General features: G+C 68.4%; 42 protein-coding genes and 1 tRNA gene (2 of these 43 cut by a window edge). 21 read left to right on the forward strand and 22 right to left on the reverse strand.

Features of this window, described 5'->3' with window-relative positions; translation table 11 throughout:
- Positions 1–570, forward strand: the 3' portion of a protein-coding gene (locus J8J14_RS10060) for a PEP-CTERM sorting domain-containing protein (RefSeq protein ID WP_209379370.1). 165 nt of this gene lie to the left of the window's left edge; 570 of the gene's 735 nt are visible here — the last part of the coding sequence; its start codon lies beyond the left edge, outside the window; it ends in the stop codon at positions 568–570.
- Positions 571–729: 159 nt separating this feature from the next.
- On the opposite strand, the gene J8J14_RS10065 is transcribed toward J8J14_RS10060, so the two are convergent.
- Together J8J14_RS10065 and J8J14_RS10070 are read right to left on the reverse strand one after the other, a co-directional pair.
- The gene (locus J8J14_RS10065; RefSeq protein ID WP_209379371.1) at positions 730–6,162 is read right to left on the reverse strand and encodes a beta strand repeat-containing protein; all 5,433 of its coding nucleotides are present in this window, start codon (positions 6,160–6,162) and stop codon (positions 730–732) included.
- 264 nt (positions 6,163–6,426) lie between these two features.
- Complete coding sequence (locus tag J8J14_RS10070) at positions 6,427–7,509, reverse strand: GNAT family N-acetyltransferase (protein WP_209379372.1); 1,083 nt, start codon at positions 7,507–7,509, stop codon at positions 6,427–6,429.
- A gap of 217 nt (positions 7,510–7,726) precedes the next feature.
- Between J8J14_RS10070 and J8J14_RS10075 the strand changes: the two genes are divergently transcribed.
- The 4 genes from J8J14_RS10075 (at position 7,727) to J8J14_RS10090 (ending at position 12,126) form a co-directional block, all read left to right on the forward strand.
- Positions 7,727–8,533, forward strand: coding sequence for a YdcF family protein (locus J8J14_RS10075; protein ID WP_209379373.1), 807 nt, complete (start codon positions 7,727–7,729; stop codon positions 8,531–8,533).
- Positions 8,534–8,990: 457 nt separating this feature from the next.
- Entirely contained in the window at positions 8,991–9,875 is an 885-nt protein-coding gene (locus J8J14_RS10080) for a GNAT family N-acetyltransferase (RefSeq protein ID WP_209379374.1), read from the forward strand.
- Positions 9,872–11,026, forward strand: coding sequence for a glycosyltransferase family 4 protein (locus tag J8J14_RS10085; protein WP_209379375.1), 1,155 nt, complete (start codon positions 9,872–9,874; stop codon positions 11,024–11,026). The genes J8J14_RS10080 and J8J14_RS10085 overlap by 4 nt, the downstream gene beginning before the upstream one ends.
- Positions 11,023–12,126, forward strand: coding sequence for a glycosyltransferase family 4 protein (locus J8J14_RS10090; protein ID WP_209379376.1), 1,104 nt, complete (start codon positions 11,023–11,025; stop codon positions 12,124–12,126). Before J8J14_RS10085 ends, J8J14_RS10090 begins: the two co-directional genes overlap by 4 nt.
- A gap of 11 nt (positions 12,127–12,137) precedes the next feature.
- Here the strand turns inward: J8J14_RS10090 and J8J14_RS10095 are convergent, their stop codons facing one another.
- Positions 12,138–13,049: a glycosyltransferase gene (locus J8J14_RS10095; protein WP_209379377.1), complete on the reverse strand. Its 912-nt coding sequence runs from the start codon at positions 13,047–13,049 to the stop codon at positions 12,138–12,140.
- 304 nt (positions 13,050–13,353) lie between these two features.
- Here J8J14_RS10095 and J8J14_RS10100 point away from each other — a divergent pair, with 304 nt between their 5' ends.
- The 3 genes from J8J14_RS10100 (at position 13,354) to J8J14_RS10110 (ending at position 17,985) form a co-directional block, all read left to right on the forward strand.
- Entirely contained in the window at positions 13,354–14,535 is a 1,182-nt protein-coding gene (locus J8J14_RS10100; protein ID WP_209379378.1) for a glycosyltransferase family 4 protein, read from the forward strand.
- A gap of 112 nt (positions 14,536–14,647) precedes the next feature.
- On the forward strand, positions 14,648–16,891 hold the full coding sequence (locus J8J14_RS10105) for a glycosyltransferase (RefSeq protein ID WP_209379379.1): 2,244 nt from the start codon (positions 14,648–14,650) through the stop codon (positions 16,889–16,891).
- 413 nt (positions 16,892–17,304) lie between these two features.
- The gene (locus J8J14_RS10110) at positions 17,305–17,985 is read left to right on the forward strand and encodes a Crp/Fnr family transcriptional regulator (RefSeq protein WP_209379380.1); all 681 of its coding nucleotides are present in this window, start codon (positions 17,305–17,307) and stop codon (positions 17,983–17,985) included.
- Between the two features lie 396 nt (positions 17,986–18,381).
- Here the strand turns inward: J8J14_RS10110 and xrtA are convergent, their stop codons facing one another.
- From xrtA to J8J14_RS10155, 9 genes are all read right to left on the reverse strand, one after another.
- Positions 18,382–19,821 carry an exosortase A gene (gene xrtA / locus J8J14_RS10115; RefSeq protein WP_209379381.1) on the reverse strand — a complete coding sequence of 480 codons (1,440 nt, stop codon included), beginning with the start codon at positions 19,819–19,821 and terminating at the stop codon, positions 18,382–18,384.
- A 95-nt stretch (positions 19,822–19,916) separates the two neighbouring features.
- Complete coding sequence (locus tag J8J14_RS10120) at positions 19,917–21,161, reverse strand: TIGR03087 family PEP-CTERM/XrtA system glycosyltransferase (RefSeq protein WP_209379382.1); 1,245 nt, start codon at positions 21,159–21,161, stop codon at positions 19,917–19,919.
- A gap of 213 nt (positions 21,162–21,374) precedes the next feature.
- Complete coding sequence (locus J8J14_RS10125) at positions 21,375–22,418, reverse strand: FemAB family XrtA/PEP-CTERM system-associated protein (protein ID WP_209379383.1); 1,044 nt, start codon at positions 22,416–22,418, stop codon at positions 21,375–21,377.
- Positions 22,415–23,305: an XrtA system polysaccharide deacetylase gene (locus J8J14_RS10130; RefSeq protein WP_342452428.1), complete on the reverse strand. Its 891-nt coding sequence runs from the start codon at positions 23,303–23,305 to the stop codon at positions 22,415–22,417. Before J8J14_RS10130 ends, J8J14_RS10125 begins: the two co-directional genes overlap by 4 nt.
- On the reverse strand, positions 23,302–24,255 hold the full coding sequence (locus J8J14_RS10135) for an AAA family ATPase (protein ID WP_245215632.1): 954 nt from the start codon (positions 24,253–24,255) through the stop codon (positions 23,302–23,304). Before J8J14_RS10135 ends, J8J14_RS10130 begins: the two co-directional genes overlap by 4 nt.
- A gap of 79 nt (positions 24,256–24,334) precedes the next feature.
- On the reverse strand, positions 24,335–25,768 hold the full coding sequence (locus tag J8J14_RS10140) for a TIGR03016 family PEP-CTERM system-associated outer membrane protein (protein ID WP_209379384.1): 1,434 nt from the start codon (positions 25,766–25,768) through the stop codon (positions 24,335–24,337).
- A gap of 283 nt (positions 25,769–26,051) precedes the next feature.
- On the reverse strand, positions 26,052–26,966 hold the full coding sequence (locus J8J14_RS10145; RefSeq protein WP_209379385.1) for a P-loop NTPase family protein: 915 nt from the start codon (positions 26,964–26,966) through the stop codon (positions 26,052–26,054).
- Entirely contained in the window at positions 26,963–28,468 is a 1,506-nt protein-coding gene (locus tag J8J14_RS10150; protein WP_245215633.1) for an XrtA system polysaccharide chain length determinant, read from the reverse strand. Before J8J14_RS10150 ends, J8J14_RS10145 begins: the two co-directional genes overlap by 4 nt.
- Positions 28,468–29,157 carry an XrtA/PEP-CTERM system exopolysaccharide export protein gene (locus J8J14_RS10155; RefSeq protein WP_209379386.1) on the reverse strand — a complete coding sequence of 230 codons (690 nt, stop codon included), beginning with the start codon at positions 29,155–29,157 and terminating at the stop codon, positions 28,468–28,470. Before J8J14_RS10155 ends, J8J14_RS10150 begins: the two co-directional genes overlap by 1 nt.
- A 445-nt stretch (positions 29,158–29,602) precedes the next feature.
- On the opposite strand from J8J14_RS10155, the gene J8J14_RS10160 reads away from it, so the two are divergent.
- The 7 genes from J8J14_RS10160 (at position 29,603) to J8J14_RS10190 (ending at position 42,067) form a co-directional block, all read left to right on the forward strand.
- On the forward strand, positions 29,603–30,937 hold the full coding sequence (locus J8J14_RS10160; RefSeq protein WP_209379387.1) for an exopolysaccharide biosynthesis polyprenyl glycosylphosphotransferase: 1,335 nt from the start codon (positions 29,603–29,605) through the stop codon (positions 30,935–30,937).
- 37 nt (positions 30,938–30,974) lie between these two features.
- The gene (gene prsK / locus J8J14_RS10165) at positions 30,975–33,053 is read left to right on the forward strand and encodes an XrtA/PEP-CTERM system histidine kinase PrsK (RefSeq protein ID WP_209379388.1); all 2,079 of its coding nucleotides are present in this window, start codon (positions 30,975–30,977) and stop codon (positions 33,051–33,053) included.
- On the forward strand, positions 33,050–34,447 hold the full coding sequence (prsR, locus tag J8J14_RS10170) for a PEP-CTERM-box response regulator transcription factor (RefSeq protein WP_209379389.1): 1,398 nt from the start codon (positions 33,050–33,052) through the stop codon (positions 34,445–34,447). The genes prsK and prsR overlap by 4 nt, the downstream gene beginning before the upstream one ends.
- An 8-nt stretch (positions 34,448–34,455) precedes the next feature.
- Positions 34,456–37,257 (forward strand): XrtA/PEP-CTERM system TPR-repeat protein PrsT, encoded by a 2,802-nt coding sequence (prsT, locus tag J8J14_RS10175; RefSeq protein ID WP_209379390.1) that lies wholly within the window; start codon positions 34,456–34,458, stop codon positions 37,255–37,257.
- Positions 37,258–37,413: 156 nt separating this feature from the next.
- Positions 37,414–38,709: a glycosyltransferase gene (locus J8J14_RS10180; protein ID WP_209379391.1), complete on the forward strand. Its 1,296-nt coding sequence runs from the start codon at positions 37,414–37,416 to the stop codon at positions 38,707–38,709.
- Positions 38,706–40,904, forward strand: coding sequence for a hypothetical protein (locus J8J14_RS10185; protein ID WP_209379392.1), 2,199 nt, complete (start codon positions 38,706–38,708; stop codon positions 40,902–40,904). The genes J8J14_RS10180 and J8J14_RS10185 overlap by 4 nt, the downstream gene beginning before the upstream one ends.
- 209 nt (positions 40,905–41,113) lie before the next feature.
- Entirely contained in the window at positions 41,114–42,067 is a 954-nt protein-coding gene (locus J8J14_RS10190) for an NAD-dependent epimerase/dehydratase family protein (protein WP_209379393.1), read from the forward strand.
- On the opposite strand, the gene J8J14_RS10195 is transcribed toward J8J14_RS10190, so the two are convergent.
- Complete coding sequence (locus tag J8J14_RS10195; protein ID WP_209379513.1) at positions 42,048–42,200, reverse strand: hypothetical protein; 153 nt, start codon at positions 42,198–42,200, stop codon at positions 42,048–42,050. The genes J8J14_RS10190 and J8J14_RS10195 overlap by 20 nt on opposite strands.
- A gap of 162 nt (positions 42,201–42,362) precedes the next feature.
- Between J8J14_RS10195 and asnB the strand changes: the two genes are divergently transcribed.
- The 5 genes from asnB (at position 42,363) to J8J14_RS10220 (ending at position 47,886) form a co-directional block, all read left to right on the forward strand.
- Positions 42,363–44,297 carry an asparagine synthase (glutamine-hydrolyzing) gene (gene asnB / locus J8J14_RS10200; protein ID WP_209379394.1) on the forward strand — a complete coding sequence of 645 codons (1,935 nt, stop codon included), beginning with the start codon at positions 42,363–42,365 and terminating at the stop codon, positions 44,295–44,297.
- A gap of 3 nt (positions 44,298–44,300) precedes the next feature.
- Positions 44,301–45,851 carry an oligosaccharide flippase family protein gene (locus J8J14_RS10205; protein WP_209379395.1) on the forward strand — a complete coding sequence of 517 codons (1,551 nt, stop codon included), beginning with the start codon at positions 44,301–44,303 and terminating at the stop codon, positions 45,849–45,851.
- Between the two features lie 163 nt (positions 45,852–46,014).
- Complete coding sequence (locus J8J14_RS10210) at positions 46,015–46,152, forward strand: hypothetical protein (protein ID WP_209379396.1); 138 nt, start codon at positions 46,015–46,017, stop codon at positions 46,150–46,152.
- Positions 46,152–47,072 (forward strand): hypothetical protein, encoded by a 921-nt coding sequence (locus tag J8J14_RS10215; protein ID WP_209379397.1) that lies wholly within the window; start codon positions 46,152–46,154, stop codon positions 47,070–47,072. The genes J8J14_RS10210 and J8J14_RS10215 overlap by 1 nt, the downstream gene beginning before the upstream one ends.
- Before the next feature lie 445 nt (positions 47,073–47,517).
- Positions 47,518–47,886, forward strand: a complete 369-nt coding sequence (locus J8J14_RS10220; protein WP_209379398.1) for a hypothetical protein — start codon at positions 47,518–47,520, stop codon at positions 47,884–47,886.
- Between the two features lie 134 nt (positions 47,887–48,020).
- On the opposite strand, the gene J8J14_RS10225 is transcribed toward J8J14_RS10220, so the two are convergent.
- From J8J14_RS10225 to J8J14_RS10250, 6 genes are all read right to left on the reverse strand, one after another.
- Positions 48,021–48,096, reverse strand: a tRNA-Lys gene (locus J8J14_RS10225).
- A gap of 95 nt (positions 48,097–48,191) precedes the next feature.
- On the reverse strand, positions 48,192–49,355 hold the full coding sequence (gene rodA, locus J8J14_RS10230) for a rod shape-determining protein RodA (protein ID WP_209379399.1): 1,164 nt from the start codon (positions 49,353–49,355) through the stop codon (positions 48,192–48,194).
- On the reverse strand, positions 49,352–51,244 hold the full coding sequence (gene mrdA / locus J8J14_RS10235) for a penicillin-binding protein 2 (RefSeq protein WP_209379400.1): 1,893 nt from the start codon (positions 51,242–51,244) through the stop codon (positions 49,352–49,354). The genes rodA and mrdA overlap by 4 nt, the downstream gene beginning before the upstream one ends.
- A gap of 10 nt (positions 51,245–51,254) precedes the next feature.
- On the reverse strand, positions 51,255–51,794 hold the full coding sequence (gene mreD, locus J8J14_RS10240) for a rod shape-determining protein MreD (RefSeq protein WP_209379401.1): 540 nt from the start codon (positions 51,792–51,794) through the stop codon (positions 51,255–51,257).
- A gap of 20 nt (positions 51,795–51,814) precedes the next feature.
- Positions 51,815–52,684 carry a rod shape-determining protein MreC gene (gene mreC / locus J8J14_RS10245; protein ID WP_209379402.1) on the reverse strand — a complete coding sequence of 290 codons (870 nt, stop codon included), beginning with the start codon at positions 52,682–52,684 and terminating at the stop codon, positions 51,815–51,817.
- A 146-nt stretch (positions 52,685–52,830) separates the two neighbouring features.
- Positions 52,831–53,874 carry a rod shape-determining protein gene (locus tag J8J14_RS10250; protein ID WP_209379403.1) on the reverse strand — a complete coding sequence of 348 codons (1,044 nt, stop codon included), beginning with the start codon at positions 53,872–53,874 and terminating at the stop codon, positions 52,831–52,833.
- A gap of 193 nt (positions 53,875–54,067) precedes the next feature.
- On the opposite strand from J8J14_RS10250, the gene J8J14_RS10255 reads away from it, so the two are divergent.
- Positions 54,068–54,310: a hypothetical protein gene (locus J8J14_RS10255; protein WP_209379404.1), complete on the forward strand. Its 243-nt coding sequence runs from the start codon at positions 54,068–54,070 to the stop codon at positions 54,308–54,310.
- A 122-nt stretch (positions 54,311–54,432) separates the two neighbouring features.
- On the opposite strand, the gene J8J14_RS10260 is transcribed toward J8J14_RS10255, so the two are convergent.
- The 3 genes from J8J14_RS10260 to ilvN form a co-directional block, all read right to left on the reverse strand.
- A complete protein-coding gene (locus tag J8J14_RS10260; protein ID WP_209379405.1) occupies positions 54,433–56,019 on the reverse strand; it encodes a 2-isopropylmalate synthase in 1,587 nt (528 codons plus the stop codon).
- Between the two features lie 312 nt (positions 56,020–56,331).
- A complete protein-coding gene (gene ilvC / locus J8J14_RS10265) occupies positions 56,332–57,348 on the reverse strand; it encodes a ketol-acid reductoisomerase (protein ID WP_209379406.1) in 1,017 nt (338 codons plus the stop codon).
- 71 nt (positions 57,349–57,419) lie between these two features.
- Positions 57,420–57,671 carry the end of an acetolactate synthase small subunit gene (gene ilvN, locus J8J14_RS10270; protein WP_209379407.1) on the reverse strand. The gene runs 264 nt beyond the window's last position, so 252 of the gene's 516 nt are visible here — the last part of the coding sequence; its start codon lies beyond the right edge, outside the window; its stop codon occupies positions 57,420–57,422.

Here is a 57,671-nt window from a genome sequence, read left to right on the forward strand (position 1 = left end):
GTCAGCACCTTCGTGACGGGTGCGGGCTACAACTTCTTCATCGAGACCGCCCAGAGCTATCCCGCCGTCGGCAGCCAGGCGATGCCCGTGCTGCGCATGGCCGTGGAGGGCAACACCGCGCCGGGCACCGGGGACGCACCGACCCTGAGGCTCATGGCGACGCAGACCGGCTTCACCACCCTGGGCACCACGCCCTTCGACCTGGCGTCCACCGTCAACTTCCCTGCCTTCGCCGACAACGGCGCCCTGCAGGCGACGGCGACCTACAGCTACTACCTCGACAACAGCAACACGGAATTCGGCACCGGCATGCAAATCGGCTCCGAGTCCTTCGCCTATAACGGCATCCTGACCTCGGCGCAGTCCACCAACCAGCTCGTCTCCGCGAACCCGGATGGCAGCTTCTCGCTCACCTCGATGCTCGTTCTCTCGGGCATCGACCGGGGCAGGGGCTTCAGCGCCAACTCCGTGGTGAGCGCCGTGCCCGAGCCCGCCAGCCTGGCCCTGCTCGGGATGGGGCTGCTCGGCCTCGGCATGACCCGCCGCGCCGGCCGGCGTAAGGCGGCCTGACGCGTCGCGTCAGCCGCTGTAAGAAAATCTGACAGGAACGCGCCAGCACGGCGCGTTCCACCAAGGCATTTGCATCCCGAGCCCTTTCGCTTGGAATGCAAAGCCACTTCAGCCCTTATCAGGTTGCCGCCGTCCCCAGGGGGGCGGCAGCCTGCCTGATCAGGTCCAGAGGAAGTCGCTGGCCGAGAGCTTCGACAGCGACACGCCCGAGAGCGTGATCTGCAGATCCACGGTTCCGTCGCCGTTGGCGTCCACCTGGAGCTGGTCGGTGGCGTCGATGAAGCGAGCCTCCGAATTGCCGCTCCGCGTGAAGGCTTTCTCGCCGACGAAGGCGAACTTCCCGGTCAGCATGCCCTCAAAGACCAGAAGATCCTCGCGCGGGGCGAAGTCCGCGATCCGATCCGCCGCGGCCGGGGTGGACGAACCCACCGTGAAGACGAAGCGGTCCGCTCCAGAACCGCCGATCAGCAGGTCGGCCCCCTTACCGCCAACCAGAACGTCGTTGCCGGCGCCGCCCTCGATCCGAGCGCCGACATTGCCGGTCACGGTGATCCGGTCACTGCCGTTTCCGCCGATGATCTCCTCCGTGTTGGTCACCGTAACAACATTGTTGCTGTGAGCGAGCACCAGGCGGTCAAACCCGCCGCCGAGGTCGACGGTGCCGTTGGTAATGGCGGTCGTAAAGGTAACCACATCCGCCCCGCTGCCGCCGATGATCGTCTCGACATTGGCAACCGAGACGCGGTTCCCCGCGCCGCTCGCCAGCGTCAGCCGGTCCGCACCACCGCCCAGGTCCACCGTCACGCCGTTCGCCACGCCGAGAGTGACGTCGTCCGCCGCGGAGCCGCCGATGATCGTCTCCGTGTTCGAGACAGTCAGGCGGTTCACACCGGCCGAGGAGAGGACCAGCTTGTCCACGCCGCCGCCCAGGTCAACCGTGATACCGGACACCGCGGTTCCGAGCGTCACCTCATCCGCCGCCGAGCCACCGACGATCGTCTCCGTGTTCGAGACGGTCAGCCGGTTCGCGCCCGCCGAGGACAGGATTAGCTTGTCCGCCCCATCGCCCAGATTCACGGTGATGCCGGACGCCGCGGTTCCGAGCGTCACCTCGTCCGCCGCCGAGCCGCCCATGATTGTCTCCGTGTTGGAGACGGTCAGCCGGTTCGCACCCGCCGAGGACAGCACCAGACGGTCATTGTTCCCGCCCAGGTCCACCAGACCGCCCAGCATCGCCGTGCCAAGCGTCACCGTATCGGCGCCGTTCCCGCCAATGATCTCCTCGGTGTTGGTCACGGTGACGCTGTTGTTGCTATGGGCGAGCACAAGGCGATCCGAGCCGCCGCCCAGATCCACGGTGCCGTTGTTGATGGCGGTCGTGAAGGTGACCACGTCCGCACCGCTGCCGCCGATCACCGTTTCGGTGTCAGCCACCGACAGGCGGTTGCCGCCGGCGCTGAGGACCAGCCGGTCCACGCCGCCGCCAAGGTTGATGACGGCACCGTTGACCGGCGCGGTCAGGGTCACGTCATCCGCCCCGCTGCCGCCGATGATCGTCTCGACATTGGCAACCGAGACGCGGTTCCCCACGCCACTCGCCAGCGTCAGCCGGTCCGCACCACCGCCCAGGTCCACCGTCACGCCGTTCGCCGCGCCGAGAGTGACGTCGTCCGCCGCGGAGCCGCCGATGATCGTTTCCGTGTTCGAGACAGTCAGGCGGTTCGCACCGGCCGAGGAGAGGACCAGCTTGTCCACGCCGCCGCCCAGGTCGACCGTGATACCGGACACCGCGGTTCCGAGCGTCACCTCATCCGCCGCCGAGCCGCCGATGATCGTCTCCGTGTTCGAAACGGTCAGCCGGTTCGCGCCCGCCGAGGACAGGACCAGGCGGTCATTGTTCGCGCCCAGGTCCACCTTGCCACCCAGCATCGCCGTGCCAAGCGTCACCGTGTCGGCGCCGTTGCCGCCGATGATCTCCTCGGTGTTGGAAACCGTGAGCGTGTAGGCGCTCGAGGCAGACAGCGTCAAGCGATCCTTGCCACCGCCCAGGTCGATCGTCCCCATGCCGGACAGAGTGCCGAGCGTGATGTCGTCATCGCCCGTGCTGCCAATGATCGTCTCAGTATTCGTGACACGCAGCGAGTTCGGCCCCTTGTTGGACAGGACGAGACGGTCGGCACCGCCGCCCAGGTCCACTGTGCCGCCCCGGATATCCACGTACAGGGTGACGTCGTCGGCGCCGTTTCCGCCGATGATGGTCTCCGCCCTTGCGACCGAGATCTTGCCCCCGGCATTCGACAGAACCAGCCGGTCCACGCCACCGCCCAGATCGACGACCAGGTCCGGCGACGAGGTGGTCAGCGTCACGTCATCGGCAGCGGAACCACCGGTGATCTTCTCCGCGCCAGCAACGGTGATGCGGTTCGGGCCGGCATTGGACAGCTCCAGCGTGTCCTTCCCGTCACCCAGGTCGACGACGAGGCCGGAAACCGCGCTCACGAGCTTCAGCGTGTCGTTGCCCGCGCCCAGCATGACGGAGCCGCCGGTCGCAACGCCGCCGAAGGTGATCTCGTCCGCGCCAGATCCACCGATCACGGTCTCGACCCCGATCGTGGTGATGACGTTACGGCCATCCGCAAGGTTAAGCCGGTCAGAGCCGCCACGCAGGTCGATGGTGGCCCCGATAATGGCCGTGCCGAGCGTCACGGTATCCGTGTTGCTGCCGCCGATCACCGTCTCCACATTCGAGACCGTCACGCGGTTGCCGCTGTTCTGGTGAAGCGTCAGCTTGTCCACGCCGGCGCCGAGATCCACCACAGTGCCGGAAGCGGCAGTCGCGAGCGTGACGTCATCCGCCCCAGCGCTGCCCACGATGAATTCCGTGTTGGACACCGTGACGCGCGTCGGCGCATTGCCGGAGAGGATCAGCCGATCCACGCCACCGCTGAGATCGACGAAAGCACCCAACGGGGCGAGAGTGAGCGTGACCTCATCGGCCGCCGAGCCGCTGCCCAGCACGGTTTCCGTGTTCGCGACGGTGAGCCTGTTCGGGCCGTTGCCGGACAGGATGAGGCGGTCATCGCCACCGCCGAGATCCACCGTCGCGCCCTGCACCGCGGTGCCAAGCGTGACCTTGTCCGCCCCCGAGCCACCGATGATGGTCTCGACATCCTTGACGGTGAGGTCGTTATTCCCGCCAGAGGCCAGCGTGAGCCGGTCCTCGCCTTCCCCGAGGCAGACGGAGATGCCATTCACGGGGCCGGCCAGGGTGACATCATCCGCCGCCGAGCCGCCGTTGATGATCTCGACGTTCCGGACAGTGACGCGGTTCGGCCCTGCGGAAGAGAGGGTGAGCGTATCCGTGCCTTCCCGCAGGTCCACCACCGTCCCGCCAGCCGCGGCTTCGAGAGTGATCTGGTCCTGGCCGGAATTGCCGATCAGCGTCTCGACGTTCCGGACCGTCCCCTTGTTGTTCCCGGCGGCAAGGGTAAGCGTGTCGTTGCCGCCGCCGAGGTCGGCGACGAGGGTCTGGCTGGCGCTCTTCAGGGTGATGGTGTCGTTCCCGTCGGTCCCGACGGCGGTCCCGCCGTAGATCCCGGGCAGCGTCACCGCATATTGCGGCATCCGGCCATAGACGTCCGGCGTCGTACCGGGCGCGCCGGCAGCGGCCATCGCCTTGTAGGCATCGGCGGCAGCTTGGGAGCCGGTCAGGTGATAGATTCCGGCAAGGGTGGCCATAGCAAGCCGCGGATTCTCGGCTTCGCTCTTGTCCCAACCCGTCTCGCCATTGGAGAAGCCACGCAGCGCGGTCTCCGCGCCGATCTTTGCCCAGGTCGTGTAGGGCTTGCTGCTGCCGATATCGCTGATGGCGATCCGGTAGACAGCGCCATCGCGCATCCCGAAACCGCGATCCTCGGCGAGGAACCGGCCGACGAGGAAGTTAGACTGCCAGTTGAGAAAGGTCAGGGCATCCGCGTTGCCGCGGCTGGCAGCGGCGATCGTGGTGCTGGCGAAGTAGTCCTGCTGCCAGGGCGCGAGGTCGCCCCCCGTGTGCGTGGCGCCCGGCACCCAGCCATAGGCTTCGCCCTGCATGGCGGTCCAGGCCGGGATCTTCGAGACGAGCCATTTCCAGTTCGCGTCGGAGACCGCAGTGAAATACGCCTTCTCGGCGCTCCCGTCGGGCGCGGCCCAGGCCGCGTTCTCGGCTTCGCGCAGCGCCCAAGCCGCACCGCGGACCTGGCTCTCCTGCACCAAAATGTCCTCGCCGTTGTTCCGCATCGCCGGCCAGGTCGTCATCACGTTGTTGGCGGCCTGGGCGGTGAGGTTGTCCAGGATCCAGCGCTCGCCGGTGAGGACATAGGGCACGAAGGACAGCTCGGGCTGATGGGCGCGGTCGATCGTCCAGCCCGTGTCGCTGGACACCTGCTGGGTCAGCCCTTTCGAGTTGGGATCGCCCGCGACGCCAGTCCCGCCGCGCGGATCGGTCCAGAGCTTCGGGTAGTTGTCCGTGTTCAGCCAGGTGCCGTTCGCGGTGTCCCAAAAGTTCCAGGGCACGGCGCCGGCAGCCTCGGCCTGCCCCAGAGCGTAGGCGGCGACCTTCGCGTCGCCCGAGATGAGCCACGCGGTGTTAGCGCCCGTGACAATGCCGATGTCCGGCCGGCCGCCCGTCATGGGCATGAACTGCGTCAGGCCATTGGCCGAGAGCGGCTCGCCCCAGCCCGCGGCGTTCTGCGCCGCCGTCCAGGAATTCAGCATTCCCGGATCGAGCTTAATGCTCGTGTCGTAATGCGCCACCGCGCCCGTGGAGGAGAGATAGTTGATGTCGTGGCGGATGTTCAGCCAGCCGGCATCGGCGCTCCCCAGCCCCTGGCCGCCATCGACCTCGTTGGAGGAGAAGCTGCGGTGCCAGTTCTGGTACTGCCCCTGGCTCACCGTCTCGCGGAGGACCTCGGCGCCGTCGAGCCTGGCGACCGCCGTGTAGGACACACGGCCACCGGAGGTGCCCATCGCCCCGTCATTGTTGAAGCCCACATCGATCGACAGCCCCCCACCCTGGTAAGCCGTCACATCGAGGACGAGACGCTGTGAGCCTTCCAGCGCCACCTCAACGCGGGCCTGGGTCGCGAGCGGACCCGCCATCCAGAAAGATGCGGTTCCGTCGGCCAGCGCGTCGTTCAGGGCGTCCAGCACGTCAACATGCCGGGTGGTGCCGTTCGCACCGGTCAGATCGATGGTGAAGTCATGCGCATTCAGCGCGGCCTGGAGATCCATGGCCTGCGTCGCAGGAGCGCTGGAGCGGATCAGGGACACGGACACGCTCTCGCCTGCGGCGAGTTCGGGGCGCTCGAAGGTGAGGATGGCCATCTTCGCCGAGCCATCCGGATAGGTCGTCTTGACGTCGAGCTGTACAGGGACGCGCTGGCCGTCGATGAGAGCCGTCAGGCCCGTGCCGGCCGGGACATCGCCCTGGACGAAGACCTGACCAAGCGTGGTCCTCCCATGGTCCAGGACCTGTTTCCCGGAGTTTTCCAGGTTCAGACCCACCACGACATGACCAGCAGCGCTGGACGAGACAGAGTTTCCGTCGGCCATTTTGCAGCCCCCTGAAGGCGAAGTCCTCAGCTCGCGAGTTCGGTGGCCACCCCAAATCGATGGGGAATTTGGCCGCCCTTCGGAGCCGAACACAACATTGTGATCTGGGAGGGAGTGCTACGTCGAATGCAGATCCAAAGGGAACCCAGAAAAGAGCCCCTCTCGATCTTTAATCTCGTGATGATGGTTGATCTGAATCTCGCGTTTCGGGAGGAGGAAGTTGCAGGATTTGTCCAAAATTACTCATATTGCCTATGGCGATGATCAGCCTCTCATGGCGCCAATGATCTTTCGCGCAGCGAGAACTACCCATCCCTGAACTGACGACCGACGCGCGAGCTCAACCCAAACAAATTTCCGTGATTCGAAGGCGAGACTCGCCTTGTAGCGCTGCGCCCCGGCCATCAGGTCGTAAGCGCTGTGCCCCTCAGTCACAGCCCGATTCACCGCCAGCAGGTGGCAGCTGAGCCCTGGCTTTTCGTGCCGTTGCGCCCCAGCACGGTCCAGTCCCGCCTGATAAGCGTGGATTACACCACCGAGAAGAAGGTTGTAAAGAAATCCGACAGTCCTGTCACCTGCATCGATGCGGAGGAGATCGACTTCCCCGCGGGCTGAGGCGCGCTGGATGAGTGTCGTGTGGAAGCGGCGCACGAACGTCGTCGCAAAAGCGCCGGCCTGGCCGCGCTCGCGCCAGTCCGCGTTGTGAAGCGCTATCAGCCTCTCCAGGCTTGCCAGTGCCTGCTCCTCGGAAGCGGCATGGTGGAGAGTAAGGGGACCGCTCGACGCATAGCTTCGTAGGGAACGTCGAAGCTGCTGGCGCGTATTCGCACTCAGCGTAGGTAGAAGATCGCCGCCGGCCTGGCGTACGGCATCCAGGTCGATCCACGGAGCCGGTCGCTCCTGCCGGCGGAGCACAAGTGCGCCCATACGGTCCGGCAGATCCGGATCGACACCGCTCAGCACCAGCCGGCGCGCACCCGGCGCCCGCAACGCAGCGCGGAGAAGCGCGGGACCAACCGCTTCGTATCCTCGCGCCATTAGGGGACCGTTATGCTCGACGAAGGGGGAGTCCAGAATCGGGTCGCCGCTCTCCCCAAGCAGGAGGCGCCCTTTGTGGCGGTTCAACAGCGCAAGCCCGACAGTCTCTCCCGCCGCACTCGCGCGCAGCAGCACGGGGTCAGGGAAGCGCTGCTCCACCAGACAGCCGACCCATGTCCAGGAACGGAAGAAGCAGGGAGCCGAGCGCAGTTCCAGCTCCCGCCATTCCCGTTCGAGCGCCGCGAAGTCGTGGATGGGCGACTCAGCCACCTCCACCGGCCCGGCACCTGCCCGGAACGGATCTTCCATGCGCATTGTCTCCCGGAAGAGCTGCCGGCGGCCTGACCGCGCGGAGAACGCAGCGAATGGCCGACGGGACTTAGCAGGCAGCTTATGCCTCGCCCCGGCCCAGTGATAGTTAGGCGGCACAAAGCGCCTCGGTTATCGCTTGGCGCATCCGCAGGACGGGCAGCCTGCCCGGCTTTGCGCAAGCGCCATCCGGGCGCCGACCGGCTGCCGATTTGAGGTGACGTCGACCGTGTCAGCGCAATCCTTGGCTTCGGCAGCGTTCCTGCCGCCAACACTCCTCCTGCTGCTCGCGGTAGCCGGAGGCCTTCTGGCATGGCGGGGCTGGAGACTGGGCGGCTTGGCAGCGGCCGCTGCGGCGTTTGGGGTCATCCTTCTCGCGACTCCTGCGGCTGAGAACTGGTTGTTGGGTAGCCTGGAGCGAGAAGCAGCACGGAGCCCGGGTACCGCCGCGGAGCCTTCGGCGATTATCGTGCTCGGTGGCGACGGGGCTCTGGGCGCGGATGGCCCTGAGATCGGGCCGCTTACCCTGGAACGGCTGCGCGCCGGCGCGGCGTTGCACCGCCGCACCGGCCTGCCGTTGCTCGTCACCGGAGGGCCATTGTCGAAGGGTGCCACTCCCATCGCCAAGCTGATGGCCGAGAGCCTGGAAGCGGATTTTGGCGTGGCGGTCCGTTGGGTGGAGGCGGAGGCACCCGATACGCGCGGCAATGCCGAGTACAGCGTCGGGCTTCTCAGGAGCAGCGGGATCGGCTCGGCCTACCTTGTCAGCCATGGCTGGCATCTTCCGCGCGCCGCCGAAGCCTTTGCGCGGCTGGGGTTTCCTGTCTCGCTGTCGCCGATCCGCGTCAGCCCTCTCCCTCCGGGCCGGCTGACGGACTGGATTCCGCGGACCGATCACCTGGCGTGGAGTTGGTACGGCATCCGGGAATATGCCGGACGGCTGGTCTATCGCCTTCGGGACGGCACGGCGGAGGGCCGTCGGAATGTTTTACATACCGCCGAAGATGGGCGTAAAATACATTGACGTTCAAGCTCTTACAGCTTGGTTTGGAACTTGCTACCTTCGGGTATCTCGACCCGGAGCGAGGACGTGGCGCCATGCGCGTGACTGAGGATCGTATGTCTTTGACAGCATGCCGCCGTGCGGGGCGGGCGGTCGCGCGCCGGGCTATCACTCGGGCCTGGCGTTAGCGATGCACTCAGTTAGTCAGCCTTTCCTTCTCGCCGAACCAGACAGGGGACAGCCGCTGGTCGATACCCCCAAGCAGTCGAGCCAGATCGCGCCTTCCCGCAGGGCATCGCCGCATGTTGCGCCCGCCGCGTCGGATAGGCCGGACCGTTGTCTCCCGGATTGGTGGGACGCCTTCCTCGCTCCAGCTGGGACCGACGACTTCTTCGCGTCCCGCGCCTGGTACGCCTCCCTCTTGGCTGGGGCCCTGCCTGATGGTGCATCTGTCAAAGCGCTGGCCCTGCGTGACGCAGTGCTCCTTCCGCTCATGGAGCGTGAGGGTCGGCGGAGCTCGCTGACCACCCCCTACACGATTTCCTGGCGCCCCCTTCCTGCTGCCGGTTCATCCGCCGCGATGCTGCGCGAGGCCGGGCGCGATCTCTCCCGCCTCGTGCGGCATTCCGCCCCGTGGCGGTTCGATGCTGTTGATGCCACGGCCCCCGGGCTAGCACCCCTGATCGAAGGGATTCGCAGCGGCGGCGTCGCGGTTCTCCAGCACGACCATTTCGGCAATTGGCACGAGGCATTCCCGTCCGGAACGAACTGGGACGCCTATCTTGGCGCGCGCGACCCGGCTTTGCGCACCACCATCCGGCGGAAGCTCGCGCGCGCAGCGCGCATCACCGACTTCACCCTCATCGACGCACCCGGCGCAGGCATCGAAGCCGGGATCGCCGACTACGAAGCGGTTCGCGACCGGAGTTGGAAACCTTACGAGCCCAACCCGGGCTTTGACGCCGTTCTGATGCGCATGGCTGCCGCACAGGGCGCGCTGCGCCTCGGCGTGCTGCGGGATGCGGCGGCGGGAACGCCAATGGCTGCACAGTACTGGATCCGCTCCGGGGAGCGGGCCTATCTGCTCAAGCTCGCCCATGACGAGGCACGCCGTGCTGATTCACCCGGAACGGTGCTGACCGCCCTGATGATCCGCCATCTTCTCACTGAGGGCGTCCGAGAGCTGGATTTCGGGCGGGGCGATGATCCCTACAAGCGGCTCTGGGTCGGCTGCCGGCGGCAGCGGATCGGGCTGATTCTCGCCAGCCCCTTGACGCTGGGCGGGCTGGCGGCGGTGGCCCGCCACGGCGCCGGCCGGGCTCGCCGCGCGGTGCGCGCGAGGCTCGGGAGGGGCGCGGCATGAAGATCCTCTATTCCCACCGCATCGCGTCGCGTGATGGCCAGGGCGTTCATCTCGACAGTCTCGTCGCCGCGCTTCGGAAAGCGGGGCACACGGTTCGCGTCGTCGGCCCCGCGAGTTACGAGAACACGGCACTGGGCGAGGGAAGCCGCATGGTGTCCTGGCTTCGCCGGCGGCTGCCCAGCGCGGCCGGCGAGATTGCGGAGTTGCTCTATGGCGTGCCGGCCACGCGGCGGCTGGAACGTGCCGCGGCCGAGTTCCAGCCGGACGCCATCTACGAGCGGTACAACCTGTTCCACCTGGCCGGCGCCATCGTCGCGCGGCGCCGGGGCCTGCCCCTCCTGCTGGAGGTGAATGCTCCGCTCGCTGACGAGCGCATGCGCTTCGGCGGGCTGCGGCTTCGCCGCCTGGCGCGCTGGGCCGAGCGCTTCGTCTGGCTGCGGGCCGACCGCGTCTTGCCGGTGACCGAGGTTCTGGCCGCGCAGGTCGCCGCGGCCGGCGTGCCGCAGGAGCGAATTGCCGTCGTGCCGAACGGCATCCACCTCGATGAATTTCCGGAAGGCGCCCCAAGGATCGCTGAGGGGACGAAGCCACTCGTGCTTGGCTTCGTGGGATTCGTGCGGGACTGGCACGGGCTGCAGCACGTCATCCGTGCGCTCGCCGGCTGGAACGAGACCCCTCCCCTTTGCCTCACCGTTGTCGGGGATGGCCCTGCTCGCGAGGGTCTGGAGCGCCTGGCCGAGGAACTCGGCATCTCCCACCGGGTCCGCTTCACGGGGCTGGCCGGGCGAGAGGAGGTGCCGGGGCTGATCGCGGAGTTCGACATCGCGCTGCAGCCCGCGGCCGTGCCCTACGCATCCCCGCTCAAGATCTTCGAATACATGGCTGCCGGCAGGGCGATCGTCGCGCCGGACCAGCCCAACATCCGCGAGGTGCTGGAGCACGGACGCACCGCCCTGCTGTTCAATCCCGGCGATCCCGCCGCACTCTGGGCAGAGGTGGAGCGGCTCGCCCGCGACCCGCAGATGCGCGCCCGTCTCGGCACGGCCGCGCGGGCGGAGGTCGAAGCGCGCGACCTGACATGGGAAGGCAATGCGCGGCGCGTCGCCGCCATGGCAGAGGAGGAGGCCGCGCGCCGCGGACGCGCGGCATGAGCGATCCTTCCGTGCCCCTGGTCCTCAGCGTGTTCCCCAGCTTCGCGGTTGGCGGGGCACAGGTGCGCTTCGCGGCGCTCGCCAACTTCCAGGGGCGGAGGTGGCGGCACGTCGTGGTCTCCTTGGATGGCCGATACGAGTGCGCGGAGCGGATCAGCCCCGAAGTGCCGCTGCAGCGCCATCCATTCCAGGCGCCCCATGGAGAGCGCCTGCCCAGCCGCCTGCGCCGGATCCGCGAAACGCTGCGCGTCTTGCGGCCAGACGCGTTGGTGACAAGCAACTGGGGATCGATCGAGTGGGCGATCGCGAACCTCACGGGGCCAAGGATCCGCCATCTTCACACGGAGGATGGGTTCGGACCGGACGAGGTGCATGGGCAGAAGCCCCGGCGCGTCCTGACGCGCGCACTCGCCCTGCGCTGGAGTGAGGTCGCCCTCCCCTCCTCCGGATTGTTGCAAACGGCCCGGGCGACCTGGCGACTGCCAGAATCCCGCCTGCATTTCATTGCGAATGGCCTCGACCTCACCCGGTTCCGGACGGATGGCCCGCGCGCCGATCTGGCCGTGCCGGGCGACGGCCCGATGATCGGCACCGTTGCGGCGCTGCGCCCCGAGAAGAACCTCGCGCGTCTCCTGCGGGCAGCGGCGATCCTGCGGGACGAGGGCGTGCCGATGCGGCTGCTGATAGCCGGGCGAGGCACCGAGGAGCAGGCGCTGCGGGATCTCACGCGAACGCTCGGCCTGGCAGACCGGGTGCTCTTCGCGGGGCATGTTCCGGACCCCTCGTCGCTCTACCGCGCGATGGACCTCTTCGCCCTATCCTCTGACACCGAGCAGATGCCCTTCTCGGTCCTTGAAGCCATGGCGAGCGGGCTTCCGGTGGCTGCGACCGATGTCGGTGATGTCCGCTTCATGCTTTCCGACATCAACCGGCCGCTTGCGGTGGAGCGCACCGACGTGGCCCTGGCCGGGGCGCTCCGCACATTGCTGAACGATCCCGCGCTCCGCGCGCGGATCGGGACGGCGAACCGGGAGAAGGCGGAGCAGGACTACGACCAGGGCGCGATGTTCCGCGCCTATGCCAAGCTGATCACCGGATGAGGGAAGTGCCCTCAGCTGTAGAGGTGGGCGCGTTCCTCCTGCTTCGCCGCATCGGCCCTCGCGACATCGCGCAGGATGCGCTTGCGGGCCAGTCGGTCGAACCAGGTGTCCAGGCCGTTCCAACGGACCTCCATGGCCGCGTGGTGCTCCCGGTAGAGGTCCACGACATGCTCCGGCATGGCTTCCACGCCACGCTCGAACAGCAGGGGATAGAGCATGTTCGCCTGCTGGCGGCGCACGGCGTAGCGCATGCGGCGGTTGCGATAGATGCGCCAGTCCCGCAGCGACCAGGGGGAAAGGGGCGGGTATGCGAAGCCGCCCCTCTCGGTCGCGGTAACGCGGCGGTCGTTCCGCGGTCCGCGCGTGTCCAGGTCGTGCTTGATCAGCGTGGTGACCAGCCCGTCCTCCCCGAACATCCCGAAGGGCAGGCGAAGGCCACGCTGGCGGAAAGCGGCCACGGCTTCGCCACGCAGCGCGTAGAGATTGCCCGCCATCTCGCGGTTGCGGACCAGCTTGGCCCGGAAGGCATCGCGGGAGCGGCCGGAGATGGGAAGCGCCGCGCATCCATTCGCCTCCGGCTCCGCCGCGAAGCGCTCCAGGAAGCCCGCGATCGATCCAGGCGCCGCAAGCATGTCACCGTCGGTGAAGACATGCGCGGCCGCGTCGGCCGGCGCCACCTCGTGCACGTAGGTGTTCCAGGCATTCGCCTTGTCGCCCCGGGCAATGACCACGGGATGAAGGGTGAAGCCCTGCGGGACATAGCTGCGGACCACGCGCTCCGTCCCGTCCGTGCAGCCATTGATCAGCACGTGAACCTGCAGCTCCGCCTCGCCAGCGAGGGCGGCCAGCGCATCCAGGCTGGCCGTGATCGCGGCCTCTTCGTTATAGGCGAAGATCGCGACCGAGACGGGGGAAAGGATCATCGGCCCTCGCTCTGCGGAGCTGCCCGCTTCACGGCGGGAATGTGTTGGATCGGCCAAGCGCCGTCAACTCGCCCGACCGGAGCCGCGCTGCACTATAACGACATTGGGCACCCTGACCTCTCCTCGAGCCGCGATACGTCGGCATGCAGGATATCCGCATTCACCAGGCTGCAGAACCTTTGCCGATGCACCGGATCCGGGCGAGACGGGAGGACAGCCTTGCGGATGCCGGCCAGCCCCCGGTCACCCGGCTGCGCGGATCTGGTAACGGCCAGGAGACGCCCGAGGTGAGCAGGAACGCAGCATGACCACCCCCGTCCTCTTCGTGAATTTCGGTGAAGATCATGTCAGCGGCCAGGAAAGGGTGCTGTTGGATCTTGTGACCGGGCTGGACCCGAGCCGTTTCACGCCCGTGGTCTGGTGCAACAGCCGCCGCCTTGCGCAGGCTTGTACGGAGGTAGGGGTCACGGTCCACGAGACGCAGTTCGAGTTCTACTTCGACTTCTCGTCGCCCCGCTTCAGCCCGCGGCGCTACCTGTCCTTCGTCGGTGAAGCGCTGCGGCTGATCCGTTCGCACAAGATCCGCGTCATCCATGCGAATGGCGCAGCGCCCGTGCAGTGGCTTGCGCCGGCGCGACTGATCTCCGGCTGCAGCCTCGTCCTGCACCTTCACACGCGCTACCTCCGGCGCAGCCGGTACGTGCTCCTGGCACACGCGGTTGACCACGCCGTCGGGGTCTCCCGGCAGGTCACCGAAGGCCTCCTCGAGGATGGCATGCCGGCCGACCGGGTCGAGGTCATCCACAACGGGTTCGATCCCGCTCGCGCAAGCACATCGGACCGCGATCTCAGAAGCGAGCTCCAGATACCGGCGGATGCGTTTGTTGTCTGCTCCCTCGGCACGCTCGTACCCCGGAAAGGCTTCGACACCCTCATGCGGTCCGTCGCCAGCCTGCCCGATTCCGTGCAGCTTCTCATTGCCGGGGATGGCCCGCTCAGGAAGCCGCTGGAACAGCTGCGCGCAGAGCTTGGGCTGGAAAAGCGCGTTCACTTCCTCGGCAGGACGGAGGACGTGATGGCAGTTTACCGCGCGTCGAACGCCTTCGCCCTTGCCTCTCTGCAAGAGGGCCTGCCGCTGGTCGCGATCGAGGCAGCCTATGCCGGGCTTCCTGTTGTCGCGACCTCCGTCGGGGGCAATCCGGAAGCTGTCCTGGACGGTGTCTCAGGCCTGTTGGTTCCGCCGGGCGATCACGAGGCGTTGAGCGCCGCATTGCATCGCTTTTTGGCGGACCCGGAACTATGCATCCGTATGGGCAATGCCGGGCGCCAGAACGCCCTCGCCCGATTCAACATGAAGCAGATGCTCTCAAAGTTCGAAGACCTCTACATCGCCCTGTCCGGACCGGGTCGCCGCCTTCCCCTGGCGGCACGCCTCAGGCCGTATATACGGCTGGTGCGGCCGGGCACGAGCTTCCGGAGCAACTGATGTCCAAGCTTCGCGAACAGGCCGACATCATCCCGGATGCCAGGCCGAGATCCGGCGGCCCTGCGGGACGACCACGCGTGTGCCTGCGCCGCGCATCCGAGGTTGCGCCCGCATGAAGCCCCAGTCGCCTCAGCCCAGGGTCCTGCACATCTATCGCCGCTTCCACCCGGACTACACGGGCGACGGCATCTATTACACCCGTCTCATCCCAGCCATGGCCCGGCATGGGATCAGCGGCGAGATCCTGGTCTTCGAGACACGGCCGGACCACCGGGACGAAACCGCGATCCATGAGGGCGTGCGGATCCACTATCTCGCGAACCGGTATCCCGACCCATCCTGGCTGGACCTGCTGCGCTGGCTCGCGGCAAACCTGCACCGCTACGACGTGGTGCACCTGCACTCCCATGTGGACCGCCACTTTCTGGCCTATATCCTGGCCCGGGTCATGGGCCGCCCCGTGCTCTATTCCTGCACGCTCAATGACAGCCCGACCGAGCTGCTCAGCGACTACCGGCCTTCCTACCGGCGCCTTGCCGCACTGCTGATGAGGTCGATCAGCACCTTCGTGGTCATCAGCCCGCAGCTGCTCCGGCAGTCCCTGCGCAGCGTGGCAGAGCGCCGCCTTTCCTTCATCCCACAAGGCGTGGCGCTGGGTGCGACGCCCGTTACGGCGGAGCAGCGCGCCGCGGCGCGCAGCAGCCTCGGCCTCTCCCCGGAAGACTTTATCCTGCTGAATGTAGGGTCGGTCAGCCGGCGCAAGAATGTCAGATTCCTTGTGGATGTACTGGCCCAGATCGAGGACCCCCGCGTCAAGCTCGTCGTGGTCGGTCCGCTGCTCGAGCCTGACTACGCGGAGGAGATCGAGCAGGCGGCATCGCAGCTCGGCGGCCGCGTGATCCTGGCCGGCTTCCAGGAAGATCCACAGCTCTACTACACGGCCGCGGACGCCTTTGCGTTCGCCTCGACCGCCGAGGGATTTCCGAACGTCTTCCTCGAGGCGATGTCGCGTAACCTGCCCATCATCACCCGCTTCCTGCCGGGCCTCACCGATTTCGTCATCGATCATGGACGGAGCGGCTTCCTGGCCCATAGCACAGCCGACTTCGTCGCCGCCGTGCAGGCGCTGCGATCCGGGCCGGATGCAGCGAGGCACATGGGACTGGAGGGGCGTCGCTTCGCCGACCGCAATCTTGGTCTCGAGAAGGTGGCGCAGAGCTATGCGGCGCTCTACAGGCGCTCCGGAACCGGATCCGAACCTGACGCGCAGCCCTTCCCGGATTTCCGCCTCCGCTTCTCCAACACGGTGCGCGGTCCCTCCTCCTTCGACCTGCGTGAGTTCGATACGGCCCCGGGGCGCCCACCGGAGCTGCAAGTGGTGATCGACACCGAGGCCGACTTCGACTGGAACAAGGGCACGGTGACGGATACCGGACGTGTCTCCTCGATCGCCGGCCTGCGGGACAGCTTCCCGATGTTCAAGGCCCACGGGCTTTTTCCCGCGCTGGTCGTGGACTACCCGGTAGCCACGCAGGCACACAGCGCACGGATCGTGCAGGACCTGGCGGAACAGGGATGCGAGGTCGGCGTGCACCTGCACAGCTGGAGCACCCCGCCGCAGGTCGAGCCGAGGGATGACTGGCATTCCTTCTCAGGCAATCTCGGGCCCATGCTTGAGCGCGAGAAGCTCGCCCTGCTCACCAGGCATGTCGAGGCCCTGCTCGGCCATGCCCCCCGCATGTTCAAGGCCGGGCGCTACGGGCTTGGGCCTCATACGGTGGCGGCGCTGAAGTCCCTGGGATTCGAGACAGACCTGTCGATCTGCCCCAGCTACAACTATTCTGCGATGGGCGGCCCAAACTTCACCGGTTTCACCTCGCGGCCGGGCTGGTACGGGGAAGCGGGTGGATTGCTGTCACTCCCGACGACAGCGGCGCGGCTCGGCTTCATGTCCAGGGTCAGCCCGCAGCTGACGAACCGCGTTCTGACCGGCCGCCGGTCCGAACGGTTCGCGGCGCGGTTGAATGTTCTCTATCCGGTCCGACTCTCGCCGGAGGGCAACGATCTGGAAACCATGATCGCGCTTACGCGGCGGCTGTATGCTTCGGGATTGAGAATTTTCACGCTGAGCCTGCATAGCCCCACCTTGCAGGTCGGCAACACGCCCTATGCGCGGACGCAGGACGAGGTTCAGGCATTGCTCGGCCGCATCGACGCCTACCTTCACTTCTTCCGCGCGGAACTGGGCGGCCGTTTCTCCACACCCTCCCAGCTGCGCAGCAGCCTGATGCCTGCACAGCACCAAAATGGAGCCAGGAAGCAGTCGAGTGTCGAGAACCTGCATGGGATAAATTAACAGCGGCCGGTCCACAAGAGATTGTCATTTCTCAATCTCCTTCTTCGGCGGAATGCTCTCACTGCGACCATTCTGAAGATGTAAAGTCTTCAGCCTCACGTGGATTTGCCACTCCGGGACGCAACCGGTTGGTAAACCGCGCTGCTTTGCATGATGATCAGACGGACAAAGCACACGAGTCACGGGATTGTGTGGTTTTGCGAGCATATTTATTGGAAAGGCGTTACGATATACTTTAATTTGAAAGATGGATAGAATGGGCACCGGTGACAATTCTGGAGAGCCTGGATAGAAATTTGTCCAAGGGGTGAACAATGCTTATTTCGGCGATTCAATCGGGTAGGACGGCCATTCAACCAGGTGGGCCGAGTGTCGCGATCTCCGACAGCGACCGGAAGGCCCTGGCTGCGGCTATGATGAAGCCCGAGCGCGTTCCCGCCCGCTGGCGGGTAGTGCGCCAGGGGGATCGGCCGGATCGCATCCATGTGTTGCTGAGCGGGTTCGCGTGTCGCTACCGCCTGCTACCCGAAGGGCAGCGGCAGATCCTGGGCTTCATCCTACCTGGTGATGCCTGCAACCTCCAATTTTTTGGAGCGCTGGACTATTCTGTCGCCGCGCTCACCTCCTGCGACGTCGCAACTGTCTCCCGCCGCGAGTTGGAGCAGCTGGCCCAAGAGCGCCCAGGCATCGCCAGTGCCCTCTGGTGCACGGCAATGGCAGACCAGAGCGCGCTGCGCGAATGGCTCGTGTCCGTCGGTGCCCGTTCCGCCGTCGTGCGCCTCGCCCACATGTTCTGCGAGTTCCACACCCGGTTGATGCAGCTTGGCCTGGTGAACGGGACCAGCTTCAACCTGCCGATCACGCAGGTCGATGTGGCCAATGCGCTCGGCCTGTCCTCCGTTCACGCCAATCGTTCGCTGATGCAGCTGCGAACTCGCGGGTTGATGGAGTGGAAGGCCGGCCGGGTGACGATCCCTGATCCGGGCGCCTTGCAGCGCTTCGGTTCGTTCAATCCGTACTACCTCCACATGCGGACCTTCTCCTGCCCGTGGCCGGTTGAGCACGGGCCAGGCGAGAGCGCCGCAGCGGCCTGAGAAGATCCCCAGGGCGCCGTGGGAGGGTTCGGCGTCCGAAGATCCGAGGCGCCTTTCGCGCCTGAGAGCCGGTACCGGTCGCCCTTCCCGGCGTTGGAGAGCACGATGTCCTGGCCATCGGGGCCGCCCCTGAGCGCGCCTCCCCATGGACATGTCCAGCCGGCACAGCCGGCCTCCTGGATGGTGCGTAGGTGAACGGGGTCACCCCCGGCTGCTGGCTGTCATCCCTGTCCCGGCACGGGGAATCCTGTGATCCACCGCAGCACCTAGCCGCCCGCATCGCGGCCGCGTGCCTGCCCCTGCCCCTGCCCTGCCACCGGTCGAAGCGAAGCTGGCGGCACTGCGCGAGCCGGGCCCAGTGTTACCGGGGCGCGGTCCATGCGGCACGTCACGCGCTTAGCGCCGCGCCGCCTCCAGTGAGCCAGTCGAGGAGGCAAGCACCGCCTGCGCCGCGAGAGCCTCCTCCTGAGCCTGCAACACGTCACGCAGAAGCAGGCGCTCGGCAGAAAGGTCGCGTCGCTCGGAACGGAGTTCGATGATGGCGACGACGGGCCGCCCAGTGCCCCCCAGCACGGGCCTGAGGGCCTGCTTTGCGCGGGTGCCCAGCCCATCGCCGGCCGGTTTCCCACCGAGCCAGGTGGCGGCCGCCATCATCGGCCCGCTCTCCTGCGGCTGCCGCGCCCGCCACCGCGCCCCGGGCAGGGCGACGTCGAAGGTCACGTCCTCATCGCTGCCCCCGCTCACCGCACGCCGCCGTTCGGCCGCGACATGACTCCAGTTCGCGCCCGCAGGGAAGACGAGGAGGCGCGCGGTCAACACGGCGCCAGGGCAGTGCAAGGTGTCCGTGCCATCGCCCGTGCAGCCTGCCGGTGCGGCGAGGCGCGGCGCCTGAAGCACCGGCTGCGCTGAACCGCGGTCCAGGACGGAGGCGACGGCCGGTCCGGTCGCGAGAAGCGCCGCCGAAGCGGCGGCCGCGGCGGCAAGACGCATGGGAGCCGGAGAGGGCCCGGCGGGCGGCTCGCCCGGTGCGGCACGCTCCGCCGTATCCTCCCGGAAAGGCAGGCCGGCGAGAATGAGGAGGAAGAGCACGAAGCTGAAGAACACCCAGCCATACAGCACGTGGTCAGCCTCCACGGCCGCCGCGCTTCCCTGCAGATGCCCTATCACGACCAGCCCGAAGCCCCGTGCCCCATTTGCCAGGATCGGCACCACGACGGCCAGCGCCATCACCAGCAGCCGGCGCCCCGGTGAACGGAACATCACCGCCGCGTAGAGAGCACCGAAGGCGAGCGTCGCGATGATGAAGCGCAGGCCCGCGCAGGCCTCGGCGACATAGAAGGTTCCGGCGGGAATCTCGATGACCAGCCCGTCGATGTAGTGCGGAATACTGGTGAACGACAGGCCGAGCGCGATGAGCTTTGCCGTAACGGCCTGTAGCCACGGAACGGTAAAGGCGCCGAAGGGAACGAGGAAGACGAGATAGGCGATCGGCACCGCCATGGCGCGGCATACCCGCCAGCCCAGGACGGTGAGCAGCAGGGCGTACAGCATGGCGAGCGCGGTGAGCTGGCGGCCCTCCATGATCCCCATTCGCTCCGCGGCGAGCCAGCCGAGCGTGAGCGGCAACACCGCGAGCGCCCAGGGCAGCGAAGGACTGGGAAGAAGGGACGCCAGACGATCGCGTCTTGCCCAGGCGAGCCAGATGGCAATCGGCAGGATCAGTGGCCCATGATTATAGGCCGCCGAGGTCATCCAGGTGTGGACCGCGGCCTCCACCTCCTCCCGGAACAGCAGCAGGAAGGCCAGAACACCCATTCCAAGGGCGAGCGCGGCCATGCCCCACGCGCGCCGGTGCGCAGCACGCCGCGATTGCACATCCTCGGAACCCGCACGCCATGCCGCTGTGCCCGCCGCGGTTGGAAGGGAGGAACTCATGCCCGTTCCTCCGCAAGCGCGGGAAGCGCCATCGCTTTCGCGTCCGCTTCACCCGACAGGATCGGGTCCAGGCGGCGGAGCGTGGCGGACCAGTCATGGCCTTTCATCACGGCTCGGCGGGCCCGTTCGCCGATGCCCGGATGCTCCCCTTCCAACACGGCACCAATCCGCGCCGCCATCTCGGCGGGGCTGGCTGCCACCAGGAGATCCTGCCCGGCGACGGCCCGCACCCCTTCATAGGCTTCAGGGCTTGCTACCACCGGGCGGGCCATCGCCATCGCCTCGAGAACCTTGTTCTGGATCCCCCTCGCGATACGCAGCGGCGCAACAGCCACCGCGGCATGGGCGATGAAGGGACGTATGTCCGGAACGGCGCCGGTGACCTGCACGCCCGGCCGCGAGGCCAGGGCGCGCACGGCCGGCGCCGGATTGGCGCCGACGATGTGGAAGGTCGGCGCGGGGCTCCGGCCCGCCAGCAGCGGCATCACCGTATCGGCGAACCAGCACACCGCATCCACATTCGGCCGGTAGTCCATGGTTCCGGTGAAGACGAGCGCCGGACCAGTGCCGGCATAAGGGTTCAGGTAGGTGCGGTCCGGGTCGAAGCGGGAGAGGTCCACCCCGTTGTTCACGTAGTTGAGCCGGTCCGCACAATCCGGGGCCAGGTCGGCGAAGCGCTGCGCCTCCTCCGGCGAGACAAGGAGCGTCTGGTTGAAGTCGAGCGCAGCCTGCCGCTCGAAACCGAGCAGCGTGCGTGCCTCGCGCGCCCAGACCGGCCGCATCACGCCGCGCGCGCCCTCCGCATAGGCACGCCACTTTTCCGAATCGACGTCCACCATATCCAGAACGCGGCGCAGCCCGTGCTTTCGAAGGAGGTATGGCGCCATCGACGACGAGTAGGCGAAGGCCGCATCCCAGCGCCCGGCGGCCAGCCCCTGCTCCACCCATGCGGCGAGAGACGGGTTATGGAACCACCCAAGGGTCAGTGGCTTGCCGGGCCGGAAGCGAAGCAGGGCGCGCAACGCCGATTGCCGCCGCGAACCGGTCTCCCACCACTGCACCTCGGCGCACCGGGACTGTAGGACCGGGAGGTATTCAAGGTCGGCCCGGTCATCCACGAGGCAGCCGAGATCCACCTCCCAGCGCTCCGCCAGATAGTCCAGCATGTGCCAGGCGCGGATCTTCTCCCCTTTCTGCGGCGGATAGGGGATACGGTGGGCGAGGAAGAGGAGCCGACGCATCTCAGGCCTCCGCGCGGCGCAGCGTTGGTGACGTCATCACGCATTCCGGTGGAACGCGAACAACCATGTCCACATGGTGGGCACGGCCTGCCCCGTGCATGCGTGCGGCAGGGTCGCGCAGGCCAGCTTCGAGCGCGGCGGAAGCTTGGCCGCGCCCGGTTCCGGCAAAGGTGGCGATCGGACACCACCCTTGCCGTACGAGGATCCGGCCCATCAGCCCAGGCCCCGCACGAGGGGAGGCCCAAGCAGATTCGCGATCCTCAGCGGCAGGCGCTTCCACGCAGCGATGACGAGTTTGTACTTGGGATTGTTCGGGTTGTTGTCGGGCACGCGCGCGCCCGGAAGCAGGCCATAGGCATAGTGCAGCTGCTCCGCCTCGAACCCCCAGTTCCGCTTGTAGGCGAAGGCACCGGTCCCGATCTTGCTGCGGCCAAAGTCGAACAACGTCGCCCCGCGCTCGGTTCCGGCACGCCGCATCACCTCCCAGTACATGAAGTCATTCGCCGACAGCGCCCGGGCTTCCGGCGTGCTTCCGCCGTAATAGGGCAGTACCTCGTCGCGGAAGTGGAAGTTCAGCACGGACGCGACCGGCCGCCCTTCATACCGCACCGTCGTGACATCATGCGCGTCGGGGAATGCCTCGGCGAGCAGCTGGAAATAGCGGCGCGGGAAGACCGGCGATCCGAGGTTGCGCACGCTCTCGGCGTAGATGCGGTGCAGCGTGCGGATGTCGGAGTCTGAGGTGGAAGTCAGGCCAAACTTGATGGCCTTCCGGACCTCGGCGCGCTGCTTGCGCGGGATGTTCGCCGCCTGGTCCTTCGCGTCGTCGCCCGTGATCGTGATCGGCTTGCGGAACGTGAAGTACAGGGGCGGCCGGTCCTGCAAACCGGGATCCGGCGCGCCGCGTTGGCGGAACTCAAGCGCCGGCACGCCAAGCCGCCGCTGCAACGCCATGGCATGCTGCATGAGCGCCTCACGCGCTTCCGGCGTGGCGGCCACCGGGCCGCCATAGGCGCAGAAGGGCGTGGAGGCGAGGAGATCCCCGAACAGGAAGGTACGCATACGGGCAAGCGGCAGCACGCCCACCACAGCCCCGTCCTGCTCGGCAAGGACGTAGTGAGTGGGATGGCCGAAGGCGCGGCTGATCACATCGCGCCACGGGGAGAGATGGAAGAAGCTGGCCTCGGGCTGGTCACGGACGAAGCTGTCCCAGGCAGGAACCGTCGCGCTGTCGAGCTCCCTGATCCGCACGGTCATGCCGCCTCCTTCCCTGTCCGGCCGATCGCCTCCGCGAAAATCTCGTCCATCCGGCCCCAGGCGAAGTCACGAAGCAGCCGGTCGAGGCGCCCCGCCATCCGACCGAGCCCAGTGTAGTGGCGGAACCGGGACAAGCGGCCGGCCGCAACGCGGGGCTGCCCCGGATCAACCTCCCAGGGGTGGAAGTAGAAGATGCCCGACCGTTTCTCCGCGCCGTTCACCCGGCGCAGGCCTGTGCGGAACACGGGATAGGGCACCAGGCGGAACCAGCCACCACCGGCGCAGGGCAGGTTGCGGCCACGATGCACGCTCCCCGCCCGCACCGTTGTGAGCGGCAGCTCCACCACTCCGTCCGGACGGGGCCGGTGCGGGCCGCGCGGCGCGTCGGGCGCACCGTAGAGGTCATGCCGCACGGGAAACACCGAGGACGAGTAGAGATGCCCCTCCTCCGCCAGAACGGCATGGGCCCAGGGCGTGTGCGGGCCGATCGAGAAGGTTGGGGCGCGGTAGCCGATGACGCGAACGCCGCCGGTATCCTCCAGCACCTGACGCGCGCGCCGGATATCCGCGCGAAAGGCCGCCTCCCCGATCAGGTCCACCCGCTCATGCCCATGGCCGTGGCTGGCCAACTCATGCCCGGCCTCCACGATGCGCCGGATGAGCGCCGGATGCTTCTCGGCCACCCATCCCAGGGTGAAGAAGGTCGCGCGGACACCGGCCGCCGAGAAAGCCTCCAGAACGCGATCCGTGTTCGCCTCCACCCGCCGCGGCAGGCTGTCCCAATCGTCGCGCCGGATGGTCGAGGCGAAGGCCTGAACCTGGAACCAGTCCTCGACATCCACCGACATGGCATTGCGCACGGTGTCGGTCGCGGGGAAGATCTTCACCGCCGCCGGCCTCCGCCATCGGACAGCAGGTCCATCAGCCGACTGAAGACGCGTTCCCGCCGGTGAACAAGCGACTCAAGCGTGTCGAGCCGCGCAGCGATTTCCTCGAGCCGGTCATGCTCGCGGCCGCCACGGTCATCGGACAGGTCCCACGAATCGTTCTCTGCGGGCACGCCGACGCCGAGGTCCTCCTCAAGCTCCAACGCCGTCGCCTCGACCATCGCCGCGGTCAGAACATCCGTCTCGTCGAGCGCCGCGCCGAGCAGCACGCGGGAGCAGAGGCGGTTGATCCTGCGCGGGATTCCATCCGAATAGCGGTGGACGACGTTGAAGGCCTCATCCTCCCAGCTCGGCCGCCCATCCCACCCCACCGCGCGCATACGGTGCTCGATATAACCCTGCGTTTCATCGCGGGAGAGGCCGGCCAGGTGATAGGAGGCGAGCACGCGCTGCCGCAGCTGGTCCAGGTCGGGGCTGGCAAGCAGGCGCCGGAGCTGAGGCTGTCCGATCAGCATGGTCTGCAGCGGCGCGACGTGACCGCCGGTAACGTTCGAAAGCATGCGCAGCTCTTCGAGCGCCGCATGAGGAAGCGCCTGCGCCTCGTCCACGATCAGGAGATGGCGGCGCCCGCCCGGAACTGCGGAGGCGCGCAGCAGCTCCGTCAGGCCGCGAAGGACAGCGGCCTTGGAGCCGTCCGACGGAACGCCGAAGGCGTCGGCGGTAAGCCGCAGGAGGTCGTCGCCCCCGACCTGGGTGGTCGCGATCCGCGCGATGGTGAAGCTGGCGGCATCCAGCTCGCTGCAGAGCCGCTCGATGAGCGTCGTCTTTCCCGTTCCCACCTCGCCCGTAATGACGACAAAGCCCTCGCGCTGCGCGAGCCCGTAGGTCAGGTGGGCATAGGCCCGCGCATGGCCCTGGCTCGAGAAGAAGAGGCGGGCATCCGGGGTCATCAGGAACGGATGATCCCGGAGCCCGAAATGAGCGATGTGCATGGCCTGCGTGTCTCTCAAGAGCTCTTCCCCCGTTCCGTCAAAAGCGCTGCCGGATGGTGAAGATCACGGCGTTCTGCAACTGGTCGTCACGACCGAACCGCCGCTCGTCGCGATCGGCAAGGTCGGTGAAGCGGTTGCTGATCTGGTACTGCAGCGAGGCCGTCACTCGTTCGTTGATTCGATGCGCGATGGTTGCGCGCCCGGTGTAGAAATCGCCGTTGTTGCGCAACGCCGAGGATTCAAAAGTGCCGTACTGCGCCGAGGCGATCAGGGTCGTCACCGGCGATAGGGCGTGTGACCAGCTCAGGATAACGGAGTCGCTCTCCTGCTCGAACGCGACGTTGCCGCGGGTCGTCGAAATCGGGGTTCGCTTCTCCCGGGAGAATGACAGGGTGATGCTGTCGCGCTCCCAGGTCTGGTTCAGCGACAGGGCCGCGCGCCTGACACGGAACAGCCCGTTCTGGAGCGCGAGGCTGGAGCCAAAGCTGGAGCCAAAGGTCGCGGAGGTTGGAGAGCCGGTCAGCGTGTCCCTCGGATTCCCGAGTTCGTCCACGTCCGTGGTCGTCAGCAGATCGGCCACACGCCGGACAGCGGTAGTCAACGCGTCAGCATAGCTCGCGAAAAGCGTCGTTCGCGCGCCGAGCGACACGCGTGCGTTGATATAGGGCGAGTTATAGCCGTCGCGGTGCTGATACTGGGCCATGATCACCGTATCCGGCGACGGGTCCAGCCGGACACCCACGCCCCAGACCGGGCCGCTCAGCCGAAAGCCCGGGGTCCCGGCATATTCCTGGTTCTCGTAGCCGCCCGTAGCCAGCACCGAGACCCCCCGGAGGACGGCATAGCGCACCTCCACTTCCCCCAGCGCGCGATGCGCGCCATCCAGCACGCCGTCGCCTGTGAAGGCCGTGCCGGTCACCCGCGCTTCCATGGCGAGCCGACCGAAGTCCTCACCCGTGCGCACGGACGCGAACCCGGTATGAGAGGTGAATTCCTGCGGCGTGAAGAAGGGGAGCCCGCCAGGCTCGAGGGAGCGGGACGTGCCACTCAGGCTGCTGTACTGGAAGGTGTAGCCCGCAAGGGCGGTGGCAAGCCCACCGAAGCGCACCAGCCCGTAGGGCGTGGCACTGAAGGCGAGGGATTGTGCACGGTCACGGCGCGGAAGGCTCGACTCCTGGTCGCCAGTGGTGCCGCCCGTGATGGATTGCACGTTGGCCGAGCCGCGAAGGTCGAGGAACAGCGTCTGGGGAACGAGCGTGACGAAGACAGAACCGTTCGCCCGATGATCCAGCCGGCTCTGGTCGCTGTCAGGCGTGTAGAGACGCAGGCTCGGCGCGTAGAAGATGCGGCCAAGAACACGCGCGGTGTCGAGCGAAAGCAGAAAATCGGGAGTGACCGAAAACACCAGCCCCGGCTGGCGCTCCCCGTTCCCGGAAAGGACGTTGTCCGAAGCGAGGACCTGGCCCGTCACACCCGCGTCCAGGCCGACAGAGCGCTCGGGCTCGGGCCCGGGAGCTGTCAAGGACGGACTATAGGGCCCTTGGAAGAACCGTCCCTGCTGATCCGGGACCATGCCCGGGCCACCGGGCAGGCCTCCCGGAGTGACCAGGGCGACGGACCGGTCAGGGCCCGTCAGCCCCTGAGGCGCCGCGGGCGTGACGGACGCGCCATCAGCCGATGAGGGCTGCGCCAATGCAGGCGCAGCAGCCAGCATCAGCACGGGAACCGCGGCGTTTCGGAGCCAAGGCTTCATTTCAAGCGCGGCTCTCGGTCAGGGGGGCATAAACACCTTCGTAGTCAACAGACCCGAAGCTGTCCTGGCTGCGCTGGCGCATCTGGTTCAGGAGAAGGTGGACCGAGGGACAGGCGCACACCATGTCGAGCGCCGCCTCCACCTGGTCGCGCTGCACCCGCTCCGCCTGCACCACGAGCATCACCTGCCCGACCACAGGTGCGAGCACGCTCGCCTCGCTGGTCGCGAGGCAGGGTGGCGTGTCGAGGAGAAGGATGCGGTCCGGCAGCGCGGCAGCGAGCCGGAGCACCGCGGCCGCAATCGTGGCGCCCTGCGGCACGGGTGGCGCGTCGGGCGGGATAACCCCGTAGGGAAGGAAACTCAGATTGGAGATCGCCGTCGGCAGCGGTGTCACGAGGGCTGGCGAGGTGCCCGCCGCGATGCTGCGAAGGCCAAGCTCCTTCTCGCAGCCGAGAAGCTCCGTGAGCGATCCGCGCTTGCCGTCCAGATCGACGATCACCGCGGGACGGCCACCCACCCCCGCGATGCCAGCGGCGACATTCAGGGCACTGAACGTCTTGCCCTCACCCGGCATGGCGCTGGTCACGAGAACCAGCCGCGCATTGCGGCCAAGCGCGGCCGGAACCTCGCTGACGTTGCGCAGCACCTGGTGGTGGACGATGGCGATCTCCTCCACCAGCCGGCTCCTGGCCTGGTTCCGGTCGATCAGACCGGCGCGCGCCAGGCGCTCCGCATCGATGGGAGGCGGCAGCGGCTGCTGGGGCGGCAACGGCGGCGCCGGTGGCGGTGGCACCGGCTGGCGGGCTTCCATCGCCTCGGGCCGAGGCGGCGGAACAGGCAGGACACCGCTGGTAGAGCCAAGGGCCGCGGCGGCCCGCTCAACCAGGTGGCTACGTGGCTTGGGCACACTGGTCATGCGAGCATCCTAGAAAGGAGCCTGGGAACTGCCGCGACGAGTTCGGGGCCGCCTAGCAGCACCGCACTATACCCGGCGAACAGGAGAGAGAGCGCGCCCACGAAGAGGACCAGCGCGCCCACCCCCAGCCGGAACTGCGGGCCGGAGATCGCGCCCAGCACGGGGACGCCAAGCTCACGCAACTCATTCACATTGTAGAAGCTGCGGTCCATCAGGCTTCGGACGAAGGCGTAGAGCACCCCCACCCCGAGCCCCGCGAGCAACACGCCGGAGGCGAGCAGCGGCCGGTTCGGACTTGTCGGCACGGTCGGCACGGTCGGCGGCTCCACCACCTCCAGGCGGATCTGGTCCGCACCGGTCCGGGCCGCGCCGGCAATCTGCAGCGCCTCGCGGCGTGCCAGCAGCTCCTCGTAGCTCTTCCGCAGCACCGAATAGTCGCGGTCGAGATTGGTGAACTCCGCCTGGAGCTGCGGAGCGCCGCGGGCCAGGGCTTCCAGCCGCTCAAACTCCTCGCCAGCGTCACGCACCTGGCGCTCCAGCGACGCAACCGCCGCTTCGGCTTCCAGCACGCGGAGTTCGACAGGCTCCCTTGCCGGGTTGGGGCGTGAGGCGCGAACGACCGATCCGCCGCCACCTCCCGCCCTCGCGAGGGCGGCGCGCGCCTCCCGGACCTCGGGATGCTGCTCGGTATAGCGGGTGCGCAGGTCGGCGAGCCTCTGCTGCAGGCCGGCCGCACGGCCATCGCCTCCCTCGACCGTCGTCACCTGGATGGTGGCCGGGATCTCCGCCAGCTGCGCGCGAAGCATTCCACGCCGGCCTTGCGCGTCCGCCAGCTCGCCCCGCAGCACGCTCAGGCGTGTCCGCGCAGCCTCGAAGCGGGAGAGACCACCCAAGGCATCGCTTGGCAGCAGGTCGAGGTAACGGGCACGGAACTCGGCGCGGCGCCGCTCGGCCTCGCGCAGCTGCACCTCGTAATTGGCGATCTGCTGGTTCACGAAGCCGCGCGCATTCTGCATCTGCTCGCGATCATTCGAGGCCGCGCGCTCCACGAAGAGATCCAGCGTGGCCTGCACCACGGCGCGGGCTATCTGAGGATCGTGGTCCCGGTACTCGATGAGGAAAAGATTGCGGGCCTGTGGGACCAGGCGGATGGAGCGGGTCAGGCCCGTGATGATCTCTTCACGCTCAGCAACACTGGACCCGCGCATCGACAGATCCGTCCGCGAATAGATCCGCTCCAGATTCGGCCGGCTCAGCAGCGTGCGCTGCAGCGTTTCGACCTGGCTGGCAGTGGCGCCATCGACCGCGAGGCCGCGCAAGGTCTGCCCGAGAATGGCGTCCGCATCGGCGTAGATGCGCGCGCTGGACTGGTAGCTGTCCCGTATGGCGTAGACCCCCGCCCAGCCAGCGAGGCAGACCACCCACGCGATGAGCAGCGCGGGCCAGCGGTGACGCCAGCCCACCGTGAGATATCGGCGTATCTGTGCAAGGGGCAGCATCATCAGAACCAGCCCTGTGGGATGACCAGTGTATCGCCCGGCTGCATGGGCATGTCCTGGCCGATATCACCGTCCCGGAGGAGGGACGCGAGGCGAACCGGGATGATGCGCTGCGTGCCATCCATCTCGCGACGGATGAGCTGCGCACGGTTCCCCGCCGCATAGCGCGTGAGCCCACGGGCCCCGATCATCACGTCGAGAAGCGTCATTCCCTCCCGATACGGTACAGCGAGCGGCTGGGCCGCCTCCCCGATCACCCGCACCATCCTGGTGGACTGGCCGATGCCGTTTCGGACCATAACAGTAACATTCGGCTCCAGCACATATTTCCGCAGCCGCTCCTCAATAGCCGTTGCCAGCTGGGTCGGCGTCCGGCCGGCCGCGACAATATCGGGCACCAGCGGGGTAGAAACCCGCCCATCCGGGCGCACCGGAATTTCTGTGCTCAGTTCAGGAGCGCGATATACAAAGATACCGAGCATGTCGCCCGGACCAATGATATAGTCAGGCGCCTGAGCCCCAGCCGTATTTGTAGCCTGCACCGAAACCGGTGGCGGGACCGATGGCGCGCATCCCGTCACGAGCACCAGAGCAAGTGTCGCTACGCTATACACCCAGCGGGACGAGCACGCACGACCAAAATACGAGATCGTGAGCTGTTTTCGGTCGGGAAGTGGATAGCGAACCGACATGATGACCAGCCCTCCAAAGAATGGCGCGAACCTAAGCTCACCCCCGTAGATCGGGCAATCGATTTGATGTCAACATAGGTTTAGGACAACTAACGCCTTGTTGAGGATAGGATCCTAGTCACGATCTGCTTCTCACATAATCGTGTATGAAACTCAGGATATAACACGCATTACGAGAGATAATCGTTTCGATCACACGTCCTACGCGCATCTCTTGCGCGGTCTGATTGATGTGTGATATCACATTCTCGTTGCAAAGAAACCGGGCAGAATTGTAAGGAAAATCGCGTCGGCAAAATTTACATAATAAAAGTTAACATGTTTTCTCCGCGACGGTTCACTTTACACTAGCCTTCCGGAGCGGCTTCGGTCCGTATTCGCCCGCATGTTCAACCCGGCTGCCTCACCCCCCAGAGGCAGCGGTTCCGAGCATCGGAGCCAAGCCATGACAAGCTTCTTCGGCCACAGCATCCGTCTTGAGATACTGGGCCTTTTTCTGGTTGAGGCCATTGCATTCTTTCTCCTTTCCTATCTCGTCCTCACGGGCGGTGGGTCTCGCCTGGAGGTTCCTGGCCAGGCGAATGCAGCCCTCGTAGCCGCTCTCCTGGCGATCAGCGCCGGTCTCGCCTCGGGAGTCAGCGGGCTTTACCAGCCCGCCACCTGGCTCCGCTTCGGGCGGGTCCTGACCGGAAGCGTGATCGCCGCACTGCTGCTCCTCGCCGTAGCCGAGATGCTGCCGCCGCTGGTGCTGCTGGAGCCCGCATCGCGGCTGGAGAGCGCCCTCGCCATCCTTGCTCTCTTCACCGTCGCAGTCGTGATGAGCCGCTTGCTGCTTCTGGCCGGCACGCGGCAGGGCATGTTCCGCCGGCGGATCCTCCTGCTCCAGGGGGATGGAAGCGCCGCGAGCCGTTGGCCTGCCGAGGACCCGTTCCTTGAGGTCATCCCGGTGCCGGTGCGCAACCTGCTGGAGGGTGACACCACGGTATTGGCCAGGCTGCAGCAGAGCCGCCCCTGGATGGTGGTGGCGGATCAGCCCGATCAGCTGCCGGGCGGCTTGCGGAACAGCATCGCCTCCCAGGGCGTGCCGGTGGTGGACGCATCCGAGTTCTGGGAGCGCCGGCTCGGGCGGCTGGACATCGCATCCCTTCCCCCGGAGTGGCTCAAAAGCGCCCGCATCCATCATGAGACCCGAATCGAGTGCGCCCTGCGCCGGGTGCTGGACCTCGTGGTCGGGATCTCGCTTCTCCTGCTGACCCTTCCGCTCATCCTGATCACCGCCGTCGCGATCAAGCTCGAGACTCCCGGGCCCATCCTCTACCGGCAGGAGCGTGTTGGTCTGAATGGCCGCCGCTTCACCCTGTTCAAGCTGCGCAGCATGGTCGCCGACGCCGAGGCGGGAGGCGCCCCACGCTGGGCGACCAAGGGCGATTCGCGCGTGACGCGGGTCGGGCGGATCATCCGGCTCTGCCGCATCGATGAGCTGCCGCAGATCCTTAACGTGCTGCGCGGTGACATGGCCCTGGTCGGTCCGCGCCCGGAGCGCCCGGCATTCGTGGCACAGCTCGAGCAGGTCATCCCGCATTATGCCGAGCGCGCCATGGTCAAGCCGGGCGTCACCGGCTGGGCACAGGTGAACTTCCCCTATGGCAGCTCGGTCGAGGACGCGCGCGAGAAGCTTGCCTATGACCTATATTATGTGAAGCGCCGTTCCCTGTTCCTCGACCTGCTCATTGTGGTCGCCACCGTTCGCGTCGTCCTCTTCCAGGAGGGGTCGCGATGAGCGCCGCCCGCCGCTTCGGTGCTGAGCTGCAGCACTCATGAACGGCGCAGGCGCCTTCTGGCCGCACGCCGTCTGTGCGGCCGCCTGCCTGGCCTGGACCCTGTTGCTGCTCCGCAAGGGGCGGGCCGGGGTTTCCACCCTGGCTTGCGCCGTCACGGCCTGCTGGGCCGCCAGTGTGGCGATCTGGCCCGACACGCTCCTGAGTGGCGTGATGGAAGCCGTGCGCGTCGGCGCCTGGGCAGCGGTGCTGCTCTCCCTGTGCCGGCGCCTTCCGGGCGCGGCGCGCCTGGCACGTGGCCTGGGAGCCGCTGCGGCAGCCCTGACCGTCCTCTCCGTCATCGCGGTGCTGCCATCGCTGGCGCCACAGATGGAATTCGTCGCAGCACCGCTGCGCGTCGCCCTCGCCCTCTCGGTCGTGCTCCTGGCGGAGAACCTGTGGCGCAACGCTGACGAATCCGCGCGCTGGCACGTGAACCTGCCGGCGATCGCGCTCGGCGGCCTCGCGATTTTCGAGGTGGTGCTCTACGCGGGCGCAGCGCTGTCAGGGAGTCTTTCTCCCGCCCTGCTGGACGCGCGTGCGGGCCTGACTGGACTTGCCCTGGCACTGCTTCCGCTCGCGGCGGCGCGCAACCGGCGCTGGCGCACGGACTCTCCGGTTTCGCGCGAGGTCGTCTTCCACGGCGCGACCCTGATCGTGTCGGGTGGCTTCCTGCTCGGGGTCGGCGCCCTCGGCGGTACGCTCCGCAAGCTCGGCCTGGCCTGGGGAGAAGCCGCCGAGGCGGGGCTCCTGGCCACCGCCCTCATGGGGCTGGTGGTGGCGCTCAGCACCCGTTCCGTCCGCTCGCGGCTGCGCCGCCTTGTCGTCGACCACTTCTTCGCGGACCGCTACGACTATCGCAGGGAGTGGCTGCGCTGCGTGGCGGTGCTTTCCGCGCCCGGCGTTGACCCCACGGTCCGCGCGGTGCGGGCCATCGCCGACGCCGTGGATTCGCCCGCGGGCCTGCTTCTGCTCCGGCGGGCCGATGAGCCCGGGCCCACCGTCGCGCCGCTGGAATGGGCCGGTTCCTGGAACCTGGGAAGCCAGCCGATCACGACCTTCAATGGCGACCTTCTCCTGGCGGCGCTCGGCGACCCTGGCCGTGTTCTGGAGATCGGCGAAGGAGCGGCTGACGAGCAGGCCGCGCGGGAGCTGCGTGCCGCCTGCGGCCCGCTCGCGCTCGCTGTGCCGCTTCTGCACGGGGAGCATGGCCTCCTCGGCGTCGTCATGCTGGCCCCCTCGCGTGCCCCCTTCCCTCTCGACGAAGAGGTTCTGGATCTGCTGCGGACTCTCGGGCGGGAAGTGGCGATGTTCCTCGCCGAGCGCCGCAGCGCCGAGCGCCTCGCCGACGGGGAGCGCCTGGCGGCCTATGCGCAGCGCTTCGCCTTCGTTTCCCACGACCTGAAGACGGCCTGCAGCGGGCTTGAGATGCTTCTTGCCAATGCGGAACACAATCTCCAGGACCCGGAGTTCCAGCAGGATCTGCTGCTGACCGCGCGCGCCTCGGCGTCGCGCATGAAGTCACTCCTCGCGCGGCTGCGGGACGAGGAGCGGCCGTCGATGGGCGCACGCACGGGGTCATCCGATCCCGTCGCGCTTCTCCGCCGGCTTGCGGCCTCGCGGCAAGGCAGGGTCGAGCTCCAGATCGAGACATCGCGCGATGCGCAGGCGGTGGTGGCGATGTCCACCGATGGCCTGGAATCCGCGGTCACGCATCTGCTCGACAACGCGCTGGAGGCCTCACCGCCGCAGGCGGCGGCCATCCTGCGCCTGGGGCGTGAACGGGGGCGCCTTGTGCTGGACATCGTGGACCGCGGCCCTGGCATGACGGACCGCTTCGTGCAGGAGGTCCTGTTCCGGCCGCTGAGCACCACCAAGCCCGGGGGTAGCGGAATCGGAGCCTGGCAGGCTCGCAACCTCGTTCGTGCTGCGGGCGGCGACCTGCTGGCCATCACCGCGCCCGGTGCGGGCACCACGATGCGCCTCGTCCTGCCCGAGGCGACGTCGGCCCCCGCCGCCGCGCATAACTTAGATTTTCCCGGGTCGGGATGCGCCCGGACGGAGGCAGTGAACGCATGAGCCGGCCCAAGCTTTTGGTTGTTGAGGACGACCCCGGCCTGGCCGCCCAGTATCGATGGGCCTTCCCGGATTTCCGCGTGCTCCTGGCGGGAGACCAGGCCAGCGCGGAGGCGATCGCCCGGCGCGAACAGCCGGCTGTTGTCCTGCTGGACCTCGGCCTTCCGCCTGATGCGGAAGGGGTGAGCGAAGGTTTCGCCACCCTGCAGGCGATCCGGCGCGAATGGCCGCGCGTACCGGTTGTGGTGGCCAGCGGGCAGGGCCAGCGCGAGAACGCGCTCCGCGCCATTGCCCTTGGCGCCGCCGACTTCCACGAGAAGCCGGTGGACATCGCCGTCCTGCGCACGGTCCTGGATCGCGCGCTGCGGCTGCATGACCTGGAGGAGGAGAACCTCCGCCTGGCGATGACGGCCCGTCCCTCCGCGATCCGGGGGATCATCACCGCGGACGAGGGAATGCTGAAGGTCTGCGCGACCATCGAGCGCCTCAGCTCCGTTTCCATCCCGGTTCTGCTTCTCGGCGAAAGCGGCACGGGCAAGGAGGCCCTCGCCCGCGCCCTGCATGAGATCGGCGGCCGCGCCAGCGGGCCCTTCGTGGCCATTAACTGCGCCGCCATCCCCGAATCGCTCATGGAGGGTGAGTTGTTCGGGCATGAGCGCGGCGCCTTCACCGGAGCCGTGCGGCAGGTGCCGGGCAAGTTCGAGAATGCCAATGGCGGCACCCTCTTCCTCGACGAGATCGGGGAGATGCCGGCCAGCCTCCAGGCCAAGATGCTCCGCTTCCTCCAGGACGGCGTGGTCGAGCGCGTTGGCGGGCGCACGCCCATCCGCGTGGATGCACGCATCGTCTCGGCGACGAACCAGCCGCTGGAGGAGCAGGCAGCGACCGGCCGGTTCCGCTCCGACCTTCTCTACCGCCTCAACGCGGTGACAGTCCGCATTCCCCCGCTGCGGGAGCGCGGGGATGACGTCGCGCTGCTGGCTCGCTGGTTCCTCGCCCACAATGCCAGGGCGTTCAACCGGCGCCTCCGCGGCTTCGATCCCTCGGCGCTCGCGGCGCTTTCCTCCCATCGCTGGCCCGGGAATGTGAGGGAGCTGGAGAACCGGGTCCGGCGCGCCGCGCTGATGGCGAATGGCGCCTTCGTGACCTCCGCGGATCTGGAACTGGCCGAGCCTGCGCCCGATCCGGAGATCAGCTTCGACATCCGGGCCGCAAGGCTCCGGGTCGAGCGGCAGATGGTGGAGCGCGCGCTGGCGCGCACCAATGGCAGCCTTTCCGCCGCGGCACGCCTGCTCGGGATCAGCCGCCCCACGCTGTACAGCCTGCTCGACACGCATGGCATCACCCCAAACCGGTCGGAGGACGGCACAGCCGCCGCCTCCTCCAGTTCCACGTGAGGACCATCATGGCCGCCCCCAGCCATCGTCTCTCCGCCACCCTCCTTCTCGGCGCCACGCTGCTCGCCGCGGCGCCCGCCCATGCCTCGCTGGAGCGCGCGCGCGCGGCCCAGGCGCGAGGCGAGCTGCGCACCGCGCAGATCGAACTTCGCAACGCGGTGCGCGCGGAGCCGAACTCGGCGACGCTGCGGGCCGCGCTGGCGCAGGCCAGCCTGGATGTGGGCGAGCCGGACGCGGCGGAGCGCGAGATCCGAGCCGCGATGGAGGCGGGTTACGACCGCGCGGAGGGAACGGCGCTGCTGCTGCGGACCTATGTGGCCCGCAACCGGTTCCGGGAACTTCTGAACGACTTCCCTGCGCCGGGCGAGGATGTGCCGGCCGCCCTGGCCGGTCGCATCATGGCCGCCCGCGCGATGGCGCAGATTTCGCTCAACCAGCGCGACGATGCCCGTCGCTCCGCGGCCGAGGCGGTGCGCCGCGCGCCGGATCTGGTGGATGCACGCCTTGCAGCCTCTGTCATAGAGCTGGCCGAAGGAGACAAGGCGGGTGCGGAGGCGGAAGTCGATCGCGCACTGGCGATTGATCCGGGCGCGGCCGAGGCCCTGCTCCGAAAGGCCGCGCTGCAATTCGGCCGCGGGGATGCGCGGGGCGCGGCCGAGACTGCGGGCCGGTTGGTAACGGCCAGCCCGGGGCACCTGACGGCGCGCCTGCAACGCGCGGAGGCCCTGATGGCGCTCGGCGAGGACGCCGCCGCCCGCGCCGACGTCGAGGCGGCACTCCGCACCTCGCCGGGCAGCCCGGGCGCGATCTACATGCGGGCGCTGCTGTCGGCGCGCGCGGAGAACTGGCGCGGCGCCGACGAGGACCTGCAGCGCCTGGGCGGCGCTCTGACCAACATCCCCGGCGCATTGCTGGTCCAGGCGCGGGTCAAGCGCGCGATGGGCCAGACCGTGCAGGCCGAGGATGCCGCCCGCCGCCATGTGGCCCGCTACCCCGAGGATGTGAATGGCGGCCTGCTGCTGGCCGTCATGGAGATGGAGGGGGGCCGGCCCGATGCCGCCGCAGGAACCCTGACGCGGCTCACCTCGCGGGGCGTGGCATCCGCGCCGGCCTTCGATCTGCTGGGCCGGGCACACACGGCCATGGGCCGGGGGCGCGAGGCGGTGCAAGCCTTCACGCGCGCATCGGAACTTGCCCCGGAGGATTCGGGCATCCTGTCCCGCCTGGCCGCCGCGCGGCTGAGGGTGGGTGACACGGCCGGCATGACGCAGGCGGCCCAGGAGGCCTCCCGCATCGCGCCGGACGCGCCGGGTGCGCGGCAGCTTCTCGCGCTCAGCGCGCTCGGGCATGGCGATCTCCGCGCGGCGGAGGAGGAACTCAGCAAGCTCACGCCGGAGTCCCGTGAGGGCGAACCGGCACGGGTCCTCCAGGGCATGGTCTACGCCCTGCGCCTGGATGCGCCGCGCGCCCGCGCGGCCTTCGAAGGCGCGCTCGCGGTGAACCCGGACTCGGTGGCGGCGCGGCTGGGCCTCGCGCGGCTCTCGGCGGCGGCGGGCGATAGCCAGGCGGCGGAGCGCCTCTGGGGCGAGGTACTGGCCCGTGCTCCCGACAATTCGGAGGCGCTGACGCGGCTGTCGGCCCTTGGTGCCCGGCGCGTCCCGGAAGCCGCCTCGGCGCGGGCCGTGCTCACCGCGGCACAGGCGGCTCATCCGGCCGAGCAGAGCATTGCACTCGCCCTTGCGAGTTCCCTCATCCGCAGCGGCGACCCGGCTGCTGCGGCGGCCGTGCTGGAATCCGCGCCGCTCCGCAGCGCAAGGCGTGGGCCCGGTGTTCCGATGCTGCTGGCCGAAGCGCGCGCGGCGGCTGGCCAATGGGCCGAGGCGGAGACGGCGAGCCGTGCGGCCCTGGCCGAGGATCCCACCTCGTCCCAGGCACGGCAACGGCTGGCAGCGGTGCTGGCCGAGCGCGGTGACATGCGCGGCGCGGAAGCCCTGCTCGAGGAAGGGCTCCGCAGCAGGCCGGCCGACCCAGTCCTTCTGGGCGCCATGGTGTCCCTCGCCTCACGGCGGGATGGAGTCCCGGCGGCCCTGTCTATGGCGGACCGGCTAGCGGACCGGCCGGGCACCCGCCCGGCCTCGAGCTTCCTGAAGGGGGACGTCCTGCTCGGCGCCGGGCGGTCCGAGGAGGCGGCGCGGGCCTATGCGGCCGCCTACGCCCGCGAACCCTCGCTGGCGCTGGCGCTGCGGCAGTCCCAGGCCTGGCGCGCGGCTAATCGGCTCGACCAGGCCACGGCCGCGCTGACGGCCTGGCTGGAGCGCGAACCGGCAAGCCCGCCCGCTCTCACGGCATTGGCTCAGCTGGACCTGGCGGCAGGCCGGACGGCAGAGGCTGAGCGCCGGCTGACGCTGGCCCTGGAGGGCGCGCCCGGCAACGTGGTCGCGCTCAACAACCTCGCCTGGCTCAAGCAGGGGCGTGGAGACAAGGATTCCCTGGCCCGTGCCACGGATCTGGCGGAGCTGGCCTACTACATGGCGCCGACGGCCGAGATCGCGGACACGCTGGGCTGGATCCGGGTCCGGACCGGCCGCGCCGCCGAGGCGGTGCCGCTGCTCCGGCAGGCCGTCTCCGCCTCCGCTGCGCGCGGGGCGCCGGATCCGTCCATGTCCTATCGCCTGGCCGTTGCGCTGCGTGAGACGGGCGCGCGGGAGGAGGCGCTGCGTGTGCTGCAGCCCGCGATCTCCGGCAACAGCGCCTTCAGCGAGCGGGCCGAAGCAGAGCGGCTCGCGCAGAGCCTGCGCGCGGGTGGCTGAGGGGCGCGCGAAGATGGGGGCCACCCTTCCGTCCCAAGCCCTGGCGGGATCGCCGCGGCTTCCCGCCGCGCCATGCGCGGTGTCGCCGCGCGCGATGGTGCTGCCGTTCCGGCGCCGTCTGCCGGGTGCCCAGGCGTCGTCCGGGGCAGTGCACGCATGACCCAGCTTGCCCCCCCGCTCAGCACTGAGGAACGCGGGATCCGCACCGCCCCTGCTTCCTCGCCCTTCGCCTCCGCGACCTCCGGCCCCTTCGCCCCGCCGGGGGAAACCGGCGACGCGCGGCGGCCGCTGCGGCTGCTCACACTCAGCACCCTCTTTCCGAACCCCGCGCAGCCCAATCACGGGGTGTTCGTCGAGAACCGGCTTCGGCACCTGCTCTCCAGCGGCGAGGCGGCGAGCACGGTGCTGGCCCCGGTGCCCTGGTTCCCTGGACGCACGCCCTCCCTGGCCGCCATCCCGGCCCTGGAGACCCGACATGGAATTGCGGTGATGCATCCCCGCTTCCCGGCGCCACCCGGCCTCGGGATGCTCACCAACCCCTACGCGATCTACCGCGTGGCGGCCGGCGCCATCACGGGCATGCTGCGCGACGGCTTCGCCTTCGATGCCATTGATGCGCACTATCTCTACCCGGACGGGGTAGCCGCGGTTTGGCTCGGCAAGCGGTTCGGCTTGCCCGTGGTCGTGACCGCCCGTGGTTCGGATGTCAGCCTTCTGCCGCGCCACCGCGTGCCGCGCCGCCTGATCGGCGATGCGATCCAGGGGGCCGCGGCGCTGATCGCCGTCTCCGCCGGGCTGCGCGACGGGCTCGTCGCGCTCGGTGCGCCGCCCTCGAAGGTGACGGTCCTCCGCAACGGGGTGGACCTCAACCTGTTCCGCCCGCCGGCGAACCGTCAGGCGCTGCGCGCATCACTCGGGCTGGGTGACAGCCCCCTGCTTCTTTCCGTTGGCCTGCTGATCGAGCGGAAGGGACATGACAAGGTCATCGCGGCCCTGCGCGATCTGCCCGGCCATCATCTGCTGATCGTGGGCGAAGGACCGGAGCGCGCGGCCCTTACCGCCCTGGCTGCGCGGCTCGGCGTGGCCGACCGCGTGCGTTTCGAGGGCGCGGTCTCGCACGCGCTGCTACCCCGTGCCTACGGCGCCGCCGACGCGATGGTGCTCGCCTCAAGCCGCGAGGGCTGGGCGAATGTGCTGCTGGAATCCATGGCCTGCGGCACGCCGGTTGTTGCCAGCCCCGCCTGGGGTTCGCGAGAGGCGGTGGCGGCTCCGGAAGCAGGGCTGGTCCTGGACGAGGCGACACCCTCGGCCATCGCGGCGGGCGTGAGGCGCCTGCTGTCCAACCCGCCCGACCGGGCCGCCACGCGCCACTACGCCGAGCGCTTCGGTTGGGAGGAGACGACGGCCGGGCAGCTCGCGCTCTTCCGCCGTGTGCTGGGAAATCGCGCATGACCGGGATAACCCGCCGGAACATGGGCCTGGCCGGGGCCGGTCTGCTCATGGCCTTCCAGCCAGGGTGCGCCTCCGCGCAGCGGCGCCCGGCGGCCCCGGCCACATCGGTCAGGGCGCCGGCCAATGTGGTGTTGCCGCGCCCCCTCCCCTGCGCCAACCGGCCCGGCGACATCACCGGCTTCCTCCTGGAAGGGGCCGGTTCGCCGGCCGGGACCGTTGCCGTGATCGGGCAGGCTTTCCGACCCGGGGATATGCCGCGCAGTGCGACACTCGGCGCCAGGATGGGCAACGGAACGCGCGTGCCCGCACAGCTCGACGTGACCACGCGCCACCCGGACGGCTCCGCGCGGTTCGGCCTCGTCTCCCTCGCTCTGCCCGCCCTTGCCGCGGGTCAGGCAGCCGGGGTGGTGCTGACGCGTGATGGCGCGCCCATGCAGCCTCTCCGGGCGGACGCTGCCCTCGCCGGCCGCTCAGCCGTCCTCACCCTCACGCCTGGCGCGGGCGGCTCGCCCTGGTCGATCGACCTGCTCGCGCGGCTGCGCGACCAGCAGGCTGGGGGACGACGGCCCTGGCAGGCCGGGCCGCTCGCGCTGCAATGGCGTGTGGCCCTTCCGGTGCCGGAGGCGGTGGTAGGCGCCGCGTCGCTACGCGTGGTCGCCGATGTGTCCGTGCGGGCCGATGGCACGCTCTGGGTCGATGCCTGGCTTCGCAACGACACGGCCATGCGCCCGGGCGGAGGAAGCGCGCACTACGCCGTTCGCCTCGTGATCGACGGGCGGGAGGCGCTGCGGGCCGGGCCGCTGCAACACGGGCAGTACCAGGCCTGGGGCAGGCTGGTCGGCGGGGCCGCCGGAGCAAGGCCAGCACCCGCCATGCCTATCCTGCGGCCGGATGTTCCCTACCTCGCCGATGCAGCCGCCATTCCGCGCTACGACCAGTCCACCGGTGCCGAGGCCGCGCTGCTGGCCCGGCTGGCGCAGGAGCGCGAGGCGCCGGAATGGTCTGAGCCGCTCGCGGCGCGCGGCATCACCCGCGACATGCGTACGACCGGCGGGCGCTTCGACCTCGGGCCCGTGACGGGCTGGCAGGCAAGCTGGCTGGTGAGCGGCGACCCGCGCGCGGGCGCCTTCGTTCTCGACCAGGCGGAGGCCGCGGGCGCCGTTCCCTGGCATTACTGGGATCCGGCAGGTGGCGCGGATGGCTCGGGCGGATGGCTGGATGCGCAGCGCTGGCCGCGGCTCTGGTCGGACGTCCGTGGCGGCCGCCCGCCCTATACGCTCGCCCAGCCAGTACCGCGCGACATCGGCTGGATTGAGGACGCGGCTCACCAGCCCTCCCTCTCCTATGTGCCCTACCTCCTCACCGGGCGCCGGGCCTTCCTGGACAATCTGCAGGCCCAGGCCGCCTGGAACGTCACCTCCAACTGGCCGGCCAACCGCTACGACCGGCGATGGAGCGGCCGGATCGTCGGCCTGAACCTGATGCACAACAGGCAGGTCCGCAGCGCCGCCTGGGGAATCCGCACGGTGGACGAGGCCGCCTGGATCAGCCCCGACGACGACCCCATGGCGCCTTATCTGCGGGAGATCACCACGGCGAACTGGGCCTGGATGCGCGAGCAGATTCCGGCACTCACCGAGTTGCAGGGCGAGGTGCATGGCTGGTGGCCGCCCTCCGGCTACGGCCGGCGGGGTGACGCTTCCCCCTGGCAGCAGGACTACCTCGTCGCGGCCGCCGCCGCGGCCGCCAGGCGCGGCAATGACGACGCGCGTGCCATGCTGGCATGGATGGCAAACTTCGTCGTCGGCCGTTTCACGGCCGGCGATCGCGGCTTCGCGCCGCATGACGGCGTCGCCTATACCCTGGCCTTGGTTCCCCTCAGTGAGCGGAACCCCCGGCCCTACAGGAGCTGGGCCGAAATCGGCGAGCAGACGCGCGCGCGCGGCCTGTCCAACGGAGATGGCTGGGCGACCAGCGGAGGCGAGTACGGGCGCCTTGCCCTGCAGTCCCTGGCGCAGCTGAGCGACGCGCTCGACCACGCCCAGGCGCGACGCGCTTTCATGTGGCTGGATACGGCAGGCGCGCCCTTCACCGACACGCAGTCGCACGCCCGCATTCCGACCCTGAACATCGTGCCGCGTGACTTCGCGCGCGTGTCGGCCCGCGCGCCGCGATGTTCGGCGGGCGGAGGCTGAGCCGTGGCCGGATCAGCCCCGAATTCAGATCGCCTGGCCCAGCAGCGCTCTTTCGAACGCCTGCGCAGCCGCATCCGGCCGCAGGGAGGGCGGTACCCGCTTCTTGATCGCCTGCCCTACCGCCATCGTCGTTCGCAGACGCTATGTAGCTGGCCCAGTGCCCGGCGCGTTCCCGCGCGCGATTCCATGCCGTCGGAGGGTTGATACATATGGCCGTTTTCCTCGTCACGGGCGGATGCGGGTTCATCGGTTCGCATCTCTGCGCCGCGCTCCGTGCACAGGGGCATGCCGTGAAGGTGCTCGACGATCTCTCGACCGGATTCGAGGAAAACCTGGCGCCCGGCGCCGAGCTGATCTGCGGCGACGTCGCGGATCCGGAGACGGTCCGGCGCGCGATGGAGGGAGTGGACGCCTGCTTCCATCTGGCGGCCATCGCCTCGGTCCAGCGCGGGACCGAGGATTGGCTCGGCACGCATCGCGCGAACCTGACCGGCACGATCGTGGTGCTGGACGCCGCCCGCTCGCGCCGGGTTCCGGTCGTCTATGCCTCATCCGCCGCCGTCTATGGGCAGCCCACCGCATTGCCGATCACGGAGGACGCGCCCACCCGGCCCCTTTCGGCCTATGGCGCGGACAAGCTGGGCTGCGAGCTGCATGCGCGCGCGGCCGGCGAGGTGCACGGGGTGCCGACCTTCGGGCTGCGCTTCTTCAATGTCTTCGGCCCGCGGCAGGACCCCCGCTCCCCCTATACGGGCGTGATCTCGATCTTCTGCGACAGGCTGGACCGGGGTGAGACCGTGACCATCTACGGCGACGGGCAGCAGACCCGGGACTTCGTGCCGGTTCGCCATGTCGTCTCGGCGCTGCTCGCGGCCGCGGACGCCGCATCGGTGGAGGCGCCGGTCGCCAATGTCTGCACCGGCCGCCCGACATCGGTTCTGGAACTGGCCGAATGCGTCGCGAAGGCCGCGGGGGTGAGTGCCCGCGTGGTCCATGGGCCAGCGCGGCCCGGGGAAATCCGGCACTCGGTCGGGTCCGCCGAGCGGGCGAACGCGCTTTTGGGACTTGGCGCAACCCCGGAGCTCCTCGACGGCTTGGCCGAGGTCATTGCCTGGATGCGCTCACGCCAGCCGCAGTCCCTGGTCAGCGCAGAAGCCCGATGATGGCCACCCAGAACAGGACGGAAAGCCCAAGGATCACAAGGGCCGCGGCAGGCCAGGGGAGCCTGCGCAGGCGTTTCCGCGCGACCGGCGCGCTGAGCGCCTCCTGCCGCACCGCGTCCTCCGTGCTCCTCAACTGTTCTCCGACCCGCATCGGTCCAATCCGGATGTCCATCGAGTCCCTAGGGTTTCCGCAGCAGGACCGTGCCCACTACACCCTTCCGTGTAAACACCAATTAAGTCTGCCGGTTTATCCACAGGCTCCCCGGTCGCAGGTCCGTGAGAAGGAGGCGTTCTGATGTGCGGGATCGTCGGTATCTTCCACCCGGACCGTCCGGTCGTTCCTGACGGCGCGACGGTGTGGTCCATGGCGGAGGCAATCCGCCATCGGGGCCCCGATGGCGGGGGCACGCATCTGGAGCCGCATCTCGGGCTCGGGCATCGCCGGCTCGCCGTCGTGGACCTGGCAGCCGGCAAACAGCCCATGAGCGTGGCCAACCGCATGGTTGTCACGGTCTTCAACGGCGAGATCTACAACCACCATGCCCTGCGCCGCGAACTTGAGGGCCAGGGCTACAGCTTCGACACCCATTCGGACACAGAGGTGATCCTGAACGGCTGGTGCGCCTGGGGCCCCGGTGTGCTGGACCGGCTGGTCGGCATGTTCGCCTTCGCCCTTTGGGACCGCCGGAGCGGCGAGCTGCTGCTCGCGCGGGATCGCCTTGGCGAAAAGCCGCTGCATTACGCAGAGCTGCCGGACGGTTCCCTGGCCTTCGCCTCCGAAGCCCGTGCGCTGCATGTCCTGCCGCAGGTATCCCGCCGCCTCGACCCGCAGGCGATCGAGGACTACCTCGCCCTCGGCTACGTGCCGGACCCGGCCACCATCTTCGCCGGGATCCGGCGGCTGCCGGCGGCGCACTACATGCTCCTGTGCCGGGGCAAGAAAACGCGGCTCGTCCCGCAGCGCTACTGGAGCCCGCCGACCCAGGTGGGTTCCTTCGGGCCGGATGCCGGGGACCGGCTGCTGGCCTGCCTCGACCAGGCGGTTCGCGGGCAGATGATGGCGGATGTGCCGCTCGGCGCCTTCCTGTCCGGCGGCGTGGATTCCGGCGCCGTGGTGGCGCTGGCCGCCCGCGCCCGGGCCGCGCAGTCCGGTGCCCCGCTCGAGAGCTTCACCATCGGGTTCGAGGGCGAAGCCGACGAACGCGAGGCGGCGGCTCGCGTGGCGGAGCTCTGCCACGCCCAGCACCGCACCGAGGTGGTGCAGGCCCGCTGGCTGGACGCGGCCCGCGAGGTTGCGCAGCATTTCGGGGAGCCCTTCGGCGACCACTCGGCCGTCCCCACCCTCGCCGTTTCCGCCCTGGCCCGGCGGCATGTGACCGTCGCGCTGTCGGGGGACGGTGGTGACGAGCTGCTGGGTGGCTACCGGCGGCACCGCTGGCATGCCTTGGCGGAAGCGGTGCGCAACAGCGTTCCGGCGCCGCTGCGCGGGCGCGTGCTCGGGGGCTTGGCCCGTCTGTATCCGAAGCTGGACCGGGCGCCGCGCTGGCTCCGGGCCAAGAACACGCTGACCGAGATCTCGCTGGACAGCGCGGTGGGTTACTACCGCACGGTCTGCAAGCTGCATGCGGAGCGCCGCCATGCGCTCCTCGCCGCACCGCTCCGCGCCGCGCTGGACGGTTATGATCCCTCTGACCGTTTCGTCGCGCTGATGCAGGAGTGCGATCAGGACGACCCGCTGCTCGCCGCCGGCTATGTGGACCTGCAGACCTACCTGCCCGGCGATATCCTGGTGAAGACCGACCGGGCCAGCATGGTCCACTCGCTCGAGCTACGGGCGCCGATGCTCGACCACCGCTTCGTCGAGATGGCGCTTGCCTTGCCGGCCCGGATGAAGCTGCACCGCGGCCAGGGCAAGCACGTCCTGCGGGAAATGGTGGCTCCGATGCTGCCGCCCCGGCATCTTGCGGCACCCAAGCGCGGCTTCGCCGCCGGGATCTCCGCTCCGCTCCGGGCAAGCGCCGCCGAGGTGCGGGCACGGCTGACGGGCTCGGCGATGCTGGATAGCGGGCTGTTCGACGGAGCAGCGCTCGCTCGGCTCGCCGACGAGCACGGTTCGGGCCGGGCCGATCACTCCCAGGCCCTGTGGCAGCTTCTCGTGCTCGAGGGCTTCCTGCTGGAGGAGTCCGGCCACGTGGCCTCCGAGCGCCCCCCCGTGCCGGAGCCGGCCTGACGCATGTCCGCTACGACAACTCTCGGCACGGCCCCCGGGCCGGAGGGAGCCAGGCCGGCTGAACCGGGCCTCGGGCGCAAGATCGCGTCCGGCGCGGCCGCCATGGTGCTGGCGCGCCTCGTTGCCCGCTGCATCAGCGTGGTCAGCACCCTGATCCTTGTCCGCCTGCTGCTGCCGGAGGACTTCGGCGTCGTGGCGCTGGCGGCGGTCGCCTTCGTGGTCGTGGACACCATGACCGCAACCGGTTTCGGGGTGGTGCTGGTTCGTCGGGCTGCGGTGGATCGCGACCTCTATGATACCGCCTGGACGATGAACCTGATCCGCTGCGTCCTGCTCGGCGGCATCGTGGCCGCCACGGCGGATCTACAGGCCTCCCTGCTGGGCGATGCGCGCATCGCGCCCGTTCTCCTCGTCGTGGCCCTGACCGTGACGCTCGACGGGCTGGTCAGCATCGGCATGACCCGCCTCCAGCGCGAGATGCGCTTCGACCTGATCCTCCGTTACCAGATCACGTCGAAGCTCCTCTCTTTTGCGCTGACGATCCTGCTCGCGGTGATCCTGCAGAGCTACTGGTGCCTCGTTCTCGGGAATCTCATCGCCAAGCTGATCCTGATCCCGTTCTCCTACTATCTGGCACCCCACCGCCCCCGCTTTGCATTGGTCCATTGGCGGGAACTGCTCAATTTCTCGAAGTGGATGTTCGTCATCAACATCTGCAGCGCCGCCGACGGGCAAGGTCCCAACCTCGTGCTCGGGCGGGCAATCGGGGTCGAAGCGGTCGGATTCTACAACATTGCCTACCAGATCGCGGCGGTGCCGGTCACGGAGCTGGCGGCACCAGTCCGGACCCCGATCTACGCCGGCTATGCGCAGGTCCTGCATGACCGTGCGGCGTTGCGGCAGCAATTTCTCGATGGCTTCAGCCTGCTCTGCGCCGTTCTTGTCCCGCTTTCGGTCGGTATCGCGCTTGTCGCACCGGAGATCGAGCAGCTGGCGCTGGGGCCTGTGTGGCGCGGGGCAGATGTGCTGATCGCGCTCTGTGCCATGTATGCCCTCGTGGACAGCATGGCGCATTTCACCTTCAACGTTTTCCTCGTGCTTGACCGCCAGCGCTCCTTCGCCGCGGTCTTCGTGGCCCTCGTCATCCTGCGCGTGCCGGCGATCATCGCCGCGGCCCTGCTCGCCGGAACAGCCGGCGTGCTGGCCACGATGCTGGCAACGGGGTTGCTGAACGCGCTGATCTGGCACCTGCAGACCGGGCGGATGCTGGGGCATGGCCTCAGCGACGTGGGCGCCCGCGCCTGGCGCAGCTTCGCCGCTGCCGTGGCAATGACCTGCGCCGTCCTCCTGGTGCGCCAGGCATGGCCGCAGGGAAGCGAGACTTCCGGTGACGCCGTCCTCCACCTTTCCGTGGTGGTGGCGGTGGGTGCGGCCGTTCACCTCTCGACACAGCTGGGGCTCTGGCGCCTTGCCGGAAGCCCTGCCGGGCCGGAGCGCACACTCATCGACTTCGCGGCCGCCTCCTTCCGGCGGCTGAGAAGGGCGAGAGCATGAGCTCCGCCCTGAAGGACCGGACGAAGCTGCCGCCCAGCCTTCGCGATGCACGACGGCAGACCTTGCCGTGCCGCCGGCCATACCGGCACGGAAGGCGGGCTTCGCTGCGAGTTTTTCCTATGTCGGGAGAAGATGATCCAGGCGTGATCGACATGAGGCCAGCATGGCCCTTGCCATTCGCGCCCTCATCAACCGACCCTACCAGAGACTGTTTCGGGTGGTGCGCACCGGCGCGATCACCCCGACGGACCTTTTTTTGCGGTCGCAACGCGACACGATGACGAACAGGGAGATCGCCTGATGCTGTACCGTACCCGCCGCGCCGTGGCCTATTGGCGGTTCGACCGAGCGATCGAGGGCATCTACCGCACCCCGCCGCTCGAAGTGGTGGATGCGCCCTGGACCATCGTGAGCATGGTTTCGCCCAGGCACGTGCCGATGTACCTGCTGAGCATCAAGGCGTTTTATCGCCGCGTCGGCCGCGGGAAGGTGGTGGCGATCGTGGACCGCGACACGCCCGCAAGCGTCCTGCAGACGCTGCGCGACCATGTCAGGGGGATCGAGTTCCAGATCCTGGAGGACATCGACGTCGGGCCCTGCCAGCGTGGCGGAACCTGGGAGCGGATTCTCTGGATCCTCGACCGCGCGCGCCATGAATACGTCGTGCAACTCGACTGCGACGTGCTGGCCGTCGCTCCCGACATCAACGAGGTGGTCAACTGCCTTGAGAACGGCACCGCCTTCACGATGGCGGATGGGCACCAGATCGTCTCCATGGCAGAGGCGGCCGCCTTCGCACATGAGCTGGAGGGCGACTATATTGGCGAGGTCTCCGAGCGGCTCTTCGGTCTCTATCCTGGCCATGAGCAGCTTCGCTACGTGCGAGGCTCCTCCGGCCTGGCGGGCTTTGCGCCTGGTGGATTCCCGCGGGAGGAGTTGCACCGCTTCCATGTGGAAATGGAGAAGCAGGTCGGTGCGGCGCGGTGGCGCGAATGGGGCACGGAGCAGTGCGCCTCGAACTTCGCCGTTGCGAACACGCCGGGCGCCATCGTGCTGCCCTATCCCGCCTATGCCAGCTTCCATCCCAATGGCCCGCGGGCGGAAACCAAGTGCTTCCACTTCATCGGCAGCTACCGCTTCGACGACGACTTCTTCTCCAAGCGCGGACGCGAGGAGATCGAGGCGCTGAACGCCGCCAGGGCGCCAGCTAACGCCGCGTAAGGTGCGGAACAGCCTGGTCTGATCTGGTGCTGGCTAGAAGGACGCCGGAAGGATGAGAACCGGGTGGAGTTCGCCTCGTCAGGCGTGAAGCATGGCGAGGCGGCGGATGTTGGCCAGCCAGGCGCGGCCTCCCATCGTCATCATGGGAGGCTGCGTGTATGGCGCAGCCACTTGGCGCGGCGGCGTCTGAGGGTCCGGGCGGCATAGGGGTCCGGGGGGGCTCCCGCTGCCTTAGACCACAGTCGGAGCGGGCGCCGAAGGTTGCCGGGAAGGCCTTAGCAGCAGGCTGGACAGTGCCTCAGGAACCTTGGCTTCGGCAGCCGCGTCAGCGAAGGTCGGGGCCCTTTTCGGAGGCCAAACCTCTTGTCGCCGAAAAGGCAGCATACGGCGCAATTGCCCATATTTCAGCCATAGGGCGAACACATCGCTCTGCTATCACGCGGCCGTGACCATCGTTGCTCACGGAGCCCGAGCTTTGTCGGTTGTTATCCCTTTCCGCCGCCGTCCTGCGCCTGCGCTGACGCTCGCCGACGTGGAAACGCTGGGTGCCGCGATCAGCCGCTATGCCCTGGCAGGCGTCGCAGGGTCGCTCCCCGGTCTTCCGGAGATGGATACCTGCCGGGCCGCGGCCATGCAAAGCGAGGCCATCGAGCAGACCGAGGAAGCCATTCGCGCCATCGACGCGCGACTGGGCCTTGGAACCGGAGAGACACTGGTCCGGCTCATCCGGTCCAGGCTGGCGGCGAAACTTACAGCCGATGAGGCGCGGGCAACGGAATGGGACGCAGTGGACGCTGCCGCCCGCCGCAGGTAGCGCTCGCAGCCACACGGACGAAGCCTGGCGGCCAGGGCCGCCCTCCAGCTTGTCTGAACAGGCCTGAGGAAGCTTGCCCAGACGGTATCCCGGCGCAAAACCAAGTGTGGGCAATCTTTAGGTCGGGGAAGGCATGGTGGGCGCACTAGGGCTCGAACCTAGGACCCGCTGATTAAGAGTCAGCTGCTCTACCAACTGAGCTATGCGCCCATGCCATTTGGCAACTTCGGGACCGGCGAACCAGATGCCGTCTCGGTGAGGCGGCTTCTACCCGATCCAGCGGCGGGGTCAACCCCTCTTGTCCATCATTCCCGCGCGGCAGCGAATTCCGCATCCCGGTGCACATAGGCACTGCCCAGCAGGCCGAAGCCCATCATCACCGTCAGCATGGCGGAGCCGCCATGGCTGATCAGCGGAAGCGGCACGCCACCAACTGGGATGCTCCCGGTCACCATGGCCACATTCACGAAGACATAGAGAAAGAAGTTCATCCCCAACCCCAGCGCCAGCAGACGCCCGAACTGGTGCCGGCAGCGCAGGGCGGTGAGCATGGCGAAGATGATCACCAGGGCCAGCAGCCCCAGGGTCCCCAGGGCGCCCACCAACCCGAATTCCTCGGCGATCATCGTGAAAATGAAGTCGGTCTGCTTTTCCGGAAGGAAGTTCAGATGCCCCTGGGTGCCCTGCAGGAAGCCCTTCCCCCACATCCCCCCCGATCCCAGCGCGATCTTGGATTGGATGATATTGTACCCCGCCCCCAGCGGATCGCTTTCGGGATCGAGGAAGGTAGTGATCCGTGCTCGCTGATAGTCGTGCAGCCGCTCATAGGCGATGGGCGCGCCGAAGCCCACGCCCGCCGCCCCGATCGCGAATTTCCACCACCGCACCCCGGCCGCCCAGAACATGGTCGCCCCGATCATGCCGGTGATCAGCGCGGTGCCGAGGTTGGGCTGCTTCAGGATGAGCGCGACCGGCACCAGGATGGCCAGGGCCGGTGGGATGAGGAAAAGCGGATTGCCCACCCGCTCCCAGCTGGCACGGTGGAACCAGGCCGCCAGGCCGAGGACCAGCATGATCTTCATCAACTCGGAAGGCTGGAGCTGGACGGGGCCGATATCGATCCAGCGCTGCGCGCCCTTGCCGATATTGCCATGCACCAGCACGAGCACCAGCAGCGCCACACCCAGCCCGTAGCCCAGCCAGGCGAACCGCGCGATCACCCGGATGTCCACCAGCGAGAGCGACAGCATGATCACCAGCCCGAAGCCGAAGCGCAGCGCATGCTTGCTGGCATAGGCGTCAGGGGTCCCGCCCCCGGCCGAGTACAGGGCGACATAGCCGACCGCGGCCACGCCGCAGAGCATCAGCACAAAGAGCCACGGGATCTGCCAGAGCTTTTCCAGGATCCCGAAGCTGTGCTGCCGCATGAGCAGCCGGCGCTCATAGGTGGCGGGTTCGCGAAGCATCATGGGCGTTGGTTCCCCCCGGGAGGAGGCGCGGCATCGGCCACCCGGGCAGGCGGCGCTGAGACGGGCTGTCGGAAGCGATTGATCGTATCGATCATGATGTCCCTCCCGATCGGGGCGGCCGCGCCCGAACCGCTGGTCCCATGCTCGACGATGACCATCACTGCGAATTGCGGGTTTTCATAAGGGGCAAAGCACACGAAGAGCGCATGGGGCCGCCATTCACGCGGCATGGATTCCACGCGGAAACCCCGCTCGCGCTGCTCGCGGCTCACGCGCCGGACCTGGGTCGTGCCGGTCTTGCCGGCAAGCTGCCCCAGCCCGCCCGGCAGCCGGGCGCCGCGCGCCGTGCCCCCCTCCTCATTCACCACCGCCCACATCGCCTCCCGCACCAGGCGCAGGTCGCGCTCCGGGATGCCCAGGGAGGGCCAGTCTTCGGGACGCACCCCCTTCACGGGCCGGCCGCCGACGGAGCGGGTGAGATGCGGCTGCACCGCCCGCCCCGTCGCCAGCCGTGCCGTCATGGTCGCGAGCGAGAGAGGGGTGAGCTGGTAGAAGCCCTGGCCGATCCCGTGCACCACCGTGTCACCCAGGTTCCAGGGCTTGCCCTGGGATGTCCGCCAGTCCCTCGTCGGCATCAGGCCGCGACGCGTGCCGGGCAGCTCGATTTCCAGGTCCACGCCCATGCCGAAGCGCCGGCCCATCGCCGCGATCCGATCGATCCCGATCCGCTTCGCCATCTCATAGAAGTAGACGTCGCAGGAGTATTTGATGGCGCCCCGCATATCGAGGCTGCCATGGCCGTAGCGGGAATGGCAGTGGAAGCGCGTGTCGCCCAGGTCGTAATGCCCGGGGCAGAACACCCGCTCCCCGGGGGTGCAGACCTTCGCTTCCAGCGCCGCGAGGGCCACCACCATCTTGAAGGTGGAGCCCGGCGCATAAAGCCCGTTGGTCGTCTTGTTGATCAGGGGAGTCTGGCGATTTCGGGTCCAGCTTCGCCACTGCGCCGATGAGACGCCGGAGTTGAAGATGTTGGGATCGAAGGAGGGCTGGGTGGCCATGGCCAGCACCTCACCGGTCCGGGCATCCAGCACCACGGCGCTGGTGCCTTCCTCGCAGCGGGCGCGCACGGCGCGCTGAAGCTCGGAATCCACGCTGATCTGCACGTCCTGGCCCGGCTGGCCCTCGCGCCGGTCGAGTTCGCGGATCACGCGGCCCACCGCGTTCACCTCCAGGCGGATCGATCCCGCACGGCCGCGCAGGGCCTTGTCGTGGAAGCGCTCGATCCCGGCCCGGCCAACCCGGATCCCGGGTAGCTCCAGCAACGGGTCCTCCCCGATATCGGCCTCCGCCGGCGGCGCGACATAGCCGACGACATGGGCCAGGTGCTCCTTCTCCGGGTATTCCCGGGTGGTGCCCACATCCACCGAGATGCCCGGCAGGTCCGGGGCGTTCATCTCGATACGGGCCATCTCCTCCCAGGTGAGGAATTCGCGCACGGTCACCGGGATGAAGCGGCGTCGGCGGCGCACCTCCCGCTCGATCCGGGCGCGCTCCGTCTCCGTCAGCGGCACGATCCGGTGGAAGGTGTCGAGCACCGCCGGCACGTCCCGCGCATCCTCGGCCACGATCAGGGCCCGCCAGTTCAGCTGGCTGCCGGCGATGACCTTGCCTTCCCGGTCCAGCACGCGCCCACGGGGCGGCGCCACCAGCCGGGCGGAGATGCGGTTCTCCTCCGCCAGTGTCGCGTAGCGCTCCCCCTCCTCCACCTGCAGCTTGTTCAGCCGCCAGCCCAGGAAGCCCAGCGCGCCGAGCTGTCCCGCGCCGAGCAGCAGCGCCCGGCGGGTAAAGACGCTGCGCCGCGCCTCCTCCTCCTTGCGTGCGGTGCTCATGCGCGTCCCCTCATGCCAGGGCCTCGGCCCGCTCCATCGCCCGATGCGCCCAGGACATCAGCCAGGCCAGGCCCGGATAGATCCCGATGCTGAGGCCGAGCTGCGCGATGGCAGGGGTGGTCGGCGGCACCTGCCAGCTCAGCAAGGCCTGGAGGACAAAGCCCAGCCCAACGGCCAAGCTGGCGAAGCCGCAATAGGAGAGCCATACCAGCAGGAAGGACTGCTTCGCCAGAACCCGGCGCAGCCGCAGCAGCGCCGCATGTACCAGCAGCAGGGTCAATACCCCGATGCCGAGGGGCGCGAAGCCCAGAAGATCCTGCAGCAGCCCGAGCCCGAATGCCGCGGGCGCGGGCATGGCGGCCGGCCGGAACAGGCTCCAGAAGAAGACAGCCGCCAGCGATACGGCAGGCACGAGGGAAGGCAGCCCCACCGGTGCGGCGGCAAGGATCATGGCCAGCACCGTCGTCGCGGTCGGCACGGCCGCGCGCGCCATGGCATCGAGCCGTGCCAGCAATCCGGGCGCCGAGGCAGGGCGTCCCTTCCGGGCCATCTGCCTCCCCGCCCCGGGATTCAACGCCGGGGGCGGACGGAGGGGTCCGGCCGCGTCACGGCCTCGGGCGGCAGGATGCCGGCCAGGCCGAACTCAAAGATCCGAAGCAGGTCCAGCCGGTCCAGCTGGGCAAAAAGCTCCACCTCCGGCCAGCCGGTCTCTCCCAGCCGCACCACCCCGACCGGCAGGCCCGCCGGGAAGGTGGCCGATTCCGCCGAGGTGACCACCCGGTCCCCCTCCCGCGGCTGCATGCCGGAGGGCCAGTGCTGCAGCCGGGGGCGCGCGCCATTGGTGCCCACCATCATCGCCCGCGCGCGGGAACCCTCCAGGACCACGGGGATTCGGCTGTTCATGTCGGTGACCAGCAGGATACGGGCCGACCGCGCACCCACCTCGGTCACGCGCCCGGCCAGCCCGCGCTCGTCCAGCGCCACCTGTCCCTTCTGCACCTGCAGGAATGGGCCAGTGGAGATGAGCACGGCCCGCGCATAGGTGCCGCCCGCATCCGCCACAACCCGCGCGGTGCGGAACTGGGGCGCCGGGTCGGGCACGAAGGAGAGTTGACGGCGGAGCAGCGCGTTCTCCGCCTCCAGCGCGAGCGCGGCGGCCTGCCAACGATGCAGCCGATCATTCTCCAGGCGCAGACGCGCCGCCTCCTCCTGCAGGTAGAACAAGGTCTGCGCCTCGGTCACGGCATGACGGACCGCGCCGATCGGCTCCGCGGCCACGGCGTAGAGGGGCGCGAGAAGATCGGCCAGCGCCATCCGCGTGCGCTCGACCAGCAGCGTGTCAGCCTTGCCGAGCAGCATGGTGCCGAAGCCGGCCGCGATCAGCACGGGCACGGAGAGCCGGGCCAGCGCCTGCCGGAGAGGGACGCTCAGACGAATCATGCCGATCTCCCCTCCACCATCGGTTCCATCAACAGGCGCGCTTCATCCCGTGCGGGATGATCGCCATGCAAGCCTTTGATCGTGAAGATTACTCACAGAACCCAGGCAGCACGGGACTCGGCCCGTGCTGTCTCCCCCACCGGGGATCAATACATGGAAGACAGCACGTGGCGAAGCCGCTTCATCTCTTCCAACGCACGACCCGTGCCAAGGGCAACACAGGAAAGCGCTTCCTCCGCGACGCTCACGGGAAGCCCGGTCGCCTCGCGCAGCACATTGTCCAACCCATGCAGCAGCGCACCGCCCCCGGTCAGGACGATGCCCTTGTCCACGATATCGGCCGCCAGTTCCGGCGGGGTGTTCTCGAGCGCGACCTTCACCGCTTCCACGATCTGCGAGACCGGCTCGGCCAGGCTCTCGGAGATCTGGCGCTGGGAGACATAGACCTCCCGCGGAACCCCGTTCATCAGATCCCGCCCCTTCACCTCGGTCACGCGCCCCTCATCCCCATCCTCGGGCGGGGCGGCGGAGCCGACCTCCATCTTGATCCGCTCGGCCGTGCTCTCGCCGATCAGCAGATTAAACTGGCGTCGGATGTAGGAGATGATGGCCTCGTCCATCTTGTCCCCGCCCACCCGGACGGAGCGGGCATAGACGATGCCGCCGAGGGAGATCACGGCCACCTCCGTGGTGCCGCCGCCAATATCGACGATCATGGAGCCGGAGGGCTCCGTCACGGGCAGGCCGGCGCCGATGGCGGCCGCCATCGGCTCCTCGATCAGCAGCACCTTCCGGGCACCAGCCGATTCGGCGCTTTCCTGGATGGCCCGGCGCTCCACCGCCGTGGAGCCCGAAGGAACGCAGACAATGATCATCGGGGAGGCGAAGCTCCGCCGGTTATGCACCTTGCGGATGAAGTGCTTGATCATCTCCTCCGCCACCTCGAAATCGGCGATCACGCCGTCCCGCAGGGGGCGGATGGCGGCAATGTTCCCGGGCGTACGGCCGAGCATGAGCTTGGCTTCCTCGCCGACGGCCAGCACCTGCTTGCGGCCGCGGATATCCGCGATGGCCACCACAGACGGCTCGTTCAGGACGATGCCGCGGCCCTTCACATAGACCAGGGTATTCGCCGTGCCGAGGTCGATGGCCATGTCGGCGGAGAGGAAGCCGAACAGGCGGGAGAACATGCGCGTATGACCTCGGAAAGGGCGTGGAGCGGCCGGGACGCCCGGCCAGGGAGCGATGATGACGGGTGACTAGCCGCAAGGCTCGGGCCACTCAAGCCGGAAACGCGGCCCGTTGCGCAAGATGACACGCCCGCAACCGCCTGGGATGGATTGCGTTCCCTAGGCATCGTTCAACATTGCCAGGAACAACCCCATGCGGAAGACCAGCCTCGCCATCCTCGCCGTCGCCAGCCTTGGCCTCGGCGCCTGCGGCTACAGCACCGGTGACCGGGCGGTCTCCGGTGGCCTTCTCGGCGCCGGCGCCGGCGCGGGCGTCGCGGCTATCACCGGCGGCAATGCCGGCACCGGCGCCCTGATCGGCGGCGCGGCCGGCGCGGCCGGCGGTGCGCTGACCAGCGGCCGCGATGTCAACCTCGGCCGCCCCGCCTGGCGCTGAGCCGGCGGCCGCAGGGCCCGAAACGATGAAGGGCGCCCCCGGCAAGGGGGCGCCCTTCTCTTTTGCGGCTTACCCCGCCGGGTGTCCGGGCGGCCCCGCCATCCGCGGCCGCCCGCCACGTCCTACTCGGCCGGCACAGCCATTTCCGCCGGCGCCGTGCGCTGCCGCTTCACCAGCAGCTTGTTCAGCGCATGCACATAGGCCCGGGCGGAGGCGACGATCGTATCGGTATCCGCCCCCTGCCCGTCCACCAGCTTGCCCTGCTCCTCGAAGCGGACCGTCACCCGCGCCTGGGCATCGGTACCACCCGTGACGGACTGCACGGCATAGAGCTTCAGCGCGACATCATGTGCATAGGCTGCGCGGATCGCATTGAAGGTCGCGTCCACGGCACCGTCGCCGACCGCCATGCCCTCGACCTCCTCGCCGTCGATCTCCAGCTTCAGCGTGGCCATCGGGCGGGTGTTCAAACCGGAGGTGACGGTCAGCGCCGTGAGCTTCACCCGGTCATGCTGGCGGACCACCTCGTCGTCCACCAGGGCCACCACGTCCTCGTCGTAGACCACCTTCTTGCGGTCAGCGAGGTCCTTGAAGCGGCGGAAGGCATCGTTCAGCGCGTTGTCGCCCAGCTCGTAGCCCAGCGCCTTCAGCTTGTCGCGGAAGGCCGCGCGGCCGGAATGCTTGCCCAGAACCAGGGAGTTGGTGGTCCAGCCCACGCTTTCCGGCGTCATGATCTCGTAGGTGGAGGCGTCCTTCAGCACGCCGTCCTGGTGGATGCCAGACTCATGGGCAAAGGCATTGCGGCCAACGATCGCCTTGTTCGGCTGCACGTCGAAGCCGGTGATGGTGGCCAGCAGGCGAGAGGTGCGCAGGATATTCGGCGTGTGGATGCCGGTGGCCCGCTGGATGGCGTTGCCGCGCGTGCGCAGCGCCATCGCCACCTCCTCCAGGCTGGCATTGCCCGCGCGCTCGCCGATGCCGTTGATCGTGCACTCCACCTGCCGGGCGCCGGCCTGGATGGCGGCCAGGGTGTTGGCCACGGCCAGTCCCAGATCGTCATGGTTATGGGTGGAGAAGATCACGCCATCGGCGCCCGGCACACGCTCCCGCAGCATGGTGAAGATGCGGGTCATGTCCTCTGGCAGGGCATAGCCCACCGTGTCCGGAACATTGATGGTGGTCGCGCCGGCCTTGATCGCGGCTTCCACGCAGCGGCACAGGAAGTCCGGATCCGTGCGGCTGCCATCCTCGGCGGACCATTCGACGTCATCCGTGTGCTGGCGGGCCAGCGCCACGCTGCGCACCACGGCGGCCAGAACATCCTCGTTCGACATGCGCAGCTTCACGCGCATGTGCAGCTCCGAGGTGGAGATGAAGGTGTGGATGCGGCCGCGCGCCGCGGGCTTGATCGCCTCGGCGGCGCGGATGATGTCGGCATCGGCGGAGCGGGACAGGCCGCAGACCACCGGCCCGTCCTTGGCGAAGCGCTGGGAGATGGAGAGCACGCTTTCGAAATCGCCGGAGCTGGCGATGGGGAAGCCGGCCTCCAGCACATCCGCGCCCAGCTCCGCCAGGCTTTCCGCCATGCGCAGCTTCTCCTCCAGGTTCATGGAGAAGCCGGGCGACTGCTCGCCGTCCCGCAGCGTGGTGTCGAAGATGATGACGCGGTCGTCGGCGATCTTGCCGAAGCTGGGATGGTTCATGGCCATGGGAGCCGTCCTTCGTTGCCCGTTGCGGGGCTTGCCGTTTGCCGATGATCACAGGCGGGCGCGATGCCCGGGGAACCCCCTGAGCGATGCCGGCTGGTCAGCCGCGCGTCACGCCCAGGGGCGGCGAAGTCGAAGGAGAAGCGGAAGGAGAGCGATCGCCGGGCGCGCAAGGCCCACGGCCAGCGGGCCGGGCCTGGAAGGCGCGAAACGGGCGGGGTTCGCCTGCATGGCCGGGAAGCTACGTCCTGGATCGGATCGAGGCAAGCATGGAATGGTCTCGCGGGACCCCTCTCCGGGGCCCCGCGAACCGGGTCAGTTCTTCGTCTGGTCGACGAGCTGGTTCTTCTTGATCCAGGGCATCATGCCGCGGAGGCGCTCGCCCACCTGCTCGATCGGGTGCTCGGCCAGCTTCCGGCGGGTTGCCTTGAAGCTCGCCTGGTTCACCTTGTTCTCCAGCATCCAGTCGCGGGCGAACTTGCCGGTCTGGATGTCCTCCAGCACCTTCTTCATCTCCGCCTTCGTCTCGGGGGTGATGATGCGCGGCCCGGTGACATACTCGCCATACTCGGCGGTGTTGGAGATCGAGTAGTTCATGTTGGCGATGCCGCCCTCATAGATGAGGTCGACGATCAGCTTCACCTCGTGCAGGCACTCGAAATAGGCCATTTCCGGCGCGTAGCCGGCCTCGACCAGCGTCTCGAAGCCCGCCTTGATCAGCTCCACCAGGCCGCCGCAGAGCACGGCCTGCTCGCCGAACAGGTCGGTCTCGCACTCTTCCTTGAAGGTCGTCTCGATCACGCCCGAACGGCCGCCGCCGATGGCGGAAGCATAGGACAGCGCGATCTCCAGCGCGTTGCCCGAGGGGTTCTGGTGAACGGCCACGAGGCAGGGCACGCCGCCGCCCTTCTGGTACTCGCCGCGCACCGTGTGGCCGGGGCCCTTCGGCGCGATCATGAACACGTCGATGTCGGAACGCGGGTCGAGCAGGTTGAAATGCACGTTCAGGCCATGCGCGAAGGCAAGGGCCGCGCCCTCCTTCATGTTGGCGTGCAGGTGCTCGCGGTACAGGTCACCCTGGCCCTCGTCGGGCGTCAGCACCATCACCACATCGGCCCACTTAGCCGCGTCGGCGGGGGACATCACCTTGAAGCCGGCGGCCTCGGCCTTCTTCGCGGAGGCGCCGGGACGGAGGCCGATCACGACATCCTTCACGCCGGAATCGCGCATGTTCATGGCATGGGCATGGCCCTGGCTGCCGAAGCCGATGACCGCGACCTTCTTGGCCTTGATCAGGTTCACGTCCGCGTCGCGGTCATAGTAAACGCGCATCTGCACTCCCCCTTGGGTCGAAAACGCTGGTATCGGTCCGGGGCCGGGCGCTTCGCCGTCCGGCCCGGCTCTCAGGCGGCCAGGCTGCGCGGGCCGCGCGCGATGGCGACGGCACCCGTGCGGGACACCTCCGCCAGGCCGAGCGGCCGCATCAGCGCCACGAAGGCGTCGATCTTCTCGGCCGTGCCGGTCATCTCGAAGGTCGCGCTCTCATGGCTGGCATCCACCACGCGGGCGCGGAAGGCATCGCCCAGGCGCAGCGCCTCCATGCGGGCCTCGCCGCGGCCGACGACCTTGATCAGAGCCAGCTCCCGCGTCAGATG

Source organism: Pararoseomonas baculiformis, assembly GCF_017813395.1.
GTDB classification, from domain to species: Bacteria; Pseudomonadota; Alphaproteobacteria; order Acetobacterales; family Acetobacteraceae; genus Roseomonas; species Roseomonas baculiformis.

What these genes read in the sequence shown, in the direction of transcription:
- xrtA (WP_209379381.1), bottom strand. Translation starts at nt 19,821, where the DNA reads ATGGCCGCGCTCGCCCTTGGAATGGGTGTTCTGGCCTTCCTGCTGCTG.
- J8J14_RS10090 (WP_209379376.1), top strand. Translation starts at nt 11,023, where the DNA reads ATGAGCGATCCTTCCGTGCCCCTGGTCCTCAGCGTGTTCCCCAGCTTC.
- J8J14_RS10145 (WP_209379385.1), bottom strand. Translation starts at nt 26,966, where the DNA reads ATGACCAGTGTGCCCAAGCCACGTAGCCACCTGGTTGAGCGGGCCGCC.
- prsK (WP_209379388.1), top strand. Translation starts at nt 30,975, where the DNA reads ATGAACGGCGCAGGCGCCTTCTGGCCGCACGCCGTCTGTGCGGCCGCC.
- J8J14_RS10160 (WP_209379387.1), top strand. Translation starts at nt 29,603, where the DNA reads ATGACAAGCTTCTTCGGCCACAGCATCCGTCTTGAGATACTGGGCCTT.
- J8J14_RS10180 (WP_209379391.1), top strand. Translation starts at nt 37,414, where the DNA reads ATGACCCAGCTTGCCCCCCCGCTCAGCACTGAGGAACGCGGGATCCGC.
- J8J14_RS10185 (WP_209379392.1), top strand. Translation starts at nt 38,706, where the DNA reads ATGACCGGGATAACCCGCCGGAACATGGGCCTGGCCGGGGCCGGTCTG.
- J8J14_RS10070 (WP_209379372.1), bottom strand. Translation starts at nt 7,509, where the DNA reads ATGGAAGATCCGTTCCGGGCAGGTGCCGGGCCGGTGGAGGTGGCTGAG.
- J8J14_RS10100 (WP_209379378.1), top strand. Translation starts at nt 13,354, where the DNA reads ATGACCACCCCCGTCCTCTTCGTGAATTTCGGTGAAGATCATGTCAGC.
- J8J14_RS10250 (WP_209379403.1), bottom strand. Translation starts at nt 53,874, where the DNA reads ATGTTCTCCCGCCTGTTCGGCTTCCTCTCCGCCGACATGGCCATCGAC.
- J8J14_RS10065 (WP_209379371.1), bottom strand. Translation starts at nt 6,162, where the DNA reads ATGGCCGACGGAAACTCTGTCTCGTCCAGCGCTGCTGGTCATGTCGTG.
- J8J14_RS10255 (WP_209379404.1), top strand. Translation starts at nt 54,068, where the DNA reads ATGCGGAAGACCAGCCTCGCCATCCTCGCCGTCGCCAGCCTTGGCCTC.
- J8J14_RS10095 (WP_209379377.1), bottom strand. Translation starts at nt 13,049, where the DNA reads ATGATCCTTTCCCCCGTCTCGGTCGCGATCTTCGCCTATAACGAAGAG.
- J8J14_RS10150 (WP_245215633.1), bottom strand. Translation starts at nt 28,468, where the DNA reads ATGATGCTGCCCCTTGCACAGATACGCCGATATCTCACGGTGGGCTGG.
- rodA (WP_209379399.1), bottom strand. Translation starts at nt 49,355, where the DNA reads ATGATGCTTCGCGAACCCGCCACCTATGAGCGCCGGCTGCTCATGCGG.
- J8J14_RS10110 (WP_209379380.1), top strand. Translation starts at nt 17,305, where the DNA reads ATGATGAAGCCCGAGCGCGTTCCCGCCCGCTGGCGGGTAGTGCGCCAG.
- J8J14_RS10260 (WP_209379405.1), bottom strand. Translation starts at nt 56,019, where the DNA reads ATGGCCATGAACCATCCCAGCTTCGGCAAGATCGCCGACGACCGCGTC.
- J8J14_RS10125 (WP_209379383.1), bottom strand. Translation starts at nt 22,418, where the DNA reads ATGACCGTGCGGATCAGGGAGCTCGACAGCGCGACGGTTCCTGCCTGG.
- mreC (WP_209379402.1), bottom strand. Translation starts at nt 52,684, where the DNA reads ATGATTCGTCTGAGCGTCCCTCTCCGGCAGGCGCTGGCCCGGCTCTCC.
- J8J14_RS10105 (WP_209379379.1), top strand. Translation starts at nt 14,648, where the DNA reads ATGAAGCCCCAGTCGCCTCAGCCCAGGGTCCTGCACATCTATCGCCGC.
- asnB (WP_209379394.1), top strand. Translation starts at nt 42,363, where the DNA reads ATGTGCGGGATCGTCGGTATCTTCCACCCGGACCGTCCGGTCGTTCCT.
- prsT (WP_209379390.1), top strand. Translation starts at nt 34,456, where the DNA reads ATGGCCGCCCCCAGCCATCGTCTCTCCGCCACCCTCCTTCTCGGCGCC.
- ilvC (WP_209379406.1), bottom strand. Translation starts at nt 57,348, where the DNA reads ATGCGCGTTTACTATGACCGCGACGCGGACGTGAACCTGATCAAGGCC.
- prsR (WP_209379389.1), top strand. Translation starts at nt 33,050, where the DNA reads ATGAGCCGGCCCAAGCTTTTGGTTGTTGAGGACGACCCCGGCCTGGCC.
- J8J14_RS10135 (WP_245215632.1), bottom strand. Translation starts at nt 24,255, where the DNA reads ATGACCCCGGATGCCCGCCTCTTCTTCTCGAGCCAGGGCCATGCGCGG.
- J8J14_RS10205 (WP_209379395.1), top strand. Translation starts at nt 44,301, where the DNA reads ATGTCCGCTACGACAACTCTCGGCACGGCCCCCGGGCCGGAGGGAGCC.
- J8J14_RS10215 (WP_209379397.1), top strand. Translation starts at nt 46,152, where the DNA reads ATGCTGTACCGTACCCGCCGCGCCGTGGCCTATTGGCGGTTCGACCGA.
- mreD (WP_209379401.1), bottom strand. Translation starts at nt 51,794, where the DNA reads ATGGCCCGGAAGGGACGCCCTGCCTCGGCGCCCGGATTGCTGGCACGG.
- J8J14_RS10085 (WP_209379375.1), top strand. Translation starts at nt 9,872, where the DNA reads ATGAAGATCCTCTATTCCCACCGCATCGCGTCGCGTGATGGCCAGGGC.
- J8J14_RS10190 (WP_209379393.1), top strand. Translation starts at nt 41,114, where the DNA reads ATGGCCGTTTTCCTCGTCACGGGCGGATGCGGGTTCATCGGTTCGCAT.
- mrdA (WP_209379400.1), bottom strand. Translation starts at nt 51,244, where the DNA reads ATGAGCACCGCACGCAAGGAGGAGGAGGCGCGGCGCAGCGTCTTTACC.
- J8J14_RS10210 (WP_209379396.1), top strand. Translation starts at nt 46,015, where the DNA reads ATGGCCCTTGCCATTCGCGCCCTCATCAACCGACCCTACCAGAGACTG.
- J8J14_RS10120 (WP_209379382.1), bottom strand. Translation starts at nt 21,161, where the DNA reads ATGCGTCGGCTCCTCTTCCTCGCCCACCGTATCCCCTATCCGCCGCAG.
- J8J14_RS10155 (WP_209379386.1), bottom strand. Translation starts at nt 29,157, where the DNA reads ATGTCGGTTCGCTATCCACTTCCCGACCGAAAACAGCTCACGATCTCG.